The following is a 43,414-nucleotide window of genomic DNA, read 5'->3' as shown; positions in this document are numbered from 1 at the left end:
GGCTGCGGGCGCCCTCGGCATGCCCGCAGCCGGGACTCGAGCACAGGAGCCGTAGCGTTGAAGGCGCTGGTCAAGGAGAAGGCGGAGCCCGGGCTGTGGCTCGCGGACGTTCCGGAACCGGCCGTCGGACCCGGCGACGTACTGATCAAGGTGCTGCGCACGGGTATCTGCGGCACCGATCTGCACATCCGGTCCTGGGACGGCTGGGCACAGCAGGCGATCAGCACCCCGCTCGTGCTCGGGCACGAGTTCGTCGGCGAGGTCGTCGAGACCGGCCGGGACGTCGCCGACATCAAGCCCGGTGACCGCGTCAGCGGCGAGGGCCACCTGGTCTGCGGCAAGTGCCGCAACTGTCTGGCCGGGCGCCGGCACCTGTGCCGAGCCACCGTCGGACTCGGCGTCGGACGCGACGGCGCCTTCGCCGAGTACGTAGCCCTGCCCGCCGCCAACGTGTGGGTCCACCGGGTGCCCGTCGACCTCGACGTGGCCGCGATCTTCGACCCGTTCGGCAATGCCGTGCACACCGCGCTGTCGTTCCCGCTGGTCGGCGAGGACGTCCTGATCACCGGCGCCGGCCCGATCGGCCTCATGGCGGCGGCCGTGGCCCGGCACGCGGGCGCCCGCCACGTCATGATCACCGACGTGAGCGATGAGCGCCTGGAGCTGGCCCGCAAGGTCGGCGTGAGCCTCGCCCTGAACGTGGCCGAGGCGAGCATCGCCGACGGCCAGCGCACCCTCGGTCTGCGTGAGGGCTTCGACATCGGCCTGGAGATGTCCGGCCGCCCCGAGGCCATGCGCGACATGATCGCCAACATGACGCACGGCGGCCGCATCGCCATGCTCGGCCTGCCCGCCCAGGAGTTCCCGGTCGACTGGGCCCGCGTCGTCACCTCGATGATCACCATCAAGGGCATCTACGGCCGTGAGATGTTCGAGACCTGGTACGCCATGTCCGTGCTGCTCGAAGGCGGCCTCGACCTCGCGCCCGTCATCACCGGCCGCTACGGCTACCGCGACTTCGAGGCGGCGTTCGCCGACGCGGCGAGCGGCCGTGGCGGCAAGGTCATCCTCGACTGGACCGCGTAAGTCTCCGCGTAAGTCATCTGCATTCCTGGGAGCTTTGAGATGTTCGACTCCGTGCGCGACGACCTGCGCGCCACCCTCGACGAGATCCGCGCCGCCGGCCTGCACAAGCCCGAGCGCGTCATCGACACGCCGCAGTCCGCGACCGTCAACGTCAGCGCGGGCGGCCGCCCCGGCGAGGTCCTCAACTTCTGCGCCAACAACTACCTCGGCCTCGCCGACCACCCCGAGGTGATCGCCGCCGCCCACGAGGCGCTGGACCGCTGGGGCTACGGCATGGCCTCGGTCCGCTTCATCTGCGGCACGCAGGAGGTGCACAAGGAACTGGAGGGCAGGCTCTCGGCGTTCCTCGGCCAGGAGGACACGATCCTGTACTCCTCCTGCTTCGACGCCAACGGCGGTGTGTTCGAGACGCTCCTCGGCCCGGAGGACGCGGTGATCTCCGACGCCCTCAACCACGCGTCGATCATCGACGGCATCCGGCTGTCCAAGGCCCGCCGCTTCCGCTACGCCAACCGTGATCTGGCCGACCTGGAAGCGCAGCTGAAGGAGGCCCAGTCGGCGCGCCGCCGGCTGATCGTCACCGACGGCGTCTTCTCCATGGACGGCTATGTGGCGCCGCTGCGCGAGATCTGCGACCTCGCGGACCGCTACGACGCGATGGTCATGGTCGACGACTCGCACGCCGTCGGCTTCGTCGGCCCCGGTGGCCGCGGCACCCCCGAGCTGCACGGCGTGATGGACCGTGTCGACATCATCACCGGCACCCTCGGCAAGGCGCTCGGCGGCGCGTCCGGCGGCTATGTGGCGGCCCGTGCCGAGATCGTCGCCCTACTGCGTCAGCGCTCCCGGCCGTACCTGTTCTCCAACACCCTGGCGCCCGTGATCGCGGCCGCCTCCCTGAAGGTCCTCGACCTGCTGGAGTCCGCCGACGACCTGCGGGTCCGGCTCACGGAGAACACGGCGCTGTTCCGTCGCCGGATGACGGAGGAGGGCTTCGAGATCCTTCCCGGCGACCACGCCATCGCGCCCGTGATGATCGGCGACGCGTCCAAGGCGGGCCGGCTGGCGGAGCTGCTGCTGGAGCGCGGCGTGTACGTGATCGGCTTCTCGTACCCGGTCGTGCCCCAGGGCCAGGCCCGCATCCGCGTCCAGCTGTCCGCGGCGCACTCGACGGACGACGTCAACCGTGCCGTCGACGCCTTCGTCTCGGCCCGGGCCGAACTGGAAGGCTGACGTCCGGCCCGCTCCGGACCTTGCGATAATCGATCTCATGATCGAAGCGCGGCGGCTCCACATCCTCCGTGCGGTGGCCGACCACCGCACCGTGACGGCGGCTGCCGCCGCGCTGTATCTCACCCCCTCCGCGGTCTCCCAGCAGCTTGCTGCCCTGGAGCAGGAGACCGGCCACCGCCTGGTGGAGCGCGGCGCCAAGGGCGTACGGCTGACCCCGGCCGGCGAGATCCTGCTCAGCCACACCAACGCCGTGCTCGCCCAGCTGGAGCGGGCGGAGGCCGAGCTCGCTGCGTACAGCTCGGGCGCGGCCGGCACGGTCACGGTCGCCTCGTTCGCGACCGGCATCGCGCTGGTCGTGGCGCCCGCGGTGGCCCGCCTCGCCGAGACAGCCCCCGGCATCCGCATCCGCGTCCAGGACGCCGAGGGGGACGCCAGCCTGCTGATGGTGCTGGACCGGCAGGTCGACATCGCGGTGGCCGTCGAGTACCGCGGGGCGCCGCCCGCCGACGATCCTCGCCTGGCGCACGTCCCGCTGTACGCCGAGCCCTTCGACGCGGTCGTCCCGGTCAGCCACCGGCTGGCCGACGCCGCCGAGGTCCCGCTCGCCGAGCTGGCCAAGGACACCTGGATCGGCCCCTACCCGGGCAACCCGTGCCATGACGTGGTCGTCCTGGCCTGTGAGAACGCCGGGTTCCAGCCCCGCCTCGAACACTCCTCCGACGACTTCCGCGCGGTCGTCGCGCTCGCCTCGTCCGACGCCGGAGTGGCGCTCGTCCCGCGCTCCGCGCTGCGCGGCATGGACCTCACCGGGGTCGTCGTACGGCCCGTGGACGGGGTGGCGCCCACCCGCCGGGTCTTCGCGGCCGTACGACGGGGAGCCGAGGAGCATCCCCTGATCCGGCCGGTCCTGGAGGCGCTCGACGAGGCGGCCGAGGCGTGAGGCTCCCGTAACATCGCTGTCTCATATTCGGGATACCGTCCCGAATATGAAACGGACGGCAGAGGGTGACGCGGCCCCGGACGCGACCGGCACCCGAATCGAGCCCGAGCCCGGACCCGGCGCCCAGCTCGACACCCGCCTCGGATCCCGCCTCGTGGAGCTGCGGGCCGAACGCGGCTGGTCCCTGGGGGAGTTGGCGGAACGCAGCGGCGTCAGCCGTTCCACCCTCTCCCGGGCCGAGCGGGCGGAGATCAGCCCCACCGCCGCCCTGCTCAACCGCCTCTGCCACGTCTACGGCCGCACGATGTCCCAGCTGCTCAGCGAGGTCGAGTCCGAGCCCGCGCTGCTGGTGCGGACGGCCGAGCAGCCGGTGTGGGAGGACCGATCCGCCGGATTCGTACGGCGTTCCGTCTCGCCGCCGCACACCGGACTGCGCGCCGAACTCGTCGAGGGGCGTCTCGCCGCCGGCGCCGACATCGCCTACGACCGGCCGCCCGTTCCGGGCCTGGAGCAGCACATCTGGGTCCTGGAAGGCACGCTCGACGTCACGGTCCAGGAGGCCGAGCACCGTCTCGGGGCCGGGGACTGTCTGCGGATGCGGGTGTGGGGGCCCACCCGGTTCCGGTGCGCCGGACCGGAGGCGGCGCGGTATGCGCTGGCGGTGGTGCTGCCGTGATCGTGACACGACTGCACGAGGACCAACTCCTGAACCGGATAGGGGACTTGGCCGACCTCCTGGTGGACACCGTGGACGCCGGCGCCTCCGTGGGATTCCTCCGCCCTCTCGACCGCACGGCGGCCCTGACCTGGTGGAAGGAGCGCGCGGGCGCCGTCGGCGACGGACGGCTGGCGGTGTGGGCGGCGTGCCGGGACGAGCGGGTCGTCGGCACGGTCAGCCTCGCCTTCGCCGACAAACCCAACAGCCGCCACCGGGCCGAACTCGTGAAGCTGATGGTGCACCGGGACGCCCGCGGGCAGGGACTCGGCCGCGGACTGCTGACGACCGCGGAGCAGGCGGCGACCGCTGCCGGTGTCACCCTGCTGCACCTCGACACCGAGACCGACAGCCCCGCCGAGTGCCTCTACGTCTCGGCCGGCTGGACCCGCGCCGGGGTGATCCCGGACTACGCGGCCGACCCGGCGGGCGTGCTGCGGCCGACGACGATCTACTTCAAGCACGTGTGACCGGGCGGGAGTCGGTCCGGCCATCGTCGGTCCCGCGCGGAAAACACCCCCGCGTCGATCGGTCGAGGCATGGACGGGTGTCGTCACCTTCCTTCGCGCTGCCACCGGGCGCGGCGGTGGTGCCGTCATGAACTTCAGCGTCCAGAAGCCGGGCCGACCCCTCTCACCAGGTGACTGTCACTGGTGGGCGCTACCGTGCCTCTCATGCCGGATGCCGAAGACGTACGCCGTATCGCCCTCTCTCTGCCGGACACGACGGAGAAGATCGCCTGGAGCATGCCCACGTTCCGGGTCGCGGGCAAGATGTTCGCCACACTGCCCGAGGAGGAGACCTCCATCGCGGTGCGCTGCCCCAAGGAGGAGCGCGACGAACTCGTCATGGCCGAGCCCGGGAAGTTCTGGATCGCCGACCACGAGGCACAGTTCGCCTGGGTGCGGGCCCGGCTCGCCGCGCTGGAGGACGAGGACGAACTGCGCGACATCCTCGCCGACTCCTGGCGCCAGGCCGCTCCGCCCCGTCTGCTGGACGCCCACCCGGAACTGGGGCGGGCGGCGGGCTGAAACCCCTGGGGCGTTGTCAGTGCCCCGTGTCATGATCCGAGAGCAGAAGTGGAAGCCGGGGCGGAGGGGGCCTCGGCTGCCACGGTGACTCGGTCGACGAGGGTGCGGGCGACGGCTCGGCCAGGGAGGGGCTCGGGGCGGGATGAGGGGGAAGCCGGCGGGCAAGGACACCGGAGCGCGGGCGGTCTGGTCACGGGACTTCGCCCTGTTCTTCGTCGCCCGTGCCGTCGCCCAGCTCGGGGACACCATGCTGCCCGTGGCCCTCGCCGCCGGCCTCCTGCAGCACGGGTACGGCGCCGGCGCGGTCGGACTCGCCCTGGCCTCGACATCCGCCGCCTTCGCCGGGCTCATCGTGTTCGGCGGGGTCATCGCCGACCGCTTCAGCACCCGCAGGCTGATGATCGGCGCCGACCTGGTCCGGCTGTGCACCCAGTCCATCGCCGCGGCACTGTTCTTCTCCGGGCACGTGGTCCTGTGGCAGATCTGCGTGATCGGCTTCGTCAACGGCGTCGCGGGCGCCGTGTTCCAGCCCGGCGTCCCCGGCACGGTCCGCCGGCTCGCCACCGACGTCCAGGGCGCGAACGGCACCATGCGCATCGCCGAGGCCGTCGCCCAGCTCGCCGGACCGGCGTTCGCGGGTGTGCTCGTGGGCTTCGCGTCACCCGGCGGCGTGTTCACGGCCCACGCGACCACCTACGCCGTCAGCGCCCTGTGCCTGTTGCTGCTGCGTCTGCCCGCGCCGACCCGGTCGCCGGGCGACGCCCGAGACCGGCGAGGCGCCCGTGCCTTCCGCGCCGATCTGGTGGAGGGCTGGCGGGAGTTCAGAGCCCGCACCTGGCTCTGGGGCGTCATCGCCGTCTGGTGCGTCTACATGATCACCGTGTGGGGCCCGACCGTCCCGCTCGTGGCCACGGAGGTCGTCCAGCAGCACGGCCCCCGCTCCTACGGCCTGATCAACTCCGCCCTCGGCGCGGGCACCGTCGCGGGCGGCCTGCTCGCCCTGCGTCTGCGCCCTCGCCGGATGCTCCGCGCCGGCTCGATAGGTCTCTTCGCCTTCGCCGGCTTCCCGGTGACCGTCGGCGCCGGTCTCGGCGTGCCCGCCATGGCGGCCGGAGCGGCCGTCGCCGGTGCGGGGATGGCCTTCTGGAGCGTGATGTGGGCGACCAGCGTCCAGACCCAGGTCCCGGCCGATGTCCTCAACCGCATCCACGCGTACGACGTCGCGGGCTCCCTGGCGATGATGCCCGTCGGCCAGGCCATCGCGGGACCGGCCGCCGCCACCCTCGGCGCCGGTCATGTGCTCCTGGTCGCCGGAGGGATGAGCCTCGTCGTCGCGGGCGCGTTGCTCTCGGTGCGGTCGATCCGGGACCTGGTGCGGGCCGACGCCCCCGCGGCGGCCCGGTCGGCACCGATGCCGGCGGACGAACGTCTGCGGCCCGAGCCGCACTGAAGGGGACGGGTGCACATAAACGGGTGCGCGACCACCGACCCGAGTGCGGTATTGTTTCCCTGCACGTTGGGCCGGGGGAAACCCCAGGTCAGACGGGCACCGGGACGTGGCGCAGCTTGGTAGCGCACTTGACTGGGGGTCAAGGGGTCGCAGGTTCAAATCCTGTCGTCCCGACGGTGCGAAGGGTCTTCGCAGGCGAGAGCCTGCGGGGGCCCTTTTCGCGTGGGTCGTTTCCGATCTTCGGGGTTGAGCATGCCGCTCATCGGCACCTTTACTCGGAGGCCGGCGAAGATGCCGCTACTGGACCTGGACAAGATCACTGCGGGTCTGTCGAAGACCTGGTCGGGCTTTTTGCGGGACTGGGACCGTTCGTTGCGGGCGGGGAATTATCCGGAGACGACCCGGTACAACTATCTGCTGGCGGCCGCGCAGTTGGCGCGGTTTCTGGGGGAGTATTTGCCGGATCCGGAGGCCGATGACGCGGCTGAGGATCCGACGGAGGTCAGGCGGGCGCATGTGGAGGCGTTCCAGGCGTGGATGATTGAGACGCGGTCGGCGTCGACCGCGCTGAACAAGTACAAGGCGCTGCAGCAGTTCTTCAAGTGGCTGATGCTGGACGAGGGTGAGATCGACCGGTCGCCGATGGAGCGGGTCAGGCAGCCGAAGATGCCGCAGAAGCTGATCCCGGTCATCCGGGGCGAGGAGACCTCGAAGCTTCTTGGCACCTGCAAGGGGAGGGAGTTCGTCCAGTTGCGGGATGAGGCGATCATCCGCCTGTACTGCAACACCGGAGCCCGGCTGTCCGAGGTCGGCAACCTGTTGCTCGAGGACATCGACCTGACGACGGAGTCGGTGCATTTTCACGGCAAGGGCAGCAAGGACCGCCGGGTGCGGTTCGGGCCGCGGACGGCGCGGGCCGTCAGCCGTTATCTGCGTGCCCGGGCCAAGCACAAGGGGGCTGATCTGTCTGACCTGTGGCTGGCTGAGCGGGGGGTGCGGCGGCTGGCCCCCAACGGCATCAAGATCATGCTCAAGCGTCGGGGCCGTGAAGCCGGCCTGGTCAAGCTGCACGCGCACCGGTGGCGGCACACTTTCGCCCATGAGTGGAAGCGAGCCGGGGGCGATACGGGGGATTTGATGCTGCTGCTGGGCTGGACGTCGCAGGAGATGCCGCGCCGCTACGGGGCCAGCGCTGCTGCCGAGCGGGCGCAGGAGGCCCACCAGCGGATCGGGGTCGGTGACCATGTCTGAGCCCGGTGGGATGGCGGCGAGGGGTGGTGCCGTGCGGGAGCAGCAGCTGGCCTTCCGCGCGGTCACCACGATCATCGGTGTGGTGGTGGGGCTGGCGTTTCTGTTCGGCTTCGGCAATGTGTGGGCGCTGGCCCTGCGGCTTGGGGTGTCGGGCTGGGTGGCCCCCCTCGTCGCGCCGGCCGTGGACTTGTCGGTGCTCGCGCTGCTGCTGGCGATCCGCTACCTCGCCCTCTACGGGGCCCCGGTCACGGCCCTGCGCCCGGCCCGCAGGCTGCTGCTCCTGGCCAGCCTGCTGACGCTGGCCCTCAACGTCACCGAGCCACTGCTTGCCGGTGCCTACGGGCGGGCGGCCTTTGACGCGGTCGGTCCGCTGCTGCTGATCGGTTGGGCTGAGGTCGGCCCTGGTCTGCTGCAGGCCATCAGCGGTATCCGTGCCGAGGGCGCTGAGGTTCCGATGGCCACAGGAGAGGGGCCTGGCCGCAGCCGAGAGCGATGGCACCGTGTGCAGCCGCCGCAGGCGATCGGCGCCTTGATCGATGACGGCGATGAACTCCTGGAGCGCGCCCGGGCAGAGGATGCCCTGCACTGGCAGATGCATCGGCGACCGATCTCGGCGGAGACCTTGCGTAAGCGCCTCCGCATTGGGGCCGCGCGCTCTCGCTCACTGGTCGCGATTCTCCGTATGGCGAGCACACCGGAGGCCAAGTCGGTGCTGCGGACTGTGTCTTCGCTGCGGGACGGCAAGCGTGCGGAGACTGGAAGCGGTGGCCGATGCGAGGTGAGTCAAACCGTGCGGCGTTTTGCTGGAAGCGGACGTGAATCCGCAGGCCAGCAGCTACTAAAGAAGTATTAAGCGCGCACAAAGATCTTCACGGGGTCAGGCAGCCAAGGGATGGGATGTAGTTACCGGCGGTGAGTGGCCACCATTGACGAGAGTCTCAGCCGCGGGTCTTGTCCAAGATGGGACAGCCGTCCCGTCGGATTGCTCAGCGTTTGGCGGCGGTCCGACCATTCCGCTGACGCTATGGAACGAAACCGGCAGGACAGTTCGTTCGCGCCTGGGGTGTCCTGGGCCTGAGCTGCACCGCTGCTGACCTGGGCGTGAGCGTTCGCGCGCGCGGAACTCTGCCCTCCAGTTCCCCCGATTTCCCGGGAGTTCCCGCGCAAGTGTGCACTGGTTGTGCACTGGACGCGGCGGGAGCGAGGGCGGGATGAAGGAGCCGGAGGAGGGGCCCGGCCCTGGTCGTAGGTACGCACTCGACGCTGCTGCGTGGACGCGGCCCCTGTGCGCTCTGGTGGTCGCAGGAGTCGCTGCGTACGCGTCGTACGAGCACCAGCGGGACTTCGCCCGGCAAGGAGGAGCGGATGCGGTGAGCGCCGCGTTGTGGCCGCTCTCCGTGGACGGACTTCTGCTCCTGGCGACGATCGGCCTGTTGAAGCCTGCGGGTCCTTCCAGCCGGCGCGCGATGGGCCGTGTGGTCGGCCTTTCTGCTGGGAATTGCTGTGTCACTGGCCGCCAACGTGGCGGCAGCGCCGACTTTGGAATGGAAGCCGGTGCTGGTCGCCGGGTGGCCGCCTGTGGCGCTGCTTTTCTCGGTCGAGCTTCTGGCACACCGCCCGGACCATCGGTTGATGCGAGGGGAACTTCAAGGGGAAGGAGTGCGCGTAGCGGAAAGGCAAACGGCGCGGCGGGTCGACGACTCCCTGCTGGAGAGGGCCCGGACGCTCGATGCCCGGCATCGGGAACTCCATCACCGCCCTGCGTCCGCCGAAACGTTGAGGAAGGAGCTGCGGATTGGTGCGGCTCGATCGAGGTAGCTCACCGCGTTGGTCAGGGGGATCCGCATTGGTGGTCGGGACAGTCAGGGACTGTATGATCAAGCGGCCAGGACTGAGCGGCGCCACTCCCGGTGAAAGCGGAGAAGGCGTCAGAAGGTTCTTCGTCTGCTGGTAGTACATCCTGGCTGGTGGTGTGACCAGGGAAAATGAGCGTCGGTCTCGCGATAGGCCGAGAGTTGGCCCGCGCATGGTCGGGATCTTGCAGGTCGGCCTTTGCCACAACGTTCGCAGCACCCTGCTGTGGCGGTGGCGCGGTGGTCTGGTCTGGGAGGCCAGACCACCGACACACCGGCTACTACCACGAGTACCCGGTTTAATAGCGATGTTCTCGTATTGCCGCAGGTCAGAGGGGTGCACCGAGGGCGCGGTAGTCGACGGGGTCGTATCCGGGTCGAATCGTACGCACAGTAAGCGGCGCGTCCCTGGTGATCGAGAACTCCTGGATCGTCCCAGCTCGGACTGAACCCGGCGTACAGCCCGACTCGTCTGCCGCTCATTGTTTCCGCTTGTCCGGGATGCCCCCACGCGAAGCAGAGGGCCAAGGCCGGTGTACAACCTCGCGTGCGACGACCATCTCCGCCCGATCGTCCAGCACCGCGTGCCCGGGTCAGCCGACGACAGGAGCACTCGTCTTCTCACGCAGTTCGTCGAGGGTCACACCAGGTGCCAGTTCGACGAGTTGGCACCCCTCGGCCGTGACGTCGAGCACGGCCAGGTCGGTGATGATCCGCTGCACCACTCCCTGCCCGGTTAGTGGGAGGGTGCACTCCTCGACGATCTTGTGGGAGCCGTCCTTGGCGACGTGCTCCATGAGGACGATCACGCGCTTGGCGCCATGGACCAGGTCCATCGCGCCGCCCATACCCTTGACCATCTTCCCGGGCACCATCCAGTTGGCCAGGTCGCCCGTGGCGGACACCTGCATGCCACCGAGCACGGCGGTGTCGATGTGGCCGCCGCGGATCATGCCGAAGCTCTGGGCGGAGTCGAAGAACGCCGCCCCGGGGCCGACCGTGACGGTCTCCTTGCCGGCGTTGATCAGATCGGCGTCGACCTCGTCGGCGGTCGGGTACGGGCCCGTGCCGAGGATGCCGTTCTCGCTGTGCAGCGTGACCCGGACCCCCTCCGGGAGGAAGTTCGGGATGAGCGTCGGCAGGCCGATGCCGAGGTTGACGTACTCGCCGTCACGCAGTTCCCGCGCGGCGCGCGCCGCCATCTCCGACCGTGACCAACCGTTCTGCTGCTCGCTCATGCGTCCTCCCGGACGGTCCGCTTCTCGATGTGCTTGGTCTGCGGGCCGGTGTGCACGATCCGCTGGACGTAGATGCCGGGCAGGTGCACCTGGGCCGGGTCGATCTCACCGGGCTCCACGAGTTCCTCGACCTGTGCGACGCAGATCCGTCCCGCCATCGCGGTGAGCGGGTTGAAGTTCATCGTGGCCTTGTTGAAGACAAGGTTCCCGTCGGTGTCACCGACCTTCGCGTGGACGAGCGCGAAGTCGGCGACGATGCCCTCCTCCAGCACGTACCGGCGGCCGTGGAACTCGCGGACCTCCTTGGGCGGCGAGGCCACCAGGACGGTGCCGTCCTGGTCGTACCGCCAGGGGAGACCGCCCTGGGCGACCGGTGTGCCCACCCCGGCGGGGGTGTAGAACGCGGGGATGCCGGACCCGCCCGCGCGCAGCCGCTCGGCCAGGGTGCCCTGCGGGGTGAGCTCCACCTCCAGCTCACCGGAGAGGTACTGGCGGGCGAACTCCTTGTTCTCCCCGACGTACGACGCCGTGACCCTGCGGATCCGGCCGAGGTCGAGGAGGATGCCGAGCCCGATGCCGTCCACACCGCAGTTGTTGGAGAAGACCTCCAGGTCGTCGGCGCCCTGCTCGGCCAGCGCCTGGATCAGGACGTCCGGTATCCCCGAGAGTCCGAACCCGCCGACGGCGAGCGAGCTGCCCGGGGCGATGTCGGCGACCGCTTCCGCGGCCGTGGGCACCGTCTTGCTCATCACGCCTCCTGCTTGCTGCTGGTGATCCGGCCGCGGGCTTCGCCGAAGCCGATGCGAGTTCCGTCGGCGCCCGGGGCGGTGGCGGTGAGGACGATCTCGTCGCCGTCCTCCAGGAACGTGCGCTCCTGGCCGTTGACCGTGATGGGCTCCTTGCCGCCCCAGGTCAGTTCGATGAAGGCACCGCGCTGCTCCTTCTCCGGGCCGGAGATGGTGCCGGACGCGAACAGGTCACCGGTGCGCGAGGGCGCGCCGCCCACGGTCTGGTGGGCCAGCATCTGGGCGGGGGACCAGTACATCGCGGCGTACGGCGGCCGGGAGACGACCTGACCGTTCCAAGCGACCGTGAGGTCCACGTCGAGGCCCCACGGCCGCTCCATCCGCAGGTACGGCAGAACAGCGGGTTCCTGGACCGGGGTCGGGACTCGGGCCGCGTCCAGGGCGGGCAGCGGCACCACCCACGGAGAGATGGTCGAGGCGAACGACTTGCCCAGGTTGGGGCCGAGCGGGACGTACTCCCAGGCCTGGATGTCGCGCGCGGACCAGTCGTTGAAGAGCACCACGCCGAAGATGTGCCGCTCCGCGTCCTCGGCGCCGATGGACTCGCCCATGGCGTTGCCGGTGCCGAGGACGAAACCGAGCTCGGCCTCGATGTCGAGGCGGGTCGACGGACCGAAGACCGGGGCCGGGTCCTGGGGGCCCTTGCGCTGTCCGGAGGGGCGGATGACGTCCGTGCCCGACACGACGACGGAGGCCGCGCGGCCGTGGTAACCGACCGGCAGATGCTTCCAGTTCGGCATCAGCGGGTCCGGGTTGTCGGGCCGGAAGAGCCTGCCCAGGTTCGAGGCGTGGTGCTCGGAGGCGTAGAAGTCGACGTAGTCGGCGACCTCGAACGGCAGGTGCAGGGTCACCGCGCCCAGATCGTGGACCGCCTCCACAGGGACCTGGCCCTGGAGCCGCTCGGTGACAGCCGCCCGGACCTCGACCCAGCGGGCGTGACCCTGCGCCATGAAGGCGTTGAGGCTCGGGCGGGCGAAGACGTCGTCGTCGAGCAGCACGGCCAGGTCGATGACGTGGTCGCCGTAGCGGGTGGCCACGCGCGGCTCCTGACCGGGCGTCGTCGAGTAGACGCCGTACGGCAGGTTGGCCAGGCCGAACAGGGAGTCGGCCGGGACGGTCAGCTGGATGGTGCTGGTCATGCGGACACCTCGGTCAGGTCGGCGATCGTCGCGGCGGGCAGCAGGCCCAGTCCGGCCGACTCGGTGGCGGGTTCGGCGACGGAGCAGGTGCCGAAGGAGCGGAACTGGTCTCGGACTCGGGGCGACAGGGCGCGGACCCGCTCGGCGACCCGGTCGCCGTCGCGGTCGGCCAGCAGCTCGGCCAGCTCCTCCTCCTCGGCACCCTTCAGGGCCGCGTCGGTGGCCACGAGCAGGTTGAGGAAGCCGTGTTGCTCGAATCCGGTCTCCGGATCGGTGTTGCGCAGCGCGTGGTGCAGTCCCGCGGTCGCCTTGAACGCCACCCCGGCCCGCGTCGCGGCAAGGACGGCCGCGGCGAGTTCACGCTCGTCGGGGTAGAGCTCGGCGCGGACGCCTCCGGTACGGAACTTGGCCAGATACGGCGTCCCGGCGAGCTCGCCGATCAGCGCCTCGCGCCGCTCGTCGCGCGGCACCTCGACATAGACGGTGAGGTCGGAGTCGTCGTCGACCGCCTCGAGCAGGGCGGGTCCTACGGCGTCGGCAGCGACGTCGTCCGGTACGGCGACCTCCAGCCCGACCAGCCGCACGGCCGGGATGCGGGCCGCCGCGGCGAGAGCGTCGGCGACGTCGGGCAGCGCAACGGTGACCGAGAGGTCGAAGGAGCTCTCGGGAAGGTCGGCGGTCAGCTCGGCGAGCCGGTCGACGTCCTTGGCGGCGAGGACGAACGCGCCGACCAGCCGCGCATGGGCGCCGCGGGTGTGCGCCACGTGCGCCGCGACCGCCTCCTCGATCGGCAGACTGCCGGGCGGGAAGACCGCCGCGTCGTCGAGCAGTCCGGCAAACGCCTGGGGCACCTGCTGCTCGCTCATCGGTTCTGCTCCCAGGAGAAGGCGTACGTCCCGTCGTCCGTCGCGCGCGCGGCCTCACCGAGCTGCAGGGGACGGAAGGTGTCGACCATGACCGCGAGTTCGTCGAAGAACTCCGCCCCGATCGAGCGCTCCATCGCGCCGGGCTGGGGGCCGTGCGGGTGGCCGCCCGGGTGCAGCGAGATGGAGCCCTGTCCGATCCCGGAGCCCTTGCGCGCCTCGTAGTCGCCGCCGCAGTAGAACATCACCTCGTCGGAGTCGACGTTGGAGTGGTAGTACGGCACCGGCACGGCCAGCGGGTGGTAGTCCACCTTGCGCGGCACGAAGTTGCAGATCACGAAGTTGTGGCCCTCGAAGACCTGATGGGCCGGCGGCGGCTGGTGGACCCGGCCCGTGATCGGCTCGAAGTCACGGATGTTGAACACGTACGGGTACAGGCAGCCGTCCCAGCCGACGACGTCGAAGGGATGGTTCGGCAGGGTGTGGACCGTTCCGACGACGCCGCCCGGCCCGCGGTGCTTGATGTACACCTCGACGCTCTCGCCCTCGGCGAGCTTGGGCCCGGCCGGGAGGCGGAAGTCGCGCTCGCAGTACGGCGCGTGCTCCAGCAGCTGGCCGTGCCGGGACAGGAAGCGCCGCGGGGGCCCGATGTGCGAGTTGGCCTCGATCGCGTAGATGCGGACGGTCCCGTCCGGGACGATCCGGTACGTGGTCGCCCGCGGGACGATCACATAGTCGCCGTCGCCGGCCTCGAGGTCACCGAAGACCGTCTCCACGCGTGCCCGGCCGTCCTCGACGTAGAGACACTCGTCGCCGATCGCGTTGCGGTAGTACGGGCTGACCGTGTCGGCCACGACGTACGCCAGCCGTACGTCGTCGTTGCCCAGCAGCAGCCTGCGGCCGGTGACCGCGTCGACGCCGGACTCGTCGTCGGCGAAGAGCTTGTGCGTGGAGAGATGGCGGGGGACGAGGGGGTGGTTGGGGACCAGGGTCTGGTCCCCGATGTCCCACACCCGGTACTCCCGCACCGCCGACGGAATGTGCCGGTGGTAGAGCAGCGAGGAGTCCGAGGAGAAGCCCTCCTCGCCCATCAGCTCCTCGTAGTAGAGGTTTCCGGCCGGGTCCCGGTGCTGGGTATGGCGTTTCGGCGGAACCGTCCCCGCCTGGTGGTAGTACGGCACGTGTCTCTCCCTTGTGCGCTCAGCGCACAGATTTGTGCGATGACAGCAACAAAATTGACGGTAGGTCCGGGGTGGCGGCCCAGTCAAGGTCCGGCCCGTGGTCCCGGACGCCGCCCGTGCGTTTGACGTGGCTTAACGTGGCGCCCGAAGAAGCTCTGTCGTTCTCTCGGAGGTGTTGATGGCCACCCTGCAAGGTCTGGACCGTGGGCTTCGGGCGCTGGACTTGATCTCTCTGACGGCGGACGGCCTGACGGTGGCGGACCTGGCGGCGCAGCTGGAGATCGATCGGGCCGTCGCGTACCGGATCGTGCAGACACTTGAGGAGCACACGCTGGTCTCGCGGCAGGGCAAGCGGGTGCGGCTCGGTGCCGGCGCCGCCACGCTGGCGGGGCGGTTCCAGCAGCAGCTCGTCCTGGTGGCCCAGCCTGTGTTGCAGGAGCTCGCCGATGCCACCGGTTCCTCCGCCTTCCTGACGTTGGCACACGGCGCGCGCGAGTGTGTCCCCGTGGCGGGTGCGCAGCCGACCGTCCAGCACGGTCCGGTCCAGGTGGGCTACCGCATCGGTGTCAGGCATCCGTTGGGGCGCGGGGCGAACGGCATCGCCATCCTCGCGCTTCAGCCGCCGGTGCCGGACGAGCCGGAGGAGATCGTCCGGGCCCGGGAACTGGGCTACAGCGTCACCTCGGGACAGCTGCAGCAGGGTGCCACCGGGATCGCCGCGGGGTTCGAGGTGCCGGGCACGGCGGGCGCCTCGGTCGGCGTGGTGGCCATGCACGGGTTCGACGTCGAGGCGGTCGCCGCCGAGGTGAAGGCGGCGGCCTCGCGGCTGTCGTCGCTCAGCAAGGCCTGACGGCCTCCGGCATCACGGGGTGTCCCGGTAGGCGGGGGACCGCCCGGGCGTGCGGCGATGGCGCGACTGCAGCAGCGGCAGGACGCGGGGCGCCACGACCACGGACAGCACGATCACGCTCGTCGAACGGGCCACCGTGGGGGAGCGGTTCAGTTCGAGCAGTGTCTCCTGAAGGTCCTCGTGGGACGAGGCCGCCAGTTTGCACAGGACGTCGGAGGCGCCCGTCGTCGCGTACGCCTCCAACACGGTGGGCAGGGCGGCGAGTTCGGTGGCGACGTCGTCGAGCGCACCCTGGGCGATCTCCAGGGTCACGAAGGCCTGGACCGGGAATCCCGCCGCGCCCACGTCCAGCTCGGGGCCGAATCCGACGATGACCCCGCTGCGCTCCATCCGGTCCAGTCGGGCCTGCACCGTGCCGCGGGCGACCCCCAGCGTCCGCGACAGTTCGAGAACGCCGGCGCGGGGGCTGTCCCGCAGCGAGCGGAGCAGGTCGAGGTCCAACGAGTCCAGCGGCTGCGCCTCAGCCATGACGATCACCCACTCTCAACTAGGCAGATTGTATATATGAAGGCGTCTGGAGGGTGGCAAGCTGAGCAGCTTGAACAGATCAGAAGGCAACTCTTGTGCAGGTGAGGGCGTCCGGTGTGTTCTACCGCCACGCGCCGAGAAGACGCCACACCGAAAGGGATGACGTATGAGCATCGAACAGACCCTCACCAGCCAGGAACGGCTCGCGGAGCTCGACCTGCAGCAGCTCAAGCAGTTGGTCGGGCTCGTGGAGTACGACGCCGAGGGCGACCCCTTCCCGGTGACCGGGTGGGACGCGGTGGTCTGGTCGGTGGGCAACGCGACGCAGGCGGCGCTGTACTACCAGGCGGTCTTCGGGATGGAGCTGATCGCCTACTCCGGCCCGGAGACCGGCAACCGTGACCACCACGCGTTCGTGCTCCGCTCCGGAGCGGTCCGGTTCGTGCTCAAGGGCGGCGTCGACCCGGACAGCCCGCTGCTCGACCACCACCGCCGCCACGGTGACGGCGTGATCGACATCGCCCTCGAGGTCCCCGACGTCGACAAGTGCATCGAGCACGCCCGCGCGCAGGGCGCGACCGTGCTGGAGGAGCCGCAGGACGTCACCGACGAGCACGGCACCGTCCGGACCGCGGCCATCGCCACGTACGGGGAGACCCGCCACACCCTGGTGGACCGCTCCCGCTACACCGGCCCCTACCTGCCCGGCTATGTCGCCCGGACCTCCAGCTACGTGAAGCCCGAGGACGAGCCCAAGCGCATCTTCCAGGCGCTCGACCACGTCGTGGGCAACGTGGAGCTCGGCAACATGGACGAGTGGGTCGGCTTCTACAACCGCGTCATGGGCTTCACCAACATGGCCGAGTTCGTCGGTGACGACATCGCCACCGAGTACTCGGCGCTGATGAGCAAGGTCGTCGCCAGCGGTAACCACCGGGTGAAGTTCCCGCTGAACGAGCCGGCGGTCGGCAAGAAGCGTTCGCAGATCGACGAGTACCTCGACTTCTACCGCAGCCCTGGCGCCCAGCACCTCGCCCTCGCCACCAACGACATCCTCAGGACCGTCGACATCCTGCGGTCCAAGGGCATCGAGTTCCTCGCCACCCCGGAGAGCTACTACACCGACCCTGAACTGCGCGCCCGCATCGGCAACGTCCGCGTGCCGATCGAGGAGCTCGCCTCGCGCGGCATCCTCGTCGACCGTGACGAGGACGGCTACCTGCTGCAGATCTTCACCAAGCCGATCGGTGACCGGCCCACGGTGTTCTTCGAGTTCATCGAGCGCCACGGCTCGCTGGGCTTCGGCAAGGGCAACTTCCAGGCTCTGTTCGAGGCGATCGAGCGCGAGCAGGAGAAGCGCGGCAACTTCTGAGAGCTGCCCGGGCCGTCACGTCGTGGTGGGGCGGGGGCCGCGCGCCACGCGGCCCCCACGCCGTTCAGGCACGCAGCCCCCGCCCCGTTCACGTACGCGGCCCCTGTGGAACCGGTACGGGCTCCTCCCTTGCTTCGGCGTCCGGCCGCTGCCGGGCGAACCGGCGTGTCAGCAGGCGCAACGCGTCGGCCCCTGCGGGCACCAGCCCCCGCGGGAGGAAGAGCACGGCGAGCACCAGCAGGAGTGCGTAGACCGCGTACGAGAACACCTGCGGAGCGTGGGCGGGCATGCCCGGCTGCGAGCCGACGTCGTTCAGCCACTGCACCAGCAGGGTGATGGACGAGGCACCGACCAGTGGTCCCCACACAGTTCCGAGGCCCCCCACCACGGCCATGACGACGAACTGGATGGACAGCAGCACTCCGAACGATCCCGGGGCGAGGTACGCCATGAAGAAGGCGAAGATTCCGCCCGCGAGCCCGGCGAACGCCGCCGAGAGGCCGAAGACCGCGAGCTTGTAACGTCCCACCGGCACCCCGGAGGAGGCCGCCGCCATCTCGCTGGTGGCCAGCGCCCGCAGGCCCCGGCCGGGGCGGGAGCGTACGACGTTCCTGGTGAGGAGCATGACCAGGAGCAGTGCCAGCCAGGCCGCCCAGGCGTAGCCCCGGTACCCGGAGATCTCCTGCGAGCCGATCCCGAGGGCGGGGATGCCGCTAAGGCCGATATCCCCGCCCAGCCACTCCTCCTGTCCGATCACCGCCAGCAGGATGAGCTGGAACGCCAGCGTCGCGAAGGCGAGATAGTGCCCGCGCAGGCGGAGCAACGGCACACCGACCAGCAGACCGATCAGGCCGGCGACGACGGGCGCACAGGCCAGCCCGAGCAGGGTCGGTTGGCCGTGGATCGCCATCAGCGCCGCGGTGTAGGCGCCCACGGCGTAGAACGCTCCGTGACCGAGGGAGATCTGCCCGGCGTAGCCGAGCAACAGGGACACCCCGGCGGTCACCACGGCGGAGAGCAACAGCTCGGTGTAGATGGTGAGTTGTGGGGTGTCCAGCAACAGCGGCAGTACCGCGGTGACGACGGCGGCCACCACGGCGAGCCCGGTGCCCACCAGCTCGGCGGGTGTCAGTCGGCGGTTCATACCGCCTCCTCGGCCATGGCCGGGGTGCGGGCCGCGCGCCACACCATGATGCCGAGCATGAGCGCCAAGGCAACCTCGATCTCGTAGGACGCGTTGATGTAGCCGCCGACCATCGACTCGGAGACGCCCAGCACGAGCGCGCCGAGCAGCGCCGTCCCGAAGCGCATCAGACCACCGAAGATGGCCGCCGCGAAGCCGTTGACGGCCAGCAGGGCGTCGGAGTCGAAGGACAGGGGCTGGACAGGGGTGATCAGGATCCCGGCGAGCCCCCCGAGGAGGCCGCCGATGGCGAATGCCAGCAGGCCCATGCGCGTGGGGTTGATGCCGGACAGCCGGGCCGCGTACGGGTTGGACGAGCAGGCGGTCAGTGCCTTGCCGACGTAGGTACGGGCGAAGAACACGGCGAGCACGGCATAACTGACCAGGGTGACGCCGATGATGACGAACCGTTGCCACTGCACGTGCGCGCCCCAGAAATCAGCCGAGCCATCGGCCATGGTGTATGACAGCGGCTGATCACCGAAGAGCATGATCTCCGCGGCGTAGGCGCCGATGGACAGGCCCAGGGTGATGATGACCGATGCCAGCGGCGGGGTGCCCGGCCTGCCGATCGCGATGGATCCGATGAGCAGACCGAGCGCGGCCGCCGCCACCAGGGCCACCGCTTCCGAAAGGCCGTGCGGGAGGCCGTGGCTGAGCAACTGCGCTGTGGCCATCCCTCCCAAGACGGCGAACGTGCCCTGGGCGAAGTTGACCACGCGAGTGACCCGGTGGATCAGCACGAAGCCGCTGGCGACGAGGGCGAACGTGCAGCCGAGCGCGATGCCGGACACCAGATAGGCGAGGAAAGAGCTCATGGGGTCGAGTTCTCCAGGTGAGTCGGCGAACCGGTGCTGGTGATCCCGCCCAGGTAGGCGCGCGCGACCTCCGGGCTGCGGGCCAGGTCCCCGCTGGACCCCTCCGCGACGATCCGTCCCGACTCGATCACGTAGGCCCGCGCGCACAGGTCGAAGGCGAGCCGGGCGTTCTGCTCGACGAGCAGGATCGCCGTGCCCTGCCCGGAGTTGAGTTCCCTCAGATGGCGCGCCAGGTCGGCGACCACCAGGGGCGCGAGTCCGAGTGACAGTTCGTCGATAGCGAGCAGGTCGGGGTCGGCCATGAGTGCCCGGCCGACCGCCACCATCTGCTGCTCCCCTCCGGACAGCGTCCCGGCCAGTCGCCGCCGCAGGACGGCGAGGCGGGGCAGGATCTCGTAGATGCGCCGTGGATCGCGGTTGCGGGAACGCCAGGCGCCCAGCCGCAGATTGTCCTCCACGGACAGGTCGGCGAAGACCTGCCGGCCCTCCGGCACGTGGGCGAGCCGGCCGTCGAGACGGATCGTGCCGCCGGCCGGCCGCACGATCCCGGACAGGGCGTTCATCAGTGTCGACTTGCCGGCTCCGTTGGGGCCGACCAGGGCGACCATCTCGCCGCGGTCGACCCGGAGACTGACGCCGTCGAGGGCGGTCGCCGACCCGTAGCGGGCGACGATGTCATCGACTTGGAGCATTGTTGTTCTCCTGATCGCTGTTCTCCGGGCTGCTGTTCCCTTGAGCGCCGTCCTCCTGGCCGCTGTTCTCCTGGCCGAGGTAGGCGGAGATGACCTGCGGGTCGCGGCTCACTTCCGCCGGTGTGCCCTCGGCTATGACCTTGCCGAGGTCGAGGACGGTGATCCGGTCGACGAGGTTCATCACGAAGCCGACGTCGTGCTCGATGAGGAGCATCGTCATGCCCTCCTCGTGCAGGTCGTGGAACAGGTCGGAGAGCGACTCGCGTTCGGCCTGGCGCAGCCCCGACGCCGGCTCGTCGAGCAGCAGCAGAGCCGGCTCCCCGCACAACGCACGCGCCACCTGCAACCGGCGCTGCTGCCCGAGCGGAAGGGACTCGGCCGGGACGTCGGTGAAGTCGGTCAGGCCGACCCGCGCCAGCGCCGCCTCGGCGCGCTCGGCGATCAGCCGCTCCTCTCGTCGGTGCGCCGGCAGCCGGAGGGCGGCCGAGGCGAATCCGTGCCGTGTCCGGGCGTTGGCCCCGACCATGACGTTCTCCAGGGCGGTCATGCCGCGGAACAGCCGGGCACTCTGGAAGACGATGGCGATGCCCTCGCGGGCGCGGCGGTGCGGTGCCACGCCCGCGAGAGGTTCACCGCGGTAGGTGATCCGGCCGTGGCTGGGCGCCAGATGACCGGCGATCAGGTTGAACAGGGTGGACTTGCCCGCCCCGTTGGGGCCGATGATCCCGCGCAGTTCGCCTTGCGACACCGACATCGTGACGTCGTCCACGGCGAACACCCCGCCGAAGGAACGCGACAGGTTCTCGGTCGTGAGCATGTCTTCGGCCTCCCGCCGGATCACTGCGACAGGCTCGTCTGGAGCTGCTGCTTGGTCCAGTCGGTCGGGACGATCTTTCCGTTGGTGACGGTGTTGATGGCGACCTGGTCGGGTCCGAGTCCCGCGTGGTCGCTCGGCGTGTACTTGTAGGTGCCCTGAGGGGTCAGCAGGGTCAGCTCGTCGAGCGCGGCCGCGATCTTCTCGGGATCGGTGCTGTCCGCCTTCTGGATGGCCGCCGCGATGAGCTGGACGGCGCAGTAGCTGTCGAAGGCGAACCCGGGCGGGTAGTCGCCGTTGGCCTTCTCGAACGGCTCGACCATCTTCACCACGGAGTCCTTGAGTTCGGAATCCGGCAGGTCGTTGCCGATGGTGCCGAGCGAGCTGGCCACGATGATGCCCTCAGCCGCGGCGCCCGCCGGTTCGATGAACAGCGAGCTGGATTCGGCGTGGCTGAAGACCAGCTTCATGTCCCCCATGCTCGCGGCGGCGTACTGCTTGGTGAGGATGACCGCCGGCGCGCCGGTGGCCCACACCATCAGGCCCTTGGCGCCGCTGCCCCGCACATGCTGGAGCACCGCGGTGAAGTCGGTCTGGGTGGTGGTGAACGTCTCGGTGGCCACGAAGTCGATGCCGTACTCGGCGGCCTTCGCCTTCATCTTGTCCCAGCCCGTCGTGGCGAAGGAGCTCTTGGTGTCGTAGGCGACCGCCATCTTGGTCATGCCGCTCGCCTTGAAGTACTTGAGCAGCTGCTCGCCGACGACTCCCGCGGTGGGCGGGGTCATGTAGACGTAGGGAGAGGGCGGCTCGACCTGCTGGTCGGCGGCGGCGGGTGAGACGTAGGGAATCTTGCGCTGTTTGGCCAGTGGCTGGACGGCGAGTGCCGCGTTGGAGAAGGGAGTTCCGATGAACGCGGCGGCGCCTTCGGTGGCGAGGCTGTTGAAGGCGGCGATGGCCTGTTGCGGGTCGCTCTCGTCGTTCTTGACCGTGATCTTCAGCTTCCTGCCCAGGACGCCGCCCGCGGCGTTGATCTGATCGACCGCCAACTGCGCGCCGAGCTTGTTGTTCTGGCCGAGCGGGGTGTAGTTCCCCGTCAGAGAGGCGATCTGGCCGATCTTGATGGGCCCGTCGTCGGAGCTGCCGCCGGACGAATCACCGCAGCCGGCGACGCCGAGGGCCGCTGTCACACAGAGCGCGATGAACTTGCTGGTCTTTCGCATGGGTACGCCCTCCACTTCGGGGTGTCCACACCGCCGCCGCCCCGAAACGAAAGTCACCACGGCCTGGAGTACGGGCACGGAACCTCCTGGGAGCCAGCTTGACGTGTTCAACTCCCGTAACGCCGACCGCTGGGACCCGTCCAGAATGGCCACAGCCGCTGCTGTTCACCATGGTGAAATCTCTCAGCCGGGTGAGTAGATTTGGTGCAAATACACAACGCCAGGAGACAATGATGTCGATGGCACCAGCGAGCGATCCGCAAGGTGGCACGGCCACCCTCGGCTCCCTGTTGGCAGCGGTGGGCACCACGGTGCTCACCCTGATGGAGGCCCCGGCCGGGTTGGACATCCCGGTGAGTGAACCGGAGATCCTCGACCCTGCCCAGCCCGACGCGGACGGCCCGCGCACCCTCCTGCTCGGCATCGGGCTGCGTCCCGGCTCCTCCGAGGCGCGCCGCGCCGTTCGCCTGGCCGGCGCGGCCGGTTGCGCGGGTCTGGTCGTCAAGGTGCACGGCGAGGACACCGACGAACTGCGCCGCCTGGCCCGCGACCGCGGGATCGCCCTACTGGCCGCCGACGACCGGGTCAGCTGGCGCCATCTGGACGCGCTGCTCTCCGCCGTCATCGGCACGCAGGGCAACTCGGGTACGTCGTCGGCGGACGAGGTCGAGCTCGGCGACCTCTTCGCGCTGGCCAACGCCGCCGCGCTCCAGGTCGGCGGCGCCATCGCGATCATGGACACACAGCAGAGCGTGCTGGCCTACTCCACGGTGCCCGGCCAGGTCATCGACGAAGTCCGGCAGGCGGGCATCCTCGGCCGTCACGTGCCGGAGAAGTTCCGCCGCCCGCACGCCGACCCGCGGGTCTGGCACAGCGACGGCCCCATCCACATCGTCAACCCCGGTGCCCTGCCGCGGCTGGCCATGGCCATCAAGGCCGGCCCCAACGTGCTCGGCTCCGTCTGGGCGATCGACGAAACCGGATCGCTGGACGCCCGCGCGGCCGACGCTCTGGCGACGGCGACCCGGCTGGCCGCACTTCACCTGCTCAAGTACCGCAACTCCACCGATGTCCCCCGTCGAATCCGGGAAAAGGCCCTGCGCAATCTGCTGCGCGGCCACGGGCCCACCCAGGATGACGTGTTCGGCCGCGCCCAGACCTTCGTCGTCGTCGGCTTCGACATCGCCGACAGCGAGCAGGGTGACGCGGTCGGCAGCGTCGTGCAGATCGCCGAACTGATCACGAACTACGCCCGGTTGTCCCATTCCAAGGCCACCACGGTCCAGCTGGACGACGTGATCTACACGCTGCTGCCCACCGGGCCGGACGAAGCCCGCGACCTGGCCGGCGCCGTCGTGGACCGCATCCATTCCCTCCTCGGTGTCCCGATCCGGGCAGGCGTCGGCAGTCACGTCGGGTGCCTGGCCGATGTCCCCGACTCGCGCCAGGACGCCGACACCGTGCTCCAGGTGCTCGCCCACCGTTCAGCGAGCCACGGCTTCGCCGACGTACATGAGGTACGCGCCGAGTCCTTCTTCCTCCGGCTGCGCTCCCGCCTCAGCGACAACGACTTCATCCCGCTGCCCGGCCTGCGCCAGATGCTCGACCACGACGCACGCAACGGCACTGACTACACCACCACCGTCCAGACGTATCTGGAGTGTGTGGGCGACACCGCCCGGACCGTCGAGCGCCTGTTCATCCACCCGAACACGTTGCGCTACCGCATCCGGCGCGTGAATGAACTCTTTCACCTCGATCTCACCGATCCCGATCTGGCCCTGGTGCTGTGGTTGCAATTGCGGCTGCGCGAGCAACCCGGGCATCGGGTCGGACCGTGACCCGCGGTCAGTGCTGGAGCCGCAGCCTGAGCCAGAGCAGCAGGGCCTCGTCGGGGTCCTGCAGGTCGATGCCGAAGAGCTCACCCACTCGCTTGATGCGATAGCGCAGGGTGTTCGGGTGCACGTACATCTCGGCCGCCGCTCGGGCACTGTCGCCCAGGCACCGCAAGTAGGCGTAGACGGTGCCCGTGTACTCAGTGCCGTTGAGCGCGTCGTGCTGCCGCATCGCCTCCAGTCCGAGGAGCCGCACCTCGTCGAAGGCGTCGAGATCCGCGCGCAGCCGCAGGAAGAACGACTCCGCGCGTACCTCCTGGAAGTCCGCTACGGCATGGTCCTGTCCGCGGTGGGCCAGCACGCCGAGTGCGGCGTCGGCCTCTTGGCGTGAGCGTTGCACCGCGGACAGGGTCGGTGCGTGGCCGCCGATCCCGGCACGCAGCCGCACCCCCAGCATGACCCGGATGCGCTCCAGGACGCTTCGCGCCAGTTCTCCCCCCACCGAGCCGGACGTGGCCGGGTCGGCGGGCAGCAGCGTGTAGACCACTCCGTCGAGTTGGACGGTGCTCGCCCTGAAGTGCTGGACCTGTGCGTAGCTGGTGATCAGTTCGATGATGTGGGCCATCTCGGGTTCGCTGACATCGCTGTCCATCTCCGCGTGCTCGAAGGCGGCGACGACGAATCCAGGGCCGTGGGAGCCGAGTGGACCGGTGTGGGGCAGGTCCTCCCCCAGGAGCGCGCCGCGCAGCGCTTGTTCACGAGCCCTGCGGGCCATGTCCCGGGAGTTGCGGTGCCGCAGCAGACGCAGCGCCGCGAGGTCCGCGGCGTCCTGCAGCGTCCGCTCCTCCTCCGGTCCCAGGCTGCGGTCGGCGTCGATGACCCAGAGGGAGCCCAGCACGACGCGGCCGGCCAGGATGCCGACAGCCACGCGGGGCAGGGCTCCGTGCCCGGTGAACCGCACGGGTTGGGGCCGCTGCCGCAAGCGGGGGTCGGCGTGCATGGCCCGGAAGGCCTGGGGTACTTCCCGGCCGAGAATCCCCTGGCGCCGGGCCTCGTCGGTGGGCTGACCGGAGATCGTGGAGTACGCGATGATCCGGTAACGATCGTCCATGATCGCCACCGCACCGTGGAGCTGTGCGGCGGTCGCGTTGGCGAGGTCGAACAGGTCGTCCCATTCCCCGTCGTCGCCCGCGGTGCCCTGTCCGGAGCGGGTGGAGAGAACCGCGGAGAGCAAGCTGTCGAGATGGCGCCAGTTCACTTCGTCGTCCGCCGCCAGCAGCGCGATGCCCTGCTCGCGTGCGAGTGAGCGCAACACGGCCGGGTCCTCGCCGTGGAGTTTGACGACCAGGGCGGTGTATTCGGCCTTGGCGGCCGCGCTGAGGGTTGCTTCGGCTTCCCGGGAGGTGGGGTTGGTGCCGATCGCGAACAGCATGGTGTGCGGGACTGCGCCGATCGGGTGCGGCGGGTCGAGGATCTCCAGCTCGTCCACCGGGACGTCCAGGCCGAAGGGCACCTCCAGCGGTCTGAGCAGGGTGTCGCCGACCGCGCTCAGCAGGGAGGCGAGGGTGGCCGAGGCCGTTCCCTCGCCGACCGGTCGTTCCCCGGCACCTGTGCCTGCTCGGGCCATGTTCCCCTCCTGGCTGGGGCCTATCGCCTTTGTGCTATTCCCTCACTCAAGCCCCCGCTCTTGAGTGAACTCAACATAGCAGCAGTCAAGCCCCGGAGACAGACTCGAAAGGACGCAGGCCCAGGCCCGTGAGTCCGACTCGGCGCTCGGCCGCTGCGCGAGCCCGCGACCGCTGACGGCCGGCCGAGGGTTCGCACGTACACACCCAGGAGAGACGAATGAAGAAGCTGGCTCGGCTGCGCGCCGCGCTGCCCACCGGTCGTGCTGCCGGGGGAGTGGACGACACCCCCGTCGGCACCCCGCCGTGGCTGCGCGACGGGCTGGCCGCCGTGGTCGGCCCGGAGCAGGTGCTCGCCCGTGCCACCGATCTCGCCCGTTACGCCTCCGACGCGAGCCCGTACCGCTATGTGCCCCGCGTGGTCGTGGTGGCGCGCGACGCGTCGGATGTCGCGGCCGTCCTGGGCTTCGCGTCCCGCCACGACCTGCCGGTGACCTTCCGTGCCGCGGGGACCAGCCTCAACGGGCAGTCCCAGGGGTCGGGCATCCTGGTGGATGTGCGCCGGCACTTCGCCGGAGCCGTGGTCGAGGAGGACGGCCGGGTGCTGCGCTCCCGCCCGGGGACCGTGATCGCGCGGGCCAACGCGCAACTCGCCCGGCACGGCCGGATGCTCGGCCCGGACCCCGCCAGCAGCGCCTCCGCCACCCTCGGCGGTGTGGTCGCCAACAACGCCAGCGGGATGTCGTGCGGAGTGGTGCGCAACGCCTACCACACGGTGCGCTCCCTGCGCGTCGTCCTCGCCTCGGGCACCGTCGTGGACACCGCCGCCCCCGACGCCGACGAACGCCTCGCGAGGGCCGAACCCGCCCTCGTCCGTGAGCTCCTGGCCATCAAGAAGGAACTTGAGGCCGACCAGCAGCTGTGCGACCGCATCAGGGCCAAGTTCTCCATCAAGAACACCAACGGTTATCGCCTGGACGCCTTCCTCGACGCCGACACCCCCGCCGCGATCCTGCGCGGGCTCATGGTCGGCTCCCAGGGCACCCTCGGCTTCCTCGACGAGATCGTGTTCGACACCGTGCCCTTCGGCCGCCACCACTCCACCGCGCTGCTGCGCCTGCCAGGGCTGAACGAGGCGGCTGCCCTCGTCCCGCCCCTGGTCGAGGCCGGTGCCCATGCCGTGGAGCTCCTGGACGCCCCGTCCCTGCGCTCCACCTCCACCGTCTTGGGAGCCCCCGGCTGGCTCGGCGAACTCACCGAGGACGCGGAGGACGCCGCCCTGCTGGTGGAGTTCCGGGCCGCCGATCTCGACGACCTCAAAGCCCAGCAGGAGCGCGCCGAGGCGGTGCTGGCCGCCTCACCCGTCCCCGTGGTGGGGGAGTTCACCCAGGACTCGGCCACCGCCGGCGGGTACTGGAGGGTCCGCAAGGGCCTGCTCACCGCCGTCGGCAGCACCCGCCCGCCGGGCACGGTGCTGCTGGTGGAGGACGTCTGCGTCCCCCCGCACCGCGTCGCCGACGCCGCCCGCGATCTGTTTCTGCTTCTGAAGTCCCACGGCTTCGCGTCGCCCATCGCCGGGCACGCCTCCGCCGGAAACCTGCACTTCCCGCTCATGCTCGACCCCTCCTCGCCCGAGGACGTGAGCCGCTACCGCACCTGCATGCAGGATCTCGCCGACCTGGTGCTGAACACCTACCAGGGCGCGCTCAAGGGCGAGCACGGTACCGGACGCAACATGGCGCCGTTCGTGCTCCAGGAGTGGGGAGACGTCGCCGTCGGACTCATGTGGCGGCTCAAGGCCGCCCTCGACCCGCACGGCATCCTCAACCCAGGCGTGATCCTGGACGACGACCCGGACGCCAACGTCCGCAACCTCAAGGCACTGCCCCCGATCGACGCGGCCCTCGACCCGTGCATCGAGTGCGGCTTCTGCGAACCGGCCTGTCCCAGCCACGACCTGACCACCACGCCCCGCCAACGCATCGTGCTCCAGCGGGAGATGGCCCGCCACCGGGCCGACTCCCCGCTCGTGCTCTCCCTCACCGAGGACTACGCCTACGACGCCGTGGACACCTGCGCCGGCGATTCCAGCTGTGCCGTGAGCTGTCCCGTCAACATCGACACCGGCGCCGCGATGAAGAAGCTGCGGCACGCCCAGCACAGCCCCTTTGCCGAGCGAGCCGCCACCTGGGCCGCACGGCACTTCGCAGGTCTGGAGGGGGCTGCCCGGCTCGCCGTCGGCGTCGCCCGCCGCACCGCTGACGTCGCCGGTGACGCCCCGCTGCGTGCCGTCACCTCCGTGGCACGCGGCGTGCTGGGCGCCGAGCAGATCCCTGCCTGGCTGCCCGAGCTGCCGGAAGCCGCCCCGAAACGGCTGCCCGCCACCCGACGGGAGCAGGCGCACGCCGTCTACGTACCCGCCTGTGTAAACCGCATCTTCGGCGTGCCCTCCGGCGAGAGCGGTCCGACAGTGGTCCAGGCCCTCGTCACCCTCGCGGAGCGGGCCGCAAGGCCGCTGTGGATCCCCGACGATGTGGCAGGCACCTGCTGCGGCACCATCTGGCACAGCAAGGGCTACGAGAAGGGGCACGACGCCATGGCGGCCGTGCTCGTGGACCGGCTGTGGCGATGGAGCGACGAAGGACGGCTGCCGGTCGTCATGGACGCCTCCTCCTGCTCGCTCGGTGCCCTGCACGACGTGGTGCCCCACCTGAGCCCGGCCCACCGGTACCGCCACAGCCGGCTGACCATCCATGACGCCGTCGACTGGGCCCAGCGGGAACTGCTGCCGCACCTCACGGTGACGGACCGGGTCTCCACCGCCGTGGTGCACACCACCTGCTCGATGCACCAGACCGACCACGGTTCGGCCCTGAAGGCCGTGGCACAGGCCGTCGCCGACACCGTCGTCCAGCCGATCGACGAATCCTGCTGCGGATTCGCCGGCGACCGAGGTTTCCTGCACCGGGAACTGACGGAGAGCGCCACCGCGCCCGAGGCGGAAGAGGTCAGGCAACTCGATGCACAGGCCCATCTCAGTGCGAACCGCACCTGCGAGATCGGCCTCCACCACGCCACCGGCGCGGCGTACACCTCGGTCATCCAGCAGCTGGAGCGCGCCACCCGGCCGTGACGTGGTAACGCCGCCTCTGTCGAGCGGCACCTCTTCCCTAGGGGTTGGACATGGAAGCGCACAGCAGCGCGGCACTGGCGGTGCCCGCCGAGGCCTGCAGAGTCGCCTCGGTCAGAGCCTGGGCCTCCACCAGGATGGACACCTGGGCGATAGGTGTCGATGTGAAGGACGCCGCGCTGCTGGTCATCGCGGAGCTGGCCGCCAACGCCGTACGGCACGGCCGCTCGGAACTGTCGGTCCTGTTGTCACTGGACAGGGCGGTGCTGCGGATCGAGGTCGCCGACTCCGGCGCGCCCAGGAGCCCCGCCGTACCGCAGTTCGAACTCGACGAGGACGAACACGGGTGGGGCCTGGGCATAGTGGAGACGCTGTCCGACGAGGTCAGGACGGATCGCGGCGAGGCCGGTTGGCGCATCCGGGCCTGGCTTCGGCTCGACGACTGCCCCACTGCCCGGCGGTCACGCACACGAGCGCACCCGCAGCTGCGCCTTTGAGCAGTCCGGCGCGGATGCCCGAGCGCAGGCGCAATCACCGGTCGGAAAGGCTTCCTTCGATACGAAGAGCCAGCGCCGGGCACCGTCGCACCGCGGCTTTCGCCCGGGCGGCAAGATACGGGGGAATGGTAGCCGTGGACACGACCGGGTAGCCGTCGGGACCCAGCTGGATCAGCTGCGGCACCACGTCCGCGCACAGCCCGTGGCCGTCACACAGCGTCCAGTCCAACGCGAATCTGTCGGCCGCCCCCGTCACCTGCGCCCCGTCCGGCAAGGGCAATGCCCCCGCCGCCCGCCGCCCGCATCCGCTGCCCCGGGCATGCGCCGCGAGGTCGTCGGTGAAGGTCGACAGCGCCGAGACGACGAACTGCGCCGACCCGTCAGGGTGGGAGCAGGCACCCGGGCCCCGGGCCGCGGTCAGGTGTCCGCGCAGCCGGTCCATCGCCGCGGTGCCTCCGCCGTGGAGGACGTGGTCCAGGGCCGTCGCGATCGCCGACCGTCTGCGGAAACACAGCCGGCACTGTGCGGCCGCCTCCGCCGCCAGCCAGTGCGCCGCCCGTGCCGTCTCTCCCAGCGGGCAGGTCTCCTCGGGCAGCCGGACCACCTCGCCCGCACCGAATGTGGCCCCTGCCGCTTCGATACCGCGGCGCGACATCAGCGCGGTGTTCGCCGCCCGGCGAGGGAGAAAGGCTCCCTGGTAGCCGCCGATCAGCACGGCCTGGCCGACGTCGGTTCTGCACCGTTCCAGCAGGACGCGCAGCGGGACTCCCACAGGCGCCTCCACCACGGTCTGCGCGAGCCGTCTGCTGCCGGCGGTGTACGCGGTCACCGTGGCCAGGAACGTTCCCGGTTGCCCCGGTTCCCCGACAGCGGCGAAGCGTGCCGCGCCCGTCCGTGCCGCGACCGCGAGTTGCGCCCATGTCTCGGCGTTCGAGAGCAGTGTCGGCAGTCCGGCGAGGCCCGCGTACGAAGGGCGCCCGTTGCGGCCGGTCGGGGCCGGTGGCACGCCTGCGAGGTCGCGGTCGAGGGCGTCGCTCTCTCCCGTGACGAATCGCTCGGGCAGCCGCACGACGCGCACCGGGGATCTCCGGGAGCGCTGACGTGGCTGCCGTTCGGCGACCGCGGCTCTGACCGCCGCCTCCGCCGCCGGATGGGAGACTCCGATCACCACCTGCTGGGCGTTGAGGGCGGCCGCCGTCAGCAGAGCGCCGTCGAGCACCAGATGAGGCGCACGGCGCAGCAGCATCTCGTCCTTGCGGCTCGGTGGCTCGCCCCGTGTCGCGTTGACGACGACGGCAGCGGGCAGTCCGTGCCGCCGGGTGGCGTCGATGACGGAGCGCAGTGTGCGGTGAAAGGGGAGGCCTGTGCCGCCCTGCTTGCGCAGGGCGATCTGCTCGGTGAGCGCGTGCAGTTCACGGAGCCGGAGTTCGCCGGGGGCGGGGAGCGGGCCGTGCGCCGACAGGTGGGCGCTGTGGTCCAGGCGCTGCTGGGAGCGTCGCGGGTGCAGACCTGCCGTCAGACGTGCGGCGCCTGGGCTGAGGGACAGGACGGCCACAGCGGGCTCGGGAGCGGCACTGCGTGCGCGGCGCTGTGCGAACAGCGGGATCACCAGCGTCGGCCTGTGAACGACGTGGGCATCTCGGCGCTGTCCTGGGCCGACGTGGATTGCCAGGTGTCGTGGGGCTGGTCGACGGGCGTGCCTTGCCGTGACTGGAGATCCTGAGCGGGGACGGGGCGCGGCATGTGTACGGGGGTGACGGGATCCGGGAGTTGCGGCTGCCGAACGGGATGCGGCATGTGTGCGGGGGCGACGGGTCGGGGCTGTTGCAGCGGTGCGCCCGTCCACGTGTGAGGGAGATCCGGGGCAGGGCGCGGCGCAGGTATCCGACCCCGTGCCCCTGGCTGCGGATGCGGTGATCGGAGCGGTGGCGAGAAGGGGAGCACGACGGCTTCTTGCGAGGCCCCTTGCTCCGCTGCCGGTTGCGGCCGGGACGGGGGCACGGCTGGTTCGAGCCGTGCCGACGTGGGGACCGTCCTACGCCTACGGCCCGCCCGCCTGTCGCCACCGGTCCGGCCCGCGCGCCGGTGCCCGCGCCCGGGCCCGAGCAGCGGTGTCGTCGCCGGCCGGAGCCCGGCCGACGCGGGCCGGACCGCGCGCCAGACCAACACGGCCACGACGGCCAGCAGACAGGCCCCGTAGCCGACCGTCACCCACGGCGTCGACACGGGTCGTCCGGCTTTCAGACCATGCACCAGGGACGAGGCCCAACCCAGATAGGCGGCGCCGTGCAGCCACCGCCACCGCCTGGGGTGCTGCCGCTCGACGAATGCGCTGCGCGTCGCGCCCGTCACCGCCGCCGCCAGCATCAGATACAGGGCCAGCGCGCCCAGCCCGACCAGGAACCGCCCGCGCGGTTCGGCGAACGGCACCACGGCCGCGGGGGACGCCTGACCACAGACGATCTTCGCGGCGACGTGCAGGGCGAGCGAGCCGAGGCCGAGGACGCCCATGGCCCGGTGCACCGCCTGCGCCCACAGCCGGTGACGAGGCGTCAGAACGCGCCGTTCGATGGAGATCTGCCCCCACACCACCGCCCCGGTGAAGGACATCAGCGCGATCACACCGCACCAGAAGTCGGCAAAGCCGAGCAGCGCGTCCACGGCCGTCGCGGGGATGAGAGCAAGGGCGATGACGACGGACACCACCGACGCCACCACTGCCACCGGACGCGAGAACCGCGCATGCTCGGCGGTGTTGAAGGGCAAGAGGGGCCTCCGTGCCACTCAGATCGAAGACGTACGCGGTGCGAGGGGAGTCGGCCCGGCGGGGCGATACGGGTGGGGAGGCGCTGCCCCGCCGGGCCGACGATCAGCCGAGACCGTCGGCGCCGACCTGCACGGCCGACTCGTCGAGCAGGCCGTCGGTCACCGGCAGGAGGGCGCCGTCCAGATCGAGGACGGGGGTGGCCTCCTTGTACCAGGACTCGATGACGGCGTTGCCCCAGAAGTCGCGGCGGCGATCGTCGTGGACGTTCCACCGGTAGGTCTCGTGGTCGGGGTCACCGGTGTAGTAGTCGGAGGTGTAGATCTCCACCCGGTGACCGTCGGGGTCCCTCAGATACAGATAGAAGGCGTTGGAGACGCCGTGCCGACCCGGGCCGCGCTCGATGTGGTGCTCCTTGCGCAGCGAGCCGAACAGGTCGGCAGCTCGCAGGACTTGGTGGGACTCGTGGGTGGCTACCCCCAGGTGGTGCAGGCGCGGCCCGGCGCCGCCGGTGAAGGCGACGTCGTGGACGGTCTGCTTGCGGTACATCCACGCCGCGTACAGCTCGTGTTCGTCGCCCTCGATGGTCTCGGAGCAGCCGAAGCCCAGGGACTGGTAATGCGCGTAGGCGGCCGGGATGTCGGGGGTGCAGATGTTGAAGTGGTCCAGGCGGGCGACCTCGGCACCGTGGCGCAGGTCGTAGCGCTGGATCAGACGTTCGGCGCGCTCGATGTCGTAGAAGAACTCCACGGGGAAGCCGAGTGGGTCGATGACGCGGACGGCGTCGCCGACCCCCGGGGTGCCCCGGCCCTGCGGTACCCGCTTGACCGGGCGGCCGAGTTCGGTGAAGAACTTCTCCGCCTTGTCCACGTCTTCCGGGGTGCGGACCCGGTAGGCGATGTGGTCCAGGGCGGCCTGCTCACCACTCCTCAACACCAGGGAGTGGTGGGTGAGTTCGTCGGTGCCGCGCAGACAGAGGGTGCCGGCGTCCTCGTACTGGACGTGGAAGCCGAGCATGTCGACCCAGAACCAGCGGGAGGCGGCCAGGTCGGTGACCGCGAGCTGGGCGTACGCGGAGCGGATGACGTCCGGGGCGTCGGGGTGCGGGGCGGTCACGAGGTGGCTCCGAAGCGGGGCGTGTGGACGTCGCCGAGCGCGACGTGGACGATCTTGGACTCGGTGTAGAAGTCGATGGAGTGGGCGCCGCCCTCGCGGCCGACGCCGGAGGCCTTGACCCCGCCGAAGGGGGTGCGCAGGTCGCGGACGTTGTGGGAGTTGATCCAGAGCATGCCGGACTCGACGGTGTGGGCAATGCGGTGGCCGCGCTTGAGGTTGGAGGTCCAGATGTAGGCGGCCAGGCCGAACTGGGTGGCGTTGGCCAGCTCGATCGCCTCGGCCTCGGTGTCGAAGGGGGCGACGGCGACGACGGGTCCGAAGATCTCTTCCTGGAAGATACGGGCGTCGCGCTCGACGTCCGCGAACACGGTCGGCTGGAGGTAGTTGCCCTCGGACAGGTGGTCGGGGCGGGTGCCGCCGGCGACCAGGCGGGCCTCCTTCTTGCCGATCTCGACGTAGTTCAGGACGCGCTCGTAGTGCTCGGTGTGCACCAGCGCGCCGACCTCGGTGGCCGGGTCGGCGGGCTCACCGACCCGCACGTTCGCCGCCCGCTCGGCCAGGCGGCGGGTGAACTCCTCGTACACCGGACGCTCGACCAGGACCCGCGAACCGGCCGTGCAGCGCTCGCCGTTGAGGGAGAACACACCGAACAGGACGGAGTCCAGGGCGGCTTCGAGATCGGCGTCGGCGAACACGATGGCCGGGGACTTGCCGCCCAGCTCCATCGAGGTCGTCTTCAGATGCTCGGCCGAGGAGCGGATGATGTGCCGGCCGGTGTCGGTGGAGCCCGTGAACGAGATCAGCGGCACGTCCGGGTGGTCGACCAGCGCCTGGCCGGCCTCCTCGCCGATGCCGTGCACGATGTTCACCACGCCCGCCGGGAGACCGGCCTCGGCGAAGATCTCCGGCCACAGCGAGGCGGACAGCGGGGTCCACTCGGCCGGCTTCAGGATGAGCGTGCAGCCGGACGCGAGCGCGGGGGCCAGCTTCCAGCTCTCCAGCATGAAGGGGGTGTTCCACGGCGTGATCAGCCCGGCGACCCCGACCGGGGTGCGCACGACATAGCTGAACTGGTCCTCGCCCTGCCGGAACGCCTCCTCGCCGAGGGCGACGATCACGTCCCCGAAGTAGCGGAAGTTCTCCGCCGCACGGCGTGCCTGCCCCTTCGCCTGGGTGATGGGAAGACCCGTGTCGTACGTCTCGAAGGCGGCCAGCCGCTCGTGGCTCGCCTCGACCGCGTCCGCGATCCGGTAGAGCACGTTCGCGCGCTCCCGGTTGGATATCCCGGACCAGGCGGGGAAGGCGGCCCGCGCCGCCGTCACGGCACGGTCGACGTCGGCCGCCGAGCCGCGCGCGGCCTGCGCGTACACGGTGTTGGAGACCGGGTCGGAGACGTCGAAGGTGCGTCCGTCGGCGCTGTCGACCAGTTCGCCGCCGATCCAGTGCCGGATGTCCGAGGGCAGGTTCTCGATGGTCATGGTCAGGCTCCGATCGGTGCGGTGAGGTCGCCGCCCTCGGCGAGCAGCGCGCGGATCTTCGTCAGACCGGCCTCGGTGGGCGACGTCAGCGGCGGGCGGACGTGCGCGGAGGAGATACGGCCCTGCTGGGCGAGCACCCATTTCGCCGGCGCCGGGTTGGTCTCGACGAACAGCAGATCCACCAGCGGGTGCAGGCGGTAGTGCAGGTCACGGGCCGCGTCGAACTCGCCCGCCTCCCACAGCTCGTACATCCGCGCCACCGCGTTCGGCGCCAGGTTGGCGACGGCGGAGACGAAGCCGGCGCCGCCCAGAGCCATCAGCGGCAGGCACAGCAGCTCGATCCCGGACCACACGAGCAGCGACCGTCCGCAGAGGTGCAGGACACGGGAGAAGTGCTCGAAGTCCTTGGTCGTCTCCTTGACCCCGACGAAGTTGTCGAAGTCCGTGAACAGCCGCCTGACCGTCTCCGGCGCGATGTCCACGGCCGTGCGGGAGGGCACGTTGTAGGCGACGATCGGCATGTCCGGGAACTCCCGGGCCACGGTCGCGTACCACTCGTACAGGGCCTCCTGCGTGGGCCGCGCGTAATAGGGAGTGATGACGAGCGCCGCGTCCGCACCCAACTCCTGTGCGGCGGCGGTCATTTCGAAGGTCTCGTCGAGCTTGTGCGAGCCGGTGCCCGGCATGAACGGCACCCGGTCCCCGATCACCTCCACGGCGGTCCGCATCCCCGCGATCCGCTCGGCGACGCTCTGCGCGCTCGGCTCACCGGTGGACCCGCCCAGCGAGATGCCGTGTGTGCCGTTCTCCAACTGGAAGCGGATCAGCCCGGCCAGGCTGTCGTGGTCGACCGCGCCCTCGGCGGTGAAGGGCGTCACGACCGGGGCGATCGAACCCCGGATCGAGGACGGGTCGCTGCGGAACTTCACTGTGTTTCTCCCTTGCACCAGTTCTCGTATACGTCCCGCCAGGCAGCGCCCAGCGGATAGAGGCCGTCGATGCTCTCGCCCGCGGCGACCTGCTCGGCGATGAAGCGCTCCTGCCGCTCCTGCTCCCGGCAGTCCGCGACCAACTCGGCGGCCAGGTCCGGGGGGACGACGACCACGCCGTCCGCGTCGCCGACGATCAGGTCGCCGGGCTGGACGAGGGCGCCGCCGCAGGCGATCGGCACGCCGGTGTCCCAGGGAACGTGCCGACGGCCCAGGACGGACGGATGGTTGCCGGCCGCGAAGACCGGCAGGTCCAGGTCGGCGACGGTGGCGCTGTCGCGGACGGCCCCGTCGGTGACGACTCCGGCAGCGCCCCGCTTGGCCGCTCGCAGGGCGAGGATGTCGCCGATGGTCCCGGCGCTCGGGTCTCGCCGGGCGTCCATGACGAGGACGTGTCCCGGGCGCAGCTCCTCGATCGCCCGCTTCTGGGCGTTCATGCCGGTGCCGTACCGCTTGAACAGGTCCTCGCGCAGGGGCAGATACCGCAGGGTGTGCGCGACGCCGACCATGTTCGCGGCGCCCGGCCGCAGCGGCTGTACGCCGTCGATGGACATGTGGGGCAGGCCGCGGCCGCGCATCTGCGAACTCAGGGTCGCGACCGCCACCGACTTCAGGCCCGCTTCGAGCTCGGGGTCCAGCAGCGGTCCGACGGTGCCGTAGGCGGCGTCCCGTTCGGCCGGGTCGGTCTTGGGCATCGCCCCGTACGGCTCAAGGGAAGGCCCTGCGGCGATCGTGTTGCGCAGCCGTCCGGTCGACAGTCCGCCGCCCTTGACCTCGACCTCGACCACGTCGCCGGGTGAGACCACCGAGGCGCCCGCCGGGGTGCCAGTCAGGATCACGTCCCCCGGTTCCAGGGTCACGAGGCGGGACAGGTCGGCGATCAGCCGGCCGAAGGGGAACAGCAGCGTGTCGGTTGTGTCGTTCTGGACCAGTTCGCCGTTGACCCAGGTCCGCAGCCGCAGGGCGGCGGGGTTGAGCAGGCGGGTGTCCAGCAGCCGCGGGCCGATCGGTGTGAAGCCGTCGGCGCCTTTGGAGCGGACGTTGGAGCCGCGGTCGGCGTAACGCAGGTCGTACACGCCGGCGTCGTTGGCGGCCGTCACCCAGCGCACGTGGGACCAGCCGTCCTCCGGCGCCACATGCCGTGCGCGGGCGCCGATGACGAGCGCGATCTCGCCCTCGAAGCCGAGCAGTTCACAGCCGTCGGGCCGGACGATCGGCTCGTCGGTGCCGGACAGCGACGACGGCGGCTTGAGGAAGTAGGAGGGGTGGGCCGGAGCCCGTCCGCGCTCCCTGGCCCGGCTGGGGTAGTTCAGATGGACAGCGATGATCTTCGATGGGGAGATCCCCAAGGGGTGTGTCACGGGGCTCCTTCAGGTGCCGGGCGTCTGGGCGTGGCCGCGGACGCGGACGCGCTCGCGCAGGGCGAGCAGTCCGTGCACCGCGTCGAGAGAGGGGGAGGGGACGCCGGTGCGGCGCGCGAGTTCGCGTACGGCACCGACGAGGGCGTCGAGTTCGAGGGGTCGGCCGCGGTCGGCGTCCTGCAGCATGGAGGTGCGGAAAGCCCCGAGCCTGCGGGCGAAGTCGAGACGTTCGTCGGCCGTCATGGCGCTCTTGATGCCCAGGGCGGCGCCGACGGCGGCGGTCTCCTCGAACATGGCGGCGCAGACCTGCCGTACGTCCGGGGTGTCGAGGATGTCCAGGACGGTGGCGCCGGTGAGCGCGCTGACCGGGTTGAGGTTGACGTTGCCCAGCAGCTTCTCCCAGATGTCGCGACGGATGTCCGTACTGGGCTCCGGGCGGATCGGGCCCGCGGCGAGAGCCGTGGCGCACCTCGTGACACGCTCGGAGATCCCGCCCGCCGGGTCACCGATGATCAGCCGGTCACCGCTGACGTGTGTCACCTCGCCCGGGCCGTCCACGCTGCTGCTGAAGTGGGCGACGCCGGTCATCACGCGCTCGGCGGGCAGCAGGTCCAGCAGCTCTCCGTCGGGGTCGACCGAGTGCAGGACGGGGTCCTCCCCGGTGACCTCTGCCGTGGACGGCAGCCACCAGGGGACGCCGTTGGCCACGACGAGGACGTCTGTGCCGCGCTCAATCCACGGACGGATGGAACGGGCCGCCGACAGCAGATGCTGGCTCTTGACGCAGAGGACGGCCAGATCCGGGACGGGAAGCCGTCCGGCGTCGTTCGCCGTGGAGAACCAGTACCGTTGCGCGGTTCCCTCCCGCTGCCCGCGCAGTGCGAGCCCCTGCGCGGCGATGGCGTCCAGGTGCGGGCCCGGCCTGCCGAGGAGGGAGACCGCGGCGTCCGACGCGGCGAACGCCGTGGCAAGGGTGGCGCCGACGGCGCCCGGCCCGACGATGGTGATCCGATGTCCCATGGCAGTGAGCATGCGCTGCGGCGCAGATCACGGCAATGTCGGCACCTACACGCGTGGGTACCTCCTGATGTAGATTCCGACATCCGTGTTTATTTCCCGGACGGGAGGACAACGCATGACCGCCATGCTCCTCGGGCAACTGGTCGAGGCTCTGCAGGACGACGTCGTCAGCGTGCTGTCGCAGGGCGCCGAGCCCGAAGCACGGGTCGCCGGCGTCGAGTTGCTGGACTCGCACGAGGTGGTGCGGGCGACCGCGTCCGGACACCTGCTGCTCGGGGTCGGCGTGGATGTCGCGGACCTCGACGCGCTGGACGCCGCCCTCCGCACCGCGGCGGACACCTCGTGCGCGCTCGCCGTCAAGTGTGACGTTCCCGTCGACGAGGAGCTGCTGGCCCGGATCCGCCCCACTGGCGTGCCCGTGCTGGCCATCAATCCGCAAATGCCGTGGACGCGGGTCCAGCGCCTGGTCACCACCGTCCTGGCCGCGCGCGAGGCGGACTCCGACCGCAGCGGCTCGCCGACGGGAGGCGATCTGTTCTCCCTGGCCAACGCGGTCGCCGGGATCGTCGGCGGAGCCGTGGCGATCATGGACACCCAGCAGGTCATCGTGGCCTACTCGAACCTCCCCGACCAGCCCATCGACGAGACGCGGCGGCGCGGCATCCTGGGCAGGCGGGTGCCCGAGGACGCGATCCCCGACCACCTGGACCGGAAGGTGTGGACGAGCGACTCGGTCGCACGTCACCAGCGGCCCGGAAACCTGCCGCGCATGGCCGTGGTCATCCGGGCGGGCGAGGACGTGCTGGGGTCCTTGTGGGTCGCCTTCCCCGACGACGTTCCGGTCCCCGAGTGCGGGCCCACCCTCCAGGAGGCGGCCCGGGTCGCGGCGCTTCACATGCTGGCGCTGCGCCGCCAGGTGGACGCCGAGCAGGAGAGCCGTGACCGCGCCCTGCGTTCTGCGCTGGAGGGCCGGTCCGCCCAGACCGACCTGCCCGACGGCGTCTGTCTCCCCGGTGTACTGGTCGGGATGAGCGAGGCCGTACGGGAGGAAGGCGCCGAGGCGTCCGACGCCGGGGCCGCCGCCCGGCGCCGCGCCGCTCTGCTGCGGCTGGTGGACCTCGCCGTCCTCGACAGCCGCTCCCTCGGCTACGAACCGGCGGCCGCGCTGCTCGGTGACCGTGTCTACGTCCTGCTGCCCACCGCCGGTTCCGGGCCCGTGTCCACCGGCGTCCTCCTCGACCACCTCCTCGACCGGGCCCGGCACAGCCTGCACCGCCCTTTCGTCGCGGTCAGCTCGCCGACCGTGGGGGCACTCTCGTCCTTGCTCAGAGCCCGCCGTGACATCGACGCCGCACTCGACCACCTGCGGGAACAGCGGGCGGACCCGGGCGGGTACCGCACCGAGGACCTGCGGCCGGAGCTGGTGCTGCGGCGGCTCGTCGGCGCTGTACGCGGCGACGCCGAGCTGCGCACCGGCATCGTGGAACGGCTGCGGGCGCACGACGCCGAGCACGCCACCGAGTACGCGGCCACCCTGCTCGCGTATCTGCGGTACTTCGGGGACGTCGTCGCGGCCAGCGGCGAGCTGCACATCCACCAGAACACGCTGCGGTTGCGGCTCCGACGAGCCGAGCAGTTGTTCGGAGTTTCCCTCGCAGACCCCACGCGGCGCCTCCTGCTGACCCTGGAGCTGGCCGCCCTGGCGCAACCCTGATGTCGGATCGAACAGTGCGTGATGATTTTTCATGGCGGTCTCGACATTGGCTGTCGGGTACTCGCACGCCCATGCTCCTGGACACCGAGGCACGCCTCTTCGCAGCGGCGACGCCCGTGATGCAATCAAGGAGCACAGCAGTGACCGTTCTGGATTCCCGGACGCGTACGACGAAGCCCGTGGGCATGAGTGACGCGGAGTGGCAGGCGCGGCTCGAACTGGCCGCGTGCTACCGGATCTTCGACCACCTGGGCTGGGTCGAAATGGTCTTCAACCACATCACCGTGCGGGTGCCCGGCGAGGACGGGCACCTGCTGATCAACCCGTTCGGCCTGATGTACGACGAGGTCACCGCATCGAACCTGGTGAAGATCGACCTCGACGGCAACATCCTGTCCGACTCGGACTGGCCCATCAACGAGGCGGGTCTGCTGATCCACTCGGTGATCCACGCCAATCGGCCCGACGCGCACGCCATCATGCACACCCACACCACCGCCGGCACCGGTGTCGCCTGCCTGCGCAGCGGGCTGGACCCGGACAACTTCTACGCCGCCCAGCTGCACGACATGGTCTCGTACCACGACTTCGAGGGCGTCACCGTCGACCCGGAGGAGAAGCCGCGCCTCGTGGCCAACCTCGGCGAGCGGAACCTGATGATCCTGCGCAACCATGGTCTCCTTGCGCTCGGCCCCGCGCTGCCCGCCGCGTTCTCCGCGCTGTGGACGCTGCAGAGGGCCTGCGAGATCCAACTCGCCGCCCAGTCGTCCGGCCAGCCGCTGATGCCGGTGACGCTGGAGGCGGCCGAGCGCTCGACCAGAGAGTCCTTCCAGATGGGCGACCGTACCCAGGCGGGCCGGACCCTGTTCACCGCGCTGCGCCGTCGCATCGACCGCATCGCCCCCGATTACGCCGTCTGACCCCACGGCCCCGACCCGGGTGCCCGGACGGCCACCCCCACCTTGATTTCCACTCCCCAACCGCTCATCCTTCCGCTCCGGGCCAACGATGACCCGACAACGAATCGGACTTGCCATGTCCCAACACTCAACGGCAACCGGCCGCCAGCACCGCACGGTCGCGCTCGCCGCCATGGCGGGCACCACCATCGAGTGGTACGACTTCTTCATCTACGCCCTGAGCACCGGCCTGGTCTTCAACCAGCTGTTCTTCCAGGGATTCGGCGAAGACTCGATGATCATCTCCTTCGCCACCATCGGCATCAGCTTCTTCTTCCGGCCGGTCGGCGCGGCTCTCGCCGGCCACCTCGGTGACCGGCTCGGCCGCCGCGCCATGCTGATCGCCACCCTGGTGCTGATGGGCGCCGCCACCACCCTCATCGGCCTGGTGCCCACCCGGGACTCCATCGGCATGGCCGCGCCGATCATCCTCGTCTTCCTGCGCATCCTGCAGGGCCTGTCCGCCGGCGGCGAGTGGGGCGGCGCAGCCCTCATCGCGGTGGAGCACGCCCCCACCGGCAAGCGCGGCCGGTTCGGCGCCTTCCCCCAGCTCGGCGCCCCCCTGGGCCTGCTCCTGGCCAATGGCGTCCTCGCCCTGATCACCGCCCTCACCACGGACGAGCAGTTCCTGGCCTGGGGCTGGCGCATCCCCTTCCTGCTCAGCGTCGGCCTCGTCGCCGCGGGTTTCATCATCCGTCGCAAGGTCGAGGAGAGCCCGGTCTACGCCGAGCTGAAGAAGACCGGCAACGACGCGAAGACCCCGCTCGCCGCCCTGTTCAAGAGCCACTGGCCGCTCGTCATCGGCGGTGCGCTGCTCTTCGCCGCCAACAACGCGGTCGGCTACATGACCACCGGCGGCTACGTCCAGGCCTACTCCGTCAACCACCTCAAGATCGACAAGACGACCATCCTGATCTGTGTCATGGTCGGCGCCGTGGTCTGGCTGGCCAGCACCATGCTGGGCGGCATCCTGTCCGACAAGATCGGCCGCATCCGGGTCTACCAGATCGGCTTCGTCATCCAGCTGGCCTGGATGTTCCCCTTCTTCGCGCTGCTCAACACGGCCAACACCGGCCTGATCGTGCTCGCGCTGATGCTGTATTGCGTGGGTCTGGGACTGACCTACGGTCCGCAGGCCGCCCTGTTCTCGGAGATGTACCCCACCGCCGTCCGCTACAGCGGCGCCGCGGTGTCGTACGCCATCGGAGCCGTCCTCGGCGGCGCCTTCGCCCCCATGATCGCCGAAGCCCTCGAGACCAGCACCGGCACCGTCTACTCCGTCGCCGTCTACCTCACGGCAGTCACCGTCGTGGGCCTCGCCACCTCCTTCTTCGTGAAGGACCGCAAGGACACCCCGCTCGGCGACACCGAGACAGACCGGCAGGACCAGCAGGCCACCGTCAACGCCTGAGGCACGCTGACTCACCGGCTCCTCACAGCTAGTTGACCTATCATCCGTCCCTCCGGCCGACAGGCCGGGGGGACGGTTTTCGGCAACCGAAAACACTTGCCCGTCCCCTGTCCCCGATTGCAAGGAGCCTCCATGAACGACCTGCCGACCGGCACTGACCAGGGCCCCCGCCACAGGTCCCTCACGCGCCGCCGCTTCTGGCAGTTCGGCACCGCCGCGGCGGTCACCGTCGGCGCGGCGTCGCTGATGCGCGGGCAGTTCGCCGGTGCCGCGGACACTGCGGCCGCCTCCACCGCACAGGACTACTTCGACCGGGCTGCCGAACGGAGCGGTGACAACCCGATCCTCACGGACCTCGTCGCCGCGCTCAGCTCCGGCTTCACCGTTCCGCACCCCACCGCGCCCGAGCCGCTGAAGATATTCGACGATGTCGCGGTGGTGAGCATCGGCTGGGTCTCCGCCACGGCGATCCTCACCTCGGACGGCATCATCCTCATCGACGCCCTGACGTCGCCCACCGACGCCCAGCGGACCCTCGTCCCTGGGCTGCAGGCCCTCGGCCTGGACCCGGCGACGATCAAGTACGTCGTCGTCACCCACGGCCACGGCGACCACTTCGGCGGCGCCCAGTACCTCGCCGACACCTACGGCGCCCGCGTCATGATGGCCCCGGCCGACTGGGACGCCCTCGCCGCCGGCAAGCAGGCCAACGCGCCCACCCGCGACCTGGACATCACCGACGGCCAGGAACTGACCCTCGGCGACACCACGGTGACGCTCCACCACACACCGGGCCACACGCCCGGCAGCGTCTCCCCGATCTTCCCCGTCCACTGGCAGGGCGCCGCCCACACCGCCATGCTGTGGGGCGGGACCGGACTGCCCACCGCCACCGAGGACAAGCGGACCTACCTGGCCTCCGCCCAGAACTTCAGCTCCCGGATGAAGCGCACCGCGGTGGACGTCGAGCTGAGCAACCACCCGTTCTGCGACCACGGTCTGGAGCGCATGGAGGAACTGCGCGGCGCGCCGGACAGCGCCGACAACCCGTTCGTCGTCGGCACCTCCGACACCCAGCTCTTCATGAAGGTCATGAAGGACATGGTCAACGGCCGCATCCTGCTGGACCAGGAGTCCGCCGGCTCCGCCACCACGGCGACGGCGATGGCCGCCACCGCCCCGCACACGGCGCGCTGCGACTGCTGACGGGCACTCAACACACAGGCGTGGGGGGGGGGGGGGGGGGGGGGCC

38 protein-coding genes and 1 tRNA gene are annotated in these 43,414 nt (G+C 70.4%); 20 read left to right on the top strand and 19 right to left on the bottom strand.

Annotated elements, in window-relative coordinates; genetic code table 11:
- The first annotated feature begins 57 nt into the window (after nt 1-57).
- From tdh to ACGFW6_RS44435, 11 genes are all read left to right on the top strand, one after another.
- On the top strand, nt 58-1,086 hold the full coding sequence (gene tdh, locus ACGFW6_RS44485) for an L-threonine 3-dehydrogenase (RefSeq protein WP_393523347.1): 1,029 nt from the start codon (nt 58-60) through the stop codon (nt 1,084-1,086).
- A 39-nt stretch (nt 1,087-1,125) separates the two neighbouring features.
- A complete protein-coding gene (locus ACGFW6_RS44480) occupies nt 1,126-2,319 on the top strand; it encodes a glycine C-acetyltransferase (RefSeq protein WP_393523345.1) in 1,194 nt (397 codons plus the stop codon).
- A gap of 37 nt (nt 2,320-2,356) precedes the next feature.
- The gene (locus ACGFW6_RS44475; RefSeq protein ID WP_393523343.1) at nt 2,357-3,259 is read left to right on the top strand and encodes a LysR family transcriptional regulator; all 903 of its coding nucleotides are present in this window, start codon (nt 2,357-2,359) and stop codon (nt 3,257-3,259) included.
- Between the two features lie 46 nt (nt 3,260-3,305).
- Complete coding sequence (locus ACGFW6_RS44470) at nt 3,306-3,935, top strand: helix-turn-helix domain-containing protein (RefSeq protein ID WP_393523341.1); 630 nt, start codon at nt 3,306-3,308, stop codon at nt 3,933-3,935.
- A complete protein-coding gene (locus tag ACGFW6_RS44465) occupies nt 3,932-4,444 on the top strand; it encodes a GNAT family N-acetyltransferase (protein WP_393523339.1) in 513 nt (170 codons plus the stop codon). The genes ACGFW6_RS44470 and ACGFW6_RS44465 overlap by 4 nt, the downstream gene beginning before the upstream one ends.
- Before the next feature lie 204 nt (nt 4,445-4,648).
- The gene (locus tag ACGFW6_RS44460; protein WP_393523337.1) at nt 4,649-5,005 is read left to right on the top strand and encodes an MmcQ/YjbR family DNA-binding protein; all 357 of its coding nucleotides are present in this window, start codon (nt 4,649-4,651) and stop codon (nt 5,003-5,005) included.
- Between the two features lie 142 nt (nt 5,006-5,147).
- A complete protein-coding gene (locus ACGFW6_RS44455) occupies nt 5,148-6,455 on the top strand; it encodes an MFS transporter (RefSeq protein ID WP_393523336.1) in 1,308 nt (435 codons plus the stop codon).
- A gap of 100 nt (nt 6,456-6,555) precedes the next feature.
- A tRNA-Pro gene (locus ACGFW6_RS44450) sits at nt 6,556-6,629 on the top strand.
- Nucleotides 6,630-6,707: 78 nt separating this feature from the next.
- Nucleotides 6,708-7,706 (top strand): tyrosine-type recombinase/integrase, encoded by a 999-nt coding sequence (locus tag ACGFW6_RS44445; protein ID WP_393523333.1) that lies wholly within the window; start codon nt 6,708-6,710, stop codon nt 7,704-7,706.
- A gap of 31 nt (nt 7,707-7,737) precedes the next feature.
- A complete protein-coding gene (locus ACGFW6_RS44440; protein ID WP_393523330.1) occupies nt 7,738-8,559 on the top strand; it encodes a SpdA protein in 822 nt (273 codons plus the stop codon).
- 358 nt (nt 8,560-8,917) lie between these two features.
- The gene (locus tag ACGFW6_RS44435) at nt 8,918-9,583 is read left to right on the top strand and encodes a DUF2637 domain-containing protein (RefSeq protein ID WP_393523328.1); all 666 of its coding nucleotides are present in this window, start codon (nt 8,918-8,920) and stop codon (nt 9,581-9,583) included.
- A gap of 569 nt (nt 9,584-10,152) precedes the next feature.
- Here the strand turns inward: ACGFW6_RS44435 and ACGFW6_RS44430 are convergent.
- The 5 genes from ACGFW6_RS44430 to ACGFW6_RS44410 are packed head-to-tail and all read right to left on the bottom strand — an operon-like array spanning nt 10,153 to nt 14,786.
- Nucleotides 10,153-10,797 carry a CoA transferase subunit B gene (locus ACGFW6_RS44430; RefSeq protein WP_393523325.1) on the bottom strand — a complete coding sequence of 215 codons (645 nt, stop codon included), beginning with the start codon at nt 10,795-10,797 and terminating at the stop codon, nt 10,153-10,155.
- Entirely contained in the window at nt 10,794-11,546 is a 753-nt protein-coding gene (locus tag ACGFW6_RS44425) for a CoA transferase subunit A (RefSeq protein WP_393523322.1), read from the bottom strand. The genes ACGFW6_RS44430 and ACGFW6_RS44425 overlap by 4 nt, the downstream gene beginning before the upstream one ends.
- A complete protein-coding gene (gene fahA / locus ACGFW6_RS44420; RefSeq protein ID WP_393523320.1) occupies nt 11,546-12,742 on the bottom strand; it encodes a fumarylacetoacetase in 1,197 nt (398 codons plus the stop codon). Before fahA ends, ACGFW6_RS44425 begins: the two co-directional genes overlap by 1 nt.
- The gene (locus tag ACGFW6_RS44415) at nt 12,739-13,608 is read right to left on the bottom strand and encodes a hypothetical protein (RefSeq protein WP_393523317.1); all 870 of its coding nucleotides are present in this window, start codon (nt 13,606-13,608) and stop codon (nt 12,739-12,741) included. The genes fahA and ACGFW6_RS44415 overlap by 4 nt, the downstream gene beginning before the upstream one ends.
- Complete coding sequence (locus tag ACGFW6_RS44410; protein WP_393523314.1) at nt 13,605-14,786, bottom strand: homogentisate 1,2-dioxygenase; 1,182 nt, start codon at nt 14,784-14,786, stop codon at nt 13,605-13,607. Before ACGFW6_RS44410 ends, ACGFW6_RS44415 begins: the two co-directional genes overlap by 4 nt.
- 178 nt (nt 14,787-14,964) lie before the next feature.
- On the opposite strand from ACGFW6_RS44410, the gene ACGFW6_RS44405 reads away from it, so the two are divergent.
- Nucleotides 14,965-15,636 (top strand): IclR family transcriptional regulator, encoded by a 672-nt coding sequence (locus ACGFW6_RS44405; RefSeq protein WP_393523312.1) that lies wholly within the window; start codon nt 14,965-14,967, stop codon nt 15,634-15,636.
- Between the two features lie 12 nt (nt 15,637-15,648).
- Here ACGFW6_RS44405 and ACGFW6_RS44400 read toward each other — a convergent pair whose 3' ends face one another.
- Entirely contained in the window at nt 15,649-16,164 is a 516-nt protein-coding gene (locus tag ACGFW6_RS44400; RefSeq protein WP_393523309.1) for an Lrp/AsnC family transcriptional regulator, read from the bottom strand.
- Nucleotides 16,165-16,330: 166 nt separating this feature from the next.
- On the opposite strand from ACGFW6_RS44400, the gene hppD reads away from it, so the two are divergent.
- On the top strand, nt 16,331-17,536 hold the full coding sequence (gene hppD, locus ACGFW6_RS44395) for a 4-hydroxyphenylpyruvate dioxygenase (protein ID WP_393523307.1): 1,206 nt from the start codon (nt 16,331-16,333) through the stop codon (nt 17,534-17,536).
- An 88-nt stretch (nt 17,537-17,624) separates the two neighbouring features.
- Here the strand turns inward: hppD and ACGFW6_RS44390 are convergent, their stop codons facing one another.
- From ACGFW6_RS44390 to ACGFW6_RS44370, 5 genes are read right to left on the bottom strand one after another with little or no spacing between them, the layout of a single operon-like run.
- On the bottom strand, nt 17,625-18,680 hold the full coding sequence (locus ACGFW6_RS44390) for a branched-chain amino acid ABC transporter permease (protein ID WP_393523304.1): 1,056 nt from the start codon (nt 18,678-18,680) through the stop codon (nt 17,625-17,627).
- On the bottom strand, nt 18,677-19,537 hold the full coding sequence (locus tag ACGFW6_RS44385) for a branched-chain amino acid ABC transporter permease (protein ID WP_393523301.1): 861 nt from the start codon (nt 19,535-19,537) through the stop codon (nt 18,677-18,679). Before ACGFW6_RS44385 ends, ACGFW6_RS44390 begins: the two co-directional genes overlap by 4 nt.
- Nucleotides 19,534-20,229 carry an ABC transporter ATP-binding protein gene (locus ACGFW6_RS44380; RefSeq protein ID WP_393523298.1) on the bottom strand — a complete coding sequence of 232 codons (696 nt, stop codon included), beginning with the start codon at nt 20,227-20,229 and terminating at the stop codon, nt 19,534-19,536. Before ACGFW6_RS44380 ends, ACGFW6_RS44385 begins: the two co-directional genes overlap by 4 nt.
- A complete protein-coding gene (locus ACGFW6_RS44375) occupies nt 20,213-21,046 on the bottom strand; it encodes an ABC transporter ATP-binding protein (RefSeq protein ID WP_393523296.1) in 834 nt (277 codons plus the stop codon). The genes ACGFW6_RS44380 and ACGFW6_RS44375 overlap by 17 nt, the downstream gene beginning before the upstream one ends.
- Nucleotides 21,047-21,066: 20 nt before the next feature.
- Nucleotides 21,067-22,263, bottom strand: a complete 1,197-nt coding sequence (locus ACGFW6_RS44370; protein WP_393523293.1) for an ABC transporter substrate-binding protein — start codon at nt 22,261-22,263, stop codon at nt 21,067-21,069.
- A gap of 239 nt (nt 22,264-22,502) precedes the next feature.
- Here ACGFW6_RS44370 and ACGFW6_RS44365 point away from each other — a divergent pair, with 239 nt between their 5' ends.
- Entirely contained in the window at nt 22,503-24,104 is a 1,602-nt protein-coding gene (locus tag ACGFW6_RS44365) for a helix-turn-helix domain-containing protein (protein ID WP_393523291.1), read from the top strand.
- A 7-nt stretch (nt 24,105-24,111) separates the two neighbouring features.
- On the opposite strand, the gene ACGFW6_RS44360 is transcribed toward ACGFW6_RS44365, so the two are convergent.
- The gene (locus tag ACGFW6_RS44360) at nt 24,112-25,725 is read right to left on the bottom strand and encodes a PucR family transcriptional regulator (protein ID WP_393523289.1); all 1,614 of its coding nucleotides are present in this window, start codon (nt 25,723-25,725) and stop codon (nt 24,112-24,114) included.
- A 218-nt stretch (nt 25,726-25,943) separates the two neighbouring features.
- Here ACGFW6_RS44360 and ACGFW6_RS44355 point away from each other — a divergent pair, with 218 nt between their 5' ends.
- Both ACGFW6_RS44355 and ACGFW6_RS44350 read left to right on the top strand, forming a co-directional pair.
- Complete coding sequence (locus ACGFW6_RS44355) at nt 25,944-28,856, top strand: FAD-binding and (Fe-S)-binding domain-containing protein (RefSeq protein ID WP_393523286.1); 2,913 nt, start codon at nt 25,944-25,946, stop codon at nt 28,854-28,856.
- A gap of 50 nt (nt 28,857-28,906) precedes the next feature.
- Nucleotides 28,907-29,350 (top strand): ATP-binding protein, encoded by a 444-nt coding sequence (locus tag ACGFW6_RS44350; protein ID WP_393523283.1) that lies wholly within the window; start codon nt 28,907-28,909, stop codon nt 29,348-29,350.
- Between the two features lie 34 nt (nt 29,351-29,384).
- On the opposite strand, the gene ACGFW6_RS44345 is transcribed toward ACGFW6_RS44350, so the two are convergent.
- The 7 genes from ACGFW6_RS44345 to ACGFW6_RS44315 form a co-directional block, all read right to left on the bottom strand.
- Entirely contained in the window at nt 29,385-30,959 is a 1,575-nt protein-coding gene (locus ACGFW6_RS44345; RefSeq protein ID WP_393523280.1) for a ferredoxin, read from the bottom strand.
- Entirely contained in the window at nt 30,956-32,116 is a 1,161-nt protein-coding gene (locus ACGFW6_RS44340; RefSeq protein ID WP_393523277.1) for a hypothetical protein, read from the bottom strand. Before ACGFW6_RS44340 ends, ACGFW6_RS44345 begins: the two co-directional genes overlap by 4 nt.
- Nucleotides 32,117-32,219: 103 nt before the next feature.
- Nucleotides 32,220-33,230 (bottom strand): 3,4-dihydroxyphenylacetate 2,3-dioxygenase, encoded by a 1,011-nt coding sequence (hpaD, locus tag ACGFW6_RS44335; protein WP_393523275.1) that lies wholly within the window; start codon nt 33,228-33,230, stop codon nt 32,220-32,222.
- Nucleotides 33,227-34,708, bottom strand: a complete 1,482-nt coding sequence (gene hpaE / locus ACGFW6_RS44330) for a 5-carboxymethyl-2-hydroxymuconate semialdehyde dehydrogenase (protein ID WP_393523272.1) — start codon at nt 34,706-34,708, stop codon at nt 33,227-33,229. Before hpaE ends, hpaD begins: the two co-directional genes overlap by 4 nt.
- A gap of 2 nt (nt 34,709-34,710) precedes the next feature.
- Nucleotides 34,711-35,637 (bottom strand): 4-hydroxy-tetrahydrodipicolinate synthase, encoded by a 927-nt coding sequence (gene dapA / locus ACGFW6_RS44325; protein WP_393523269.1) that lies wholly within the window; start codon nt 35,635-35,637, stop codon nt 34,711-34,713.
- Entirely contained in the window at nt 35,634-37,058 is a 1,425-nt protein-coding gene (locus ACGFW6_RS44320; RefSeq protein ID WP_393523266.1) for a fumarylacetoacetate hydrolase family protein, read from the bottom strand. The genes dapA and ACGFW6_RS44320 overlap by 4 nt, the downstream gene beginning before the upstream one ends.
- A 9-nt stretch (nt 37,059-37,067) precedes the next feature.
- A complete protein-coding gene (locus ACGFW6_RS44315) occupies nt 37,068-38,078 on the bottom strand; it encodes a ketopantoate reductase family protein (protein ID WP_393523264.1) in 1,011 nt (336 codons plus the stop codon).
- A gap of 115 nt (nt 38,079-38,193) precedes the next feature.
- Between ACGFW6_RS44315 and ACGFW6_RS44310 the strand changes: the two genes are divergently transcribed.
- The 4 genes from ACGFW6_RS44310 to ACGFW6_RS44295 all read left to right on the top strand — a co-directional run bounded on the left by ACGFW6_RS44310 (nt 38,194) and on the right by ACGFW6_RS44295 (nt 43,368).
- Nucleotides 38,194-39,792, top strand: coding sequence for a PucR family transcriptional regulator (locus ACGFW6_RS44310; protein WP_393523262.1), 1,599 nt, complete (start codon nt 38,194-38,196; stop codon nt 39,790-39,792).
- Between the two features lie 140 nt (nt 39,793-39,932).
- The gene (locus ACGFW6_RS44305; protein WP_393523259.1) at nt 39,933-40,712 is read left to right on the top strand and encodes a class II aldolase/adducin family protein; all 780 of its coding nucleotides are present in this window, start codon (nt 39,933-39,935) and stop codon (nt 40,710-40,712) included.
- Nucleotides 40,713-40,827: 115 nt separating this feature from the next.
- Nucleotides 40,828-42,162: an MFS transporter gene (locus ACGFW6_RS44300; RefSeq protein WP_393523256.1), complete on the top strand. Its 1,335-nt coding sequence runs from the start codon at nt 40,828-40,830 to the stop codon at nt 42,160-42,162.
- A 132-nt stretch (nt 42,163-42,294) separates the two neighbouring features.
- A complete protein-coding gene (locus ACGFW6_RS44295) occupies nt 42,295-43,368 on the top strand; it encodes an MBL fold metallo-hydrolase (protein ID WP_393523253.1) in 1,074 nt (357 codons plus the stop codon).
- Nucleotides 43,369-43,414: the final 46 nt, after the last annotated feature.

The sequence above is a fragment of the Streptomyces sp. Y7 genome, assembly GCF_043195415.1.
GTDB lineage: Bacteria > Actinomycetota > Actinomycetes > Streptomycetales > Streptomycetaceae > Streptomyces.
This window is presented reverse-complemented; position numbering and strand designations above follow the sequence as displayed.

Excerpts from the sequence above, each read along its gene's own strand:
- ACGFW6_RS44480 (WP_393523345.1), top strand. The coding sequence starts at position 1,126 with ATGTTCGACTCCGTGCGCGACGACCTGCGCGCCACCCTCGACGAGATC.
- ACGFW6_RS44475 (WP_393523343.1), top strand. The coding sequence starts at position 2,357 with ATGATCGAAGCGCGGCGGCTCCACATCCTCCGTGCGGTGGCCGACCAC.
- ACGFW6_RS44470 (WP_393523341.1), top strand. The coding sequence starts at position 3,306 with ATGAAACGGACGGCAGAGGGTGACGCGGCCCCGGACGCGACCGGCACC.
- ACGFW6_RS44460 (WP_393523337.1), top strand. The coding sequence starts at position 4,649 with ATGCCGGATGCCGAAGACGTACGCCGTATCGCCCTCTCTCTGCCGGAC.
- ACGFW6_RS44455 (WP_393523336.1), top strand. The coding sequence starts at position 5,148 with ATGAGGGGGAAGCCGGCGGGCAAGGACACCGGAGCGCGGGCGGTCTGG.
- ACGFW6_RS44445 (WP_393523333.1), top strand. The coding sequence starts at position 6,708 with ATGCCGCTCATCGGCACCTTTACTCGGAGGCCGGCGAAGATGCCGCTA.
- ACGFW6_RS44435 (WP_393523328.1), top strand. The coding sequence starts at position 8,918 with ATGAAGGAGCCGGAGGAGGGGCCCGGCCCTGGTCGTAGGTACGCACTC.
- ACGFW6_RS44430 (WP_393523325.1), bottom strand. The coding sequence starts at position 10,797 with ATGAGCGAGCAGCAGAACGGTTGGTCACGGTCGGAGATGGCGGCGCGC.
- ACGFW6_RS44425 (WP_393523322.1), bottom strand. The coding sequence starts at position 11,546 with ATGAGCAAGACGGTGCCCACGGCCGCGGAAGCGGTCGCCGACATCGCC.
- fahA (WP_393523320.1), bottom strand. The coding sequence starts at position 12,742 with ATGACCAGCACCATCCAGCTGACCGTCCCGGCCGACTCCCTGTTCGGC.
- ACGFW6_RS44415 (WP_393523317.1), bottom strand. The coding sequence starts at position 13,608 with ATGAGCGAGCAGCAGGTGCCCCAGGCGTTTGCCGGACTGCTCGACGAC.
- ACGFW6_RS44405 (WP_393523312.1), top strand. The coding sequence starts at position 14,965 with ATGGCCACCCTGCAAGGTCTGGACCGTGGGCTTCGGGCGCTGGACTTG.
- ACGFW6_RS44400 (WP_393523309.1), bottom strand. The coding sequence starts at position 16,164 with ATGGCTGAGGCGCAGCCGCTGGACTCGTTGGACCTCGACCTGCTCCGC.
- hppD (WP_393523307.1), top strand. The coding sequence starts at position 16,331 with ATGAGCATCGAACAGACCCTCACCAGCCAGGAACGGCTCGCGGAGCTC.
- ACGFW6_RS44390 (WP_393523304.1), bottom strand. The coding sequence starts at position 18,680 with ATGAACCGCCGACTGACACCCGCCGAGCTGGTGGGCACCGGGCTCGCC.
- ACGFW6_RS44385 (WP_393523301.1), bottom strand. The coding sequence starts at position 19,537 with ATGAGCTCTTTCCTCGCCTATCTGGTGTCCGGCATCGCGCTCGGCTGC.
- ACGFW6_RS44380 (WP_393523298.1), bottom strand. The coding sequence starts at position 20,229 with ATGCTCCAAGTCGATGACATCGTCGCCCGCTACGGGTCGGCGACCGCC.
- ACGFW6_RS44375 (WP_393523296.1), bottom strand. The coding sequence starts at position 21,046 with ATGCTCACGACCGAGAACCTGTCGCGTTCCTTCGGCGGGGTGTTCGCC.
- ACGFW6_RS44370 (WP_393523293.1), bottom strand. The coding sequence starts at position 22,263 with ATGCGAAAGACCAGCAAGTTCATCGCGCTCTGTGTGACAGCGGCCCTC.
- ACGFW6_RS44365 (WP_393523291.1), top strand. The coding sequence starts at position 22,503 with ATGGCACCAGCGAGCGATCCGCAAGGTGGCACGGCCACCCTCGGCTCC.
- ACGFW6_RS44360 (WP_393523289.1), bottom strand. The coding sequence starts at position 25,725 with ATGGCCCGAGCAGGCACAGGTGCCGGGGAACGACCGGTCGGCGAGGGA.
- ACGFW6_RS44355 (WP_393523286.1), top strand. The coding sequence starts at position 25,944 with ATGAAGAAGCTGGCTCGGCTGCGCGCCGCGCTGCCCACCGGTCGTGCT.
- ACGFW6_RS44350 (WP_393523283.1), top strand. The coding sequence starts at position 28,907 with ATGGAAGCGCACAGCAGCGCGGCACTGGCGGTGCCCGCCGAGGCCTGC.
- hpaE (WP_393523272.1), bottom strand. The coding sequence starts at position 34,708 with ATGACCATCGAGAACCTGCCCTCGGACATCCGGCACTGGATCGGCGGC.
- ACGFW6_RS44315 (WP_393523264.1), bottom strand. The coding sequence starts at position 38,078 with ATGGGACATCGGATCACCATCGTCGGGCCGGGCGCCGTCGGCGCCACC.
- ACGFW6_RS44310 (WP_393523262.1), top strand. The coding sequence starts at position 38,194 with ATGACCGCCATGCTCCTCGGGCAACTGGTCGAGGCTCTGCAGGACGAC.
- ACGFW6_RS44300 (WP_393523256.1), top strand. The coding sequence starts at position 40,828 with ATGTCCCAACACTCAACGGCAACCGGCCGCCAGCACCGCACGGTCGCG.
- ACGFW6_RS44295 (WP_393523253.1), top strand. The coding sequence starts at position 42,295 with ATGAACGACCTGCCGACCGGCACTGACCAGGGCCCCCGCCACAGGTCC.